The organism is Rhizobium mongolense USDA 1844 (genome assembly GCF_000419765.1).
Classification (GTDB): Bacteria; Pseudomonadota; Alphaproteobacteria; order Rhizobiales; family Rhizobiaceae; genus Rhizobium; species Rhizobium mongolense.
The window spans coordinates 167,479-225,149 of the sequence record NZ_ATTQ01000003.1; the positions used below are offsets into that span (position 1 = coordinate 167,479).

Consider the following 57,671-nt stretch of genomic DNA (forward strand, 5'->3'; position numbering starts at 1 on the left):
GCGCAGCGCCAGATTCTGATGTCGTCGCATGGTCTTGCAGAGCGGGTGCTGACGCTGACCGGGCGTATGTCGATGTTCCGCGCGCGGCTTGCCTGCGATCCGGATTTCATCGATCACGTGCAGAACGACTATATCGACCATTGGCGCCTCGGCCGAATCCGCATGCTCACCGGTGATGACAAGTCGAGCTGGTTCTGGCTGCTGAAGAACGGCTACAACATGTACTACGTGCCGGACGTTCAAGTGGAGACAATCGAGCAGCCTCCGAGCCCGAGCTTCATTAGCTCCGCCTATGTGCTGATGACCCGCTGGTTCGGCAACATGCTGCGCACAAATGCTCGTGCCCTCAATCTTGGGCCGATCAAAATCGGCGCGTTTACTTGGTGGTCGATTCTCGATCAACGCATGTCGATGTGGACCAGTCTGTCGGGCATCACGCTTGCCCTTCTCGGGACCGCGATGATCACACCGTGGACGGCCGCCTTCTATGTCCTCTGGGTCATCGTCTCGCGTTACATCCTGGCGCTGACCTTTCTGACCGTGCGTCCGTCGATCAATCTGGTCTATATCCCGCTGCTCTACTTCAATCAGATCTTCGGCTCGGCAGTGAAGGTGCTGATCTTTTTCCGGCTCGACCGGCAGAAGTGGACGCGCCAGAAGACCGCCTTCAAGCGGACGGATTCCCGGTTCGACGCGGCCTTCAAATTATGGTCGTCCCGGCTGGTCAACACCGTTGCCGTGCTGGTCTTCGTCTCGGTTCTCGTCTTCCTCGCCAATCTCGGTAGCTATTTCACGGACGAAGTGCCGGAACGCTTGCCGAAAATCACTGACAGGGTGTTCTGATGACTGCGGTTGCTGTGCCCAAGCGTCGTGAACGGGAGTTCCCGCGCTTCAAATTGCCGCTGGCAGCGCTAATCGACGGAAAGCGCACCGAGGTATGCGACTGGTCGGTGACCGGTCTTGGGCTCGCCGAGGTCGCGCTCACGCAGGCTCCAGGCGAACACCTCGCCGTGACTCTGCTCGTCGAGACCGAGGGCTCCTGCCTCGAGCTGGCCCTCAGCACGCGCGTCGTCTGGGTGAATCGAGACGAACGACGCGCCGGCCTACAAATTCTCGACCCTGCGGAGAAGACGGCGCCCTTGGCGCATTTCGCCGACCTCTATCTCGCCGGCCGGGTCGTTCAAAGCGGTTCAAAAATTTACGTATTGGGAACTCAGATGGCAGAAATGGAAAATGCTAAGGCTGCGGTGGTCGGTGTGACGTCGTCGACCGGGAACGGTCTTGCAGGTCGTATATTCGGGCTATTGATATTCGTCATTATCGGCTTGGCCGCTTTCTCCTTCCTCTCCAATATCGTCTACAAGAGGCTGTTCACGTTCGAAGCTGTTTCGGCGAGCATTGCTGCCGAGACGGTCACGGTTTATCAGCCACGTGATGGCGTGGTCGAATTTGCCGACCTGCCGCAAAAGGTGAAGCAGGGGGACCGTCTGGCGACGATCGCCCTCGATGCGCCGGCCGCCGACGGCAGGTCGACGGTGGAAGTTCTGTCTGCCTGCGACTGCTATGTGTTGTCGGTCGACCATCCGGGCTCGACCTATGGCCGCGCCGGCGGCCGGATGCTCTCGCTCGTCCGCCATGATGCGAGCCTCTACGTGTCGGTTCGCGTGCCGTTCCGCCGTCTCGCCAATATTTCCGAGAAGCCGCAGATCTCGCTCAGCTATCTCGACGGCGTCGAGGCGAAGAATGTCGACATCCTCTCCATTCCCAAGGTCACCGAATACACCGCCACACAGCTTGAGATTCAGGTGCAGCCGGGTCGCAGCTTGGACCCGTCCATGGTCGGACAGCCGGTGCTAGCGACCTTCGACACGGCGCCTTGGCACTGAATTGCAAAGATTGAGATCCATTGCGTCGCTGACGAAGCTGGGGGCATGACAATGAGCATACCGACAAAGTCTGTAAAAATAACGCCGGCGATCATGATCGGCGGAAGCGGCACGCGGCTTTGGCCGTTGTCGCGCAGTAATATGCCGAAGCAGTTCCTGCAACTAGTCGACGACCGCAGCCTGTTCCAGAACACACTGGCACGCGTCAACGACGCAATGTTTTCGGCGCCCTGGCTGCTGACCAGCCGTGCCTTCATCGATATGGTCAATGTTCAGGCGCGGCAGATGGAGCAGGAATTTGCCGGCATCGTTCTGGAGCCGCTCCAGCGCGGTACGGCCGCGGCGCTTGCGGCCGTTGCGGTTGCCGCGAGTGAGGGCGACGCGGATGCGCTCGTGCTGGCCATGCCGGCTGATCATGTCATCGACGATCCGGCCCTCTTCCTGGAGGCTGTCAAGAAGGCGGTGCCGCTGGCCGAGAGTTCCAAGATCGTCACTTTCGGCATCGTGCCGACCGAACCGGAAACCGGCTTTGGCTATATCCGTCCCGGCGAGCCCTATGTCGTGGACGGCGAGGAGCTCGGCGCGCTTGTCAACCAACCTGGGGGATTCCTCGAGAAGCCGGATCTGGAGCGAGCCAAGCAGTTCGTCGAGATGGGATACCTCTGGAACGCGGGAATTTTCCTCTTCCGCGCATCGGCGCTGGTCGAAGAACTCAAGCGGCACGCCCCGGCCGTCTATGAAGCCGTCGCGGCCTCGATCGCCGGCGGCACGAGCCGTGACCTCGGCAGCCATATGCTGCTGATGCCTGCGGAGGAACACTTCGCGCGCTGCCCGCTCGACATTCCGATCGACACGGCGGTGCTGGAAAAGAGCGCCAATGTCGCAGTGGTGCCCTGTGATGACATTGGCTGGGCCGACATCGGCTCGCTGTCCGCCCTCTGGGATATCAGCGACAAGGACGAGAACGGCAATGTGCTGCGCGGCGACAGTTTCGTCTCGCAGTCGCGTAATTGCCTCGTGCATGCACAGTCCGGCCGTCGCGTCGTTCTCAGTCACATCGAGGACATCATGGTTATTGACAGCGAGGATGCTGTCGTCGTGCTGCCCAAGGCTCAGGCCCAGCGGGTGAAGGAAATCGTCAACTCGCTGAAGAAGATGGACGCCCCAGAGGTCAGCTTCACCCGTAGTGCGCTGAAGAGCTGGGGAGCGGTCAAGATCGACCGCAGCTACGGTGACAGCCAGGTCTGCGCAGTGAGTTTCCAAGGCAAGAACTCTGTCACTTACATGGTCTCCGGTGCCGAGCGTGAGACATGGCTCCTGCATGGTGACCAGCGTGCCGAGTACGGTGTGGACGGGCATTTCACGCCCTTCGTGTCTGGCAATCCGGTTTCCTTCAGCAGGGGGCAGGTGGTGACGATCCGCAACGCTTCCGGACTGTCCGAGTTCACTTATGTCCGCAAGGACCCTGATCTCAACTGGAAGATCGACGACTGGTTCCCCCAGGTGGCCGAGGTCGAGGCACCGAAGGTCCGTCTGGGCTGAGCACGAGGGATAGGAACGAGATGAACGCGCCTGCGGATATAACAGTGGAAATTTCTGACCGCACGTTTCTCGTGCTCGGCCTGAGTTCTAGTGGTCTGATCGTGCCGCTGGCGCAGGAACTGCTGGGCTTTGGCGGGATTGCGCGCGTTGCCATGGTTAAGGGCGGGATGGCCTGGAAGGGGGATGTTCTCGTTCGCGCAGAGCAGTCAGGCGACGAGATTAACCTGGCCCTTACCGGCGGGCGCGAGCAATATCTAAGGCTGGTCAGTGCGCTCAACTGGTATAGGGGACGCAACCCGTCCTTTGCCGATCGGTTCGCCGACACGATTCCGCCGGATGTTCGCAGTGCTTCCGCAGACCTTGGCGGGTTCGCCAAGCTGGCCGGCCTCGGCGTGGTCGCTCTCGTATTGATCGGATTGATCTTCCAGCTGACTTCGCAGCGCGGCATGAGCGCCGCCTCGCAGATGGCCTATGTCGCCGTGCCGGGCGCGGAGCTCGATTCCCATACTGCGGGCGAGGTCGTCTATGTGAAGGATGCCGGCAAGGTAGCGAAGGGGGAATTCTTTGCTGCACTGAAGACCTCGCAGGACTACACGAAGTTTCTTGAGGCCAGCAATGGCGGTGAAATAAGTGCCCAGGCCGTCGCGCCACAGGACTATGTGCGCAAGGGTACGCCTGTCGTGCGCCTCTCGGATGAGGGCGCGAGGCCCTATGTTGCAGCCTATGTCAAGCTGGCCGATGCGGTCATCGCCCTGAACGCGGCAGAAGCCCGGATCGAGTTCCCCAAATCCGGGCGGACGGTTTCAGTTCCGATCGATGCACGAAACTATGTCAACAGCACCAAAGTCTTGACTGACGAGGACGGCAAGGCCTTAGCGGAAATTAACCTCAGGATCCCGGACGGCGTCGACATTCCTGTCGACGAACCGGTGATCGTCAAGTTCCAACGGTCGGTATGGAGCCCCTCGGTGATGTTACCGCAGTGGCTGAAGACCGTCTCCTCGCTGCTGTCGTAAGGATCGAATGGCATGCGCACCTCTTTGACACTGATTGCAACGCCTGTGGTCAAGGGCCTTGTTGGCCTGACCGTCCTGGCAACGCTCCTATCGGTTGTACCAACGGGCATGAGCCTCCACGCCGTCCATGCGCAGGAATTGACGGTCGGCGAGCAGAGCCCGCAGTTGGACCAGCTCGCTCCGGCTGAACGCGAAATCACCGAGGACAGCCTGAAATATGGGGCGGAGCTCGCGCTGACGCGCTGGCAGGCCCTGCGCAACGACGAGAAGTCACGCAGTTTCGACGCTTATTTCGAGATCTTCAGGGAAGTGGCTCGCATCGAGAGCCTCGATCATGCGACCAAGATCGCCGGCGTTGACGTGCGCAGCCGGCTGGCCGTTGTGGCCTCCGATCTGCACAAGCAGATGAACGCGCAAGGACTGTCGGCACGTGATGCCGGCCTCAGCGCACTGAAGACCCTCATCGACAGTTCCGGCCAGTCGTTGTCGACGACGGATCCGGATTCGTTCAAAGTGCGCTACACGCTCATTCTCGACTACGTGTCCGGGATGGACGCGGCCAAGCTCAGCCTCGATCTTGCTAAGCGGCTGGCTCAGTCGAAGCTGAACGAACTTGCCCTCGATATCTATGTCGATTTCCTGCCGCTCTATTTCGACGGTCTGACCTCAGTAACTGATCGGCAGGAGCTGATGAAGCTCGCCAGCGCGAATGCGGGCGCGGTCGCCGACCCGGCTGTCTTCCGGGTGCTAACTGATCTGCTGCGCATGTCGCCGCGCGCCGAAAAGGTCGAACTCGCCCAGCTTGTATTCGACCAGATCGATGTCGACGTCATCCGGCATGCCCGCGATACTGCCTCCGACTCCGTCAGCCTCGTCCTGTCCGCATGGGTCGATGCTGTGGAACGTGCGCACGGCGTCAAGGCTGGGGGCGATATCGGGGCACTTCACGAACGAGCGCGGCTCAGCCTCGATACGCGTGCCTTCGAGCTTCTGACCCTGGCGGAAAGGGACGAGGCGATTCGCAACCGGCTGGTGTCGGATGCGGTCACTGCCGACATCCGGGATGAGCGGCCGCTGGTGGGCTATGACAGGGCGGTCAATCTGGCGCTGCCGCCGGCCGTCGCCGTCGATAGCTATCTCGCGCTCATCCACAGCTTCTCCATAGCCGGCTACGACAATTACGTGAAGGCCCTGGTGGAGCTCGTTGCTGGTGCCGTCAAGTCGAGACAGCTGCAGCTCAGCGATGGGCAGGTCGTGGCGTTGTTCCGCGATATTGAAATCGTTCGTGATCCCGCTTTCATCCTGGCGCAGGGACAGGACATACCGGGTGCGGCGAAGCTCTCGCAGATCACCGCACTGCGTGCCGACATCAGGACAATCTCTTCCCTTCCCGTCGACCAGCCTATCGGGGCGAAAGCGATCGCTAGCGGGCCGGCCGCGACGAAGGCTCTGCAGGTGGCTGCGAGCTTGATCAACGGAGAACTCCCGAATGCGGCGGCTCTCACGAAGCTCGATGCTTCGAGCGGTGACGACGTTGCCCTGCTGTCGCAAGTGGCGACACGGCTCTGGCAATATGCCGGCCGTCGGGAACTGCTTGCCGAATTCGTCCGTGGCGGATCCGATGCCGATCTTAGGCAGGCGGTCGCGCTCGGCGTAACAGACTTTGCCGGTTTCCGTGGTACTGAGGGCAGTGGTGCCGACTTCGTGGCCGCTATCGGCGACCTGTTGCCGTCGACCTCGGGCGAGGGGCAGGCGCTCCTTGCTGCCTCCTTAGGTCGGGTAGCCGAGCCCGCCAAGCTGCGGGGCGAGGCGCTGGCGCGCTACGCGCGTTATCTGGCCGCGAGCGGCCAGTCCGGGGCTCCGCTTGCCACCGCCGCCGATGCCGACAAGGTCGCCGTCGACGAGGCGGACGCCATCTTCGGCAATGTCGACGTCGCGACCACCCGTGTAAAGGCAGTATCCGATTACAAGGCACGCGTCGGCCGGTTCCGCCGCTTGGCCGAGGCCCGCGCCAGCGTGCTGGACGACAAGGGATGGCTGAACAGCGCCATCGCGCCGGCAAAGTCTGTGCCCGATGCACTCGACTTCGGCGGAGCATCAACCATCAGCGATGGGCGCATCGCCCTGTCCTCATCGAAGGAAACCAGCCTGCCGACGGCCGGCCGGCCCTTCATGCCCAACCTGCTGCTCGGGCGCGAAGCGGTCACCTCGAGGATTCCCGTGCCGCCGCTGCGGGAGGCGAACGAGGCGCTTGCCGACATTTCCAAGCGCGGCGAGACGCGCGCCACCCGCCTGATCCGCTTCTCGTCTGAGCATTTCGACGAGATCATCAACCTCGGCGTCCGCGAATATCTCTACCTCAATTCTGAATCGACCGTTCCACGCATCATCTTCGTCACGCGTGGGGTGCTGACGATGAGCGAGCTCATCGCCCAGGTGCGAGCGACCGATCCGGATGCCATCTCGCTGGACGGCAACGACGTTACGCTGAACGTGCCGCTCGCCGTCAACGACGGTGCCTCGCTGGTCGTCAGCGGCCAGGAGATCAAGTCGCTGAAGCTTAATACCAAGGCCGGCGCCTTCATCGTCAACAGCGGCAATATCTATTTCGATGGCGTGACCGTCTCATCGGTGGATGTAACGACGGGCCAGCCAAGCTATGTCTACGACCACGAGAAGGGCATCTTCTTCCGTCCCTTCATCCTCAGCTGGAGCGGCAGCGAGACCCTTGCCGTGGATTCCCGCTTCGTCGCGCTCGGCTATGCCGGCGGCCGCACCTACGGCATGTCGCTGTCCTCCGGTTCGACCGACACAGTGGCCCGCAAGGTCCAGGCGGCCGCGCCGACCGGCTATTTCATCAACAACTCTTTCGAGAACCTCTATTACGGTTTCTACGCGTTCGAGGCGAAGGACATCGTCTTCGTCGGCAACGAACTGGTCAACGGCGTGATCTATGGCCTCGACCCGCACGACCGGTCGAAGAACCTGATGATGGCTTACAACACGGCCTACGGGACGCAGAAAAAGCACGGCATCATCATTTCGCGCGAGGTCGACGACAGCTTCATCCTCGGCAACCTCTCGTTCGAGAACCACGGGTCCGGCATCATGCTTGACCGCCAGAGCTACGGCACAATCGTCTATGCCAACGATGCGAGCCGCAACGAAGGCGACGGGTTCGCCGCGATGGAAAGTCCCTGCGCTCTCGTCGACAGCAACATGTTCTATGGCAATGGCCGATCTGGCGTGAAGGTACGCAATTCCTGGGACGTTCATGTGGAGGGCAACCAGATCCGTCACAATAAGGCGGCCGGCATCGAAGCCTATATCGACAACCTCAAGGTCGCAGAGCAGAGTGAGTTCCGCGATTTCGTCGAGGACCCGTATTATCCCATCGCAACGGTGGCTGCCCGTGACAACCTCCTCGAGAATAACCGCGTCGGTCTGATGACCCGCGGAGCGTCCGAGGCGATGTTCTACGGCAACAAGTTCGTCGACCAGCTGCCTCGCTACGTTTCGGGTGATCTCAAGCCGCTCGGGCTCGACGTCGTCACGCGCAATATGAAGACGGGTGTGCTGGTGCGCTCGGTCTGCGTGCCGCGCATTCCGGTGAAGAAGCAGTGCGCGCTGGCGGAGAACGGCATCATCATTCCGCAGTCCCTGCAACCGGAATTCAGCGCCAACGAGGCCTCGACCAATTATTGCATCAACGCTGCGGGCTCGCCGCAATCGGCTGCGTTCAACGCGCAACAAGGGGAGTGAGAGGATGAATCTCGCAACGAGAAAATCACGCCTCTCCGCGACGCTGCTCACCGCATTGGCGTCTTCGGTGGTGATCTTTGGCGTGGCGCCGGCTACGACGGCTTCTGAAATGCCGCGACAGTTGGCGGCCGAGGCGAAGAAGGCCTATCAAGCCGAGCAGAAGATACTCGCCGACTACAGGACATCGACGGAGGCGAGCGCGCTCCTAGGCTATGCCCGATTGCTGGCGCGCGGCAGGATCGCCAACGATCACAACCCCCTGAGGGTTGCCGACATCGACGCGGCCATCGCCGTCTATCGCACCCTGTTGGTGGCCGGCGATGCTAATATCAATGCCAAGGTGACGGCGGGGCTTGCCGAACTGCTGCTACGCAAGGGCGGCGCGGCAAACGAAGGCGAAGCGCAAGCTCTGCGCGCCGCGTTGCACCCTGCCGAAGCTGCTACCCAGACTCCGCCCGGCGTCGATGCACAGGCACAGGATCTCGCCACGAACAGCGAAGCGGCCCTACGCGATAAAATGTCAAAGGGCTCGCTCGATGCGGCTTTCGAGCTGCTTCTGCTTCTCAATCGTCAGAACTCCGTCGAAGCCGATACGCTACGCAGCCAGGTCGTGCTGATGGCCAACTTATCGGCGCTGGACGGTGACGGAGCGGTTATCCGTCTCGCCGGACGCTATGCCACGTCTTTCGATGCGCAAGAGCACCCCGATGTGCTCAAGTCGTTGCTAGTGCTGGCCGCCGGTTACGGCAGCGACAGCGCCGCCGGGATCATCGAGAAGAACCGGGATGTGCTGTTTTCCATCCTCGGCAAGGACGAACTGCGTCATCTGATCTGGGAGCTCGTCGACGGCGGCTCGAGCCGCGCAGCCGAGCTTATCGCGCTCGACTTGGTTGATGAGAACGTCTACGGCTTCGACGAAGCGGATTCCAAGTGGGCCGTGTCGATGCTCGACGAGGCCAGAAGCTACCGAGCCAATTACCTGATCGCCAAGCTCTACTACCAGGGCATCTACGTCGAGAAAGATCTGGCCCGCGCCACCGCTGCTATGGACCGGATGCTAGACGGCGCTGCCGAGGCGGGACAGGAGCGTCTCGTCGTAGCCGACCGCTTCGCCCGCATTAACCTGCCGGATAGCCTGATCGCAAAATACGCCCTGCCGATCTACCTGGACATCTGGAAGGGCGGAAAATCATCGGTCATCGGTCGTCTGGCTCGCATAGTCGTCAGCGCCGAGAAGGCCGGCTACTATGCGACACAGGCGGCGATGCCCATCCCGCCGGAGCAGCTCGTCGCCGAACTGTCGAACGCCTATGACGCGGGTGATCTTTCGGTAGGCCTCGTCCTCGGTGATATCTTTCGCGAGGGGCGCCTGGTCAAGGAAGAGTCAGCCCGCGCCCGGTCGATCTACGAGGCATTGAAACAGCAGTATGCGGATTCGCCCGAGATGCAGCTCAAGCTGCGCGAAGCGCTTGCCAAGTTGGTCCGGCAAGATCTCGAAGTTACGCTGAACTATTCGCCCTATTATGCCGAGGTCCGCGAGCTGGCGGACCAGCATAATCTATGGGCGATGAAGGAATATGGCGTGCTGCTGGCCAAGGGGGCGCCGCAGTTCGAAGCCGATCCGGAAGCCGGGTTCACTCTGCTTCTGACTGCGCTGTCGCAAGGCTATTTTTCCGCCGGTCCGGATGCCGCCGAACTCGCACTTTCGACCGGCAGCGCCGACAAGCTCAAACGTCTTGCCGATGTCTACGCAAATTTCGATCCACGCATCCTGACGCCGGAAAGCAATGTGCAGCTCGCTAAGATCGATTTTGCGCTCAAGCAGTTCGACAAGGCCGAGGTCCTGCTGGACACGCCGGAAATGTTGGAGCTGCCCACTGGCCGCTTTCTCTTGGTCCAAGTCAGGCGGGCGGCCGGCAAATTGGATGCGGCGGAAGCGCATCGACAAATGAAAGATGTCGTCGTGTCCTTCAAGGGCGACGATGCCACTCTACTCGGGTTCGTTCAGCAACTAACGCAGGAGGATGGCCTTAGCGAAGATTTTGCCGAACCGATTCTAGTTCAGCTGGCACAACTTGCCGACCGGGGTGACGTCAATGCGATCATCGCCGCGTTCAAGCTCCGCCAGAAATGGCCATCAAGCCAAGCGTTAAACTTCCGCAAGGTGGTCGGCTGGTGCAACATCCTTGCCGAACGTGGACAAGGCGGGCCGCTCACGCGCGTCGCCGTCAACGTCAATCCCAAGGTGGTCGGCGACGAGAGCTTCCGCTATTTGATCGACACAGTCGAAGGCGCACTGGCGCATCTGCCGACCAACGGCAATCTGCGTATGTTCCTTGCCCGGCAGTATCTGCACGGCCAATACAGGCTCAAGGACTTCGCCAAAGCCGACCAACTGACGAAGCAGGCGGCTGAACTGGGCAATGAGGAAGCCCTAAACACCATCGCGACAAATTATTATTTCGGCCAGGATGTGGAGATGGATCGCGATCGGGCCGAAGCGCTCTATCGGGATCTGGCCTTCATGGGGTCCAACCGTAGCGCACTGGCGCTGGCGCGCAATTATTCCAAGGGACCGAGTTCGCGCGTATATGAATCGCGAGCCTTCGCCTATTACATCAAGGCCGCGCTCAACGGGTCCGTCACCGCGATGACGGAGATGGGCAGGAGTTATCTTGCCGGTGCGGGTGCCGTGCAGAACGAGCAAAAGGGCGTTGCCTGGCTGGAGAAGGCTGCCGAGCTCGGTAACACCGACGCGATGATCCAGCTCTACTACTACTATTTCATCAAGAACCCGACCAACCAGAACCCCGAGGCCGAACGTTGGCTCAACGCGCTCGTTGCGGCGGAAGTTCCGGACATGATCCTGCGCAAAGCCGTTCTACTCTACGGCCGCGACAAGGACGCCAACAAGGATGAGATCTTCGCCCTACTCGACCACGCCGAGGAGTTGGGCAGCCAGTTCGCGCGACGCCTGAAAAACTCCTACGTCAAGGAAGCCCGTGCAGGAGTTTCGAAATGATGCAAGCCAACTCCTTCAGCACGGCGCGTTTATTGAGCGTCCTTTCCATAGTCGGCATGGCAGCTCTTACGTGCGCTCTTTCCGCGGCTTCCGCGTCGGCCGGTGAAATACTCTACAAGTGCGAGGGGCTCGAGGAAAAGTCTCCTCAGACTTCGATAGCAGTAAAGATGTATCAAGGTTATGGCGGCTGGTTCTTCCGCGAAGGCGACATGGAGAACATGTATGAGCTGTCTGCGGAAACGCTGGATGCATTCAAGGACGTGAACGACGCCCTGCGCCATCGAGGCATTCACCTCATTTTGGTGCCGATGCTGCCCCGTGGCATTGCCGGTGCGCAGTTTATCCCCAATGGCGGCATACTTTCTGACATGTTCTACGATCCGGCGTTCTCCGCCGAGCAGTTCCGAGCGATGGTTCAATCTTTGCGCGACGTCGGGATCGATGCAGTCGACATTACTAAAATCAAAGACACCAAACCGGACTTCGACTGGAGTGCCTATTATCTGAAGCGGGATATTCACTGGACGCCGGAGGGTGCGCAAGTTGTCGCCAAGGCTCTGGCGGAGAAGATCAGTGGCTTAGCTGGCGACATTACTGACCCCATTGAGTTTAAGACTGAACTGACTGGCAAGGCCGCTCCGATACGCTTCAATATGGGCAAAGCGCTCAATGAGATTTGCCAAGAGAAGATCCCTACTGAAAGCGTCACCGGCTATTCGACCAAGCGCAACGTCGACAACTTGGATGCCCTGCTGACCGAGGGCGACACGCCGGGCCGAGAACTCGTTCATGTCGTCGGCACGTCCTTTACTGATGAGCGGATGGATTTCAACTTCAACGGCTTCCTTCGGGAAGCCCTGAAGCACGATTTATCTGGCTTCTCGATTGCTGGCGGTGGTTTGACGCAGTCGATTTACGGCTGGACGCAGAACGCCAATGGGTTGGCCAAGAAGCCTGAAATACTGGTATGGGAATACTCGGATCTCCAGTCGGTGCTGCGAAGCGTGGACTATGTTGACGAGGCGATCGTTCCTGCAATTGTCGGTGATTGCGACGGTAAATTAAAGCTTGCCGAGAAGACGTTTGATGAGACCGATACGGTTGATCTTGATCTGCCTGCGTTGGTTGGCAAGGCATCCGATCATTACCTCGCCTACACGTTTACCAACAAAGCACTGATCGGGTTCCAGTCGAGCTATAGCTACGCAAATGGTCCCGCCAAGAAGGTTTCCTTCGAAAATCCGTCGCGCGTGAGCGGACTTGCCAAGCTTTATCAGGCGCTCCCCGGGGGGACGCGGAATGCACCTGTCCATGTTCGCCTCGAGATTGAGGGAGCGGCAAAATCGGCGGGCTCGGTGAAACTGTGCCGTTACCCAGAACGCATTTTCCAGAATGCGGCAACGTCCAATTGAAGAATGGTGATGAGATCATGAAACGCAAAATCCAAGCAAGCCATATTGCACTCGTCTTGGGAGCCTCCGTGGGCACCTTCTCGACGCAAGTGCTGGCAAACGACGCCGGCCTCTATGATGCGCCGATCCCGGCCGACAAAAGCCTCGTTCGCTTCCTTAATGTGAAGTTGAAGAACGGAGTGAGCCTCGACTTCTCGGGACAGAAGTTCGACGTCGATCCGGTCGCATTGTCGAATTATCGGCTGATCGCCAACGGCTCCTACAAAATTTCCGACGATGCGAGCTCCACCGAGGCTAAGCTCGAGCCCGGCAAATTCTACACCGTGGCGGTCGGCGCGGACGGCGCCGGGCAAAAAGGCATCGTGGTTATTCCCGACAAGGAGGTCGAAAATCCCTCCAAGTCAGCTTTGAGCTTCTACAATTTCTCGACAAAGCCGGCCAACCTGTCGCTGCTCCTCAACGGCGACAGCAAGGTGCTGTTCAAGGATCTTGCGCCGGCCGGCATGGCATCCAAGGAGCTGCCGGTCATCGACATCGGCTTGGCAGTCTCTGAGGGGGACAGGAAGGTCACCGAGCTAGAGAAGGTTTCTCTGACCGCAAAGGACAGACAGAACGTCGTTGTCGTTGAGACGCCGAACGGTCCGGCCGGTTTCTTGGCAGCGACGGGCATCGACCGATAATTTCGAAACGGATGGGGCACGAGAGTGGGGACGAGTAGAGTGCGCAAATTTCATTTTCATCAGTCTTTAGTCGCTGCCGTCGCGGTTGTGGCCGCTTCGGCCGGGTTTGCGACCGCAGTCCGGGCCGACAATCCGGCAATCCCGCTCGACCCTCCGAATCTCGATTACAAGGCTGTGTGCAAGCCTGTAACCAATCAGGCGGCGCGCGTGAAACTCGACCGGGATTGGACGAAGGGCCCGATCAGCGACATCAACCTGCCATCGCAGGATGTCGTTGCTCTTGCCCTCGAATACAGTCGGGGCAGCGAGCGGGTGCAGAAGTCGCCTGCCGTGGCCGAAGAACTCTTGCGCGCCGGCCTGAAGAAATATCCGGCTCGCCGCGACATCTTCCTCATTCCGCTCGCACGCGTGCTGATGGCGAACGGCTCAACTGTCGACGAACTTCGGGAAGCGGAGTCCTATCTACTCGATGCCTATGGTTCGGGCAGCACCCGTGCGGCTTTCGCGCTGGGCCAGCTCTATGGCGACGATGGCCCGAGCGAGATGCGTGATCTGACCAAGTCGCGCTTCTACTTAGAAAAGTCGGCGCTGGCATCCGACCCGCAGGGGATGATCGAATATGCGCGCATCATCACTCTCGACCCGCAGGCTGCGGACGATCAGAAGAAGAGTGCAGTGACCAACGCCCTTCTCGGGCTCGTGGCGCAGGTCAAGCAGGGCGATTGCTCGGCTCTGAACCAGATCGGCTTTCTCTATCTGCGCGGCAACCTCGTCAGCAAGGAGGTCGAAACCGCGCTCAAGTGGCTAGAAGCCTTTGCTAAGACCGGTGATCCGAAAACGGCGCAGAACCTGGCCGAACTTTACCGCTCGAACCAGATCGACCAGATCGACATCCAGAAGTCAGTGAGCTATCTCAAGCAAGCTGCCGAAGGAGGAATGTCGTCGGCCCAGTTCAGCCTCGGCAAGGCTTATGCGACCGGCATCTCGGTGGGGCAGGACCTCACGCTGGCCGTGAAGTATTTAGGCGCGGCCGCCGAGGCCGGGCTTCGCCCGGCAGACGAGTGGTTGGCTCGAATCTATTCGGGTGAATTCGGCGGTGACCGCAACGACGCGAAGGCGAAAACGTATTTCGAGCGCGCCATGCAGGCCCCGGACCGTTCGGAAGATGTGCCTGTGCAATATGGCGAGTTTCTTGCCAATAGCGGTGCCTCAAAGGACGACATCGAGAAGGCGCTGAAGATCCTGCAGGCTGCCGCCGCGGCTGGCTCCTCCGATGCCAGCGACGAGATCGGCAAGATCTACCTGGAGATGGGCAGGAAGGATCCCAACTACCTGAATAAAGCCATGCAGTTCTTCAACGAAGCTGCCGTGGCCGGGAATTCTGACGGTGCGGCGAAACTCGCCGGCATGTTCGCCTGCGGACAGGGCGCGCCGATCTCAGTGGAATTGGCAAACGACTGGCGCCACAAGGCGGCGATCTTCGGATCGGTCTATTCGATCTATGTTACAGGCCTGAACATGCTCACCAAGGCGGACAAGGCTGATCGCGCCAAGGGGCGCGTTTATCTCCAGCAGGCGGCCTTCAAGGGCAGCCCAGATGCAATCGGCTATGTCGTCGCCCGCTGGGAGACCGGTACCAACAGCTTTGAGCAGAATCCGGAAGCTGCGCAGCGACTGCTCCTTTTCGTCTCCTCGCTGCATGACAAGGAGCAACAGCGCTTGGCGCAGTTGTCGATCATCAGCAACCGCTTCGACGTCGCGACCAAGCTCAGCGACAAGCTCGTCCAGATCGCCTCCCTCGATCCGGTGATCGAGACAGGTGACCCGGATGCGCTGATGCTGAAAGCCCAACTCTTGCAGCGAGCCGGGCAGGCGACGCCGACGACGCTCAACGACATCTACAAGAAACTTGCCGAAATGGGCGATCCGCGAGGCATGCGGGAATATGGCAAGATCCTTCTGGCGGACTTGTCGCAGGACTCCGCGACCGGACGTGCATGGCTGCAGAAGGCGGCCGATGCCGGTGACTTCAAGGCGAAGATCTCACTCGTCGATCCCGGGGACCCAAACGCGCTGCAGGATCTGGCAAAGATGACCGCTGCGGGCGAGGCGTGCTCGGTCGATGCCATGGTTAACGTGGCTCGTGTTTATTCGACGTTGCCTGATCCCCAGGCCAAGACCTTGGCACGCTATTGGCTGTCGTTGGCCGAGAGTATGTCCGATCAGGATGCCGACGACTTGTACGCGGTCGGCGCAGCATTCCGCGATGGCGTGGACGGCGTGGACAACCGTGCCAAGGCAGAAGGCTTCTTCCTGCGTTCCTATGCGCTCGGACGCATCTCCGTCCTACGTGACTTGGCCGAAGGCCATCTGCAGGGCATGTGGAGCGTTTCCTCCACCGAAAAGGCCAAGGAAGAGCTGCTTACGCTCTATGGCTCCGGCGACAAGGATGCGGCTAACAAGCTGATCAGCGAGATTGCCGACGAACGCATCGCGTCGACGCCGGCCGAAGTGAACGAGCTTCTGATTTTCCTCGGGCCGGACATCAGCGCTCCGGGCAAGTATCTGCTGAAGATCGCGCGCCTCAATATCGACGGCAAGTTGGGGAGCCGAGATGATGCCATGGCCATTCGTTGGTTGACAGTTTCGGCTGGGGCCGGAGAGCCATATGCCATGTATCGCCTCTATCAGGCCTATTTCTTCGGCAACGGCGCGGCAAAGGATACCACCAAGGCATTCGATTGGCTGACCAGGTCGGCGGAAGCCGGCAACTCCAAGGCTGCCCGCGAGTTGGCCGTCGCTTACAAGGTCGGCGTTGTCGGACTGGATCCCGATGCTGGCAAGGCTGCCTATTGGGACAGCAAATACAAGACCCTGTCTACGGGGCAATGAAGAGCCTTCCAGCCTCGGTCGTGGAGATCGGGGCTGGGAGCGAGACGACGCAACGAAATGAACCGAGTGAATGGCAATGGTCGAGCTTTCGAGATTTAGCCTCCTGGCGAGTGCCCTTATCGTGGTGGGCACAACGCAGGCCGTTCAGGGCGCCACATTGATGGTGCCCTTCGAACTGGCAAGGCATATCGCGAAGAACAATGGCAAGAAGACCTGCACGGTCAGCCCACCGGCACCGGTGATTTCACTCAGTCTTTCCAGCATCTATGAGGATGACGACGAGAGCCACTCGACGATCGATCCGCAACAGAAGGAACGCTACGACAAGGCGATATCCCAGACGCGCCAATTCGCTGCATTCGTTACAAAGTATGCGAGCAACTATACCGAGACAGATGGTAACCGGCTGGATGCGGCAAGCTGTGCCCTGAAGGCGCTGGACAGTTGGGCGCGGGCCGATGCGCTTTCGGATTTGAAGACGCGCCAGAGCTATCTGAGCACGACGCGAATTCTGGCCGGCGCCGCCCTGGCCTATGTTCAAGTTCGCCCTGCTGCGGCGCTGCTCCAGTTCGATACCGGTGCCATCGAGAAGTGGCTTGACAGTCTCGCCGACCGGACGATCCCCGTCTATACGGAATCGGGCGACCGCAACTCTAACAAACAGAATCATCGCTACTGGGGCGGGTTTGCCGTGACCGCGGTCGGAGTTGCGATCGGGCGCAAGGACTTCCTGGATTTCGGCTTCGAGAGCTACAAGCTCGGCGTTTGTCAGGTGACGGCCGACGGCGCGCTGCCCCTCGAACTCATGCGCAAGAAGAAGGCGCGCGACTACCACCTCCATGCCGCGGGGCCTCTCGTGATGATGGCCTCGCTTCTGCAGGCCAACGGATACGATGCGCTGTCGCAATGCGACAACGGCCTGGAGAGACTGGCGCACTTCGCCTTGGGTTCAATCAACGACCCGTCGAAGATGGAGATGCTGGCGGGAGAACCGCAGGTCAATCTGCCGCGCGACAAGAACGGCCTGATCCGTCCTGATCGCATCGCCTGGCTGGATGCCTACCTGCATTATTATCCAGAGGACAGAAAGGTTTACGGGAAGCTGTTCGAAGGGGCGTTGTTCTCCTCGAATCTCGGAGGGCGCGTCAGCGTTCTCTACAACCTATCGGAACGAGACTGACACTTAATTGCCTTTTGCTTCAAGGAGGCTGGTTTGAGCCTGAAATTTGGTACGAGTGGATTGCGCGGGCTATCTGTGGACCTGAAGGGGAAGCCCTCCTTCGTCTATTCGGCAGCGTTTGCAACCTTTCTGTTGCGGAACCGGATCGCAAGAGCGGGCGATCGCGTTCTGGTCGGCTATGATTTCCGCGACTCCAGTCCGGCGATCGCCGCGAACGTCAAATTGGCGCTTGCTGCACAGGGCCTGCAGCCGATCGATTGCGGCAATCTGCCTACGCCCGCGCTTGCCTTTTACGGGATCCGCACGGGCGCTGCGTCGATGATGATCACCGGCTCGCACATTCCGGCCGATCGCAATGGCATTAAATTCTACCTGCCTGATGGAGAAATTGACAAAAATCACGAGCAGGGAATTTCCGCGATCGCCCAGGAACTGGTCGATTTGGAGCTGCCTGTCGCGACGGATTCGGCAAAGGAAACCGACGGGGCGGCGGATGCCGTGTCGCTGTTCATGGACCGTAACAAGACCTTGCTGCCGCAAAGTGCCCTTTCCGGTATGCGGGTCGGCGTCTACCAGCATTCGACGGTTGCCCGCGACATGCTAAGCGAGATCCTGAACTATTACGGGGCCGAGGTGTTCGATCTAGGCCGATCCGAAGTCTTTATTCCGGTCGATACGGAAGCCGTCTCCGCTCAAACCATCGCGGCGTTGCAACAGTGGGCCACCGAGCTTCGCCTCGACGCGATCGTATCGACCGATGGCGATGGTGACCGGCCCCTGATCGCCGACGAGACCGGCACGCCGATCAACGGAGATATATGCGGCCTAATCGCGGCCCGCTTTCTCGGCGCCGATGCGATTGTCACGCCGATCACCTCCAACTCGGGCATAGAAGCCCTTGGCAGTCATGTCGTCCGTACCAAGGTAGGTTCCCCCTTCGTGATTGCCGGAATGCAAGAATCGTTGAAGGCACACCAAGGCGTCGTTGGTTTCGAAGCCAACGGCGGGACGCTGACCGGTTCCTCCTTTCCGGTGGCATCAGGCTTGTTCGAGCCTTTGCCAACGCGTGACGCGTTCCTGCCCATTCTGGCCGTGCTCGCCACGGCGGCGGCTACCGGCCGGGCGCTGTCCAAGCTGAAACTGGATCTCGGTCTGCCGTTCACAGCTGCCGATCGGTTGGAGAATTTTGCGACCGAGCGGAGTGCCGCATTGATGGCCTGGCTGCGCGCCGATGACGCTAATCTTGAACGCTTCACTGCCCCGCTGGGGCAGGTTTCGGGGATCAGCGAGCTCGACGGACTGCGGGTGACTTTGAGCAACGGCAGGATCGTCCATTTCAGGCCGTCTGGGAATGCTCCGGAGATGCGCTGCTATGTCGAGGCCGGCAGCGCCGAGGAGACGGCGCAGGTGCTTGATACAGGGTTGGGATTGTTGCGCGGCTTCGACGCACCTGATCGGTGCTGAACAAGGGATAAGGCTGGCCTGACGCGGCCTTGGTGGTGGTTTGGATCTGCCAACGTGATCGGTTAGGGCCGCCGTTGGATGCATTTGAGGGGCAAGGGTGGACTGACAATGAAGAAGATGATGAGTTTGAGTAAGGCGCTGGTGGTGGGAACCATGGCGATCTCAGCGGCCGCGTGCACGAGTTCGCCTAAGTTTGCTTATGACGACGCCAAGGCCCAGATCGGTTACGAGAAGGCGGGCTTCAAGTGGCGCCGTGATCCGGAACAGTTGCTGGCCTTTGCTGCGCAGCATGCGAAGGCACAGGAAGACGTAGTCCGCTACAACCGCGCCTATGGCAATCTGGTGCGCGGTCGCGGCAAGAGCCAGGAGGCCTATGCCGCTTTCGAGCGCGCTGCACTTGCCGGCGATGCCAGCTCCGGCCGCCGCCTCGTCAAGGGCCATCTCGACGGGGTCTATCGTCCGGCAAACGTCCCCATGATCGCCCATTCGGTCTATCTGCCGCTGACAGCGGACAAGTCCGACGCAAACACGCGGCTGCTCCTGGCGCAATTGCTTGACAGCGGCGAGATCCGGGGCGGGGAATTCCGCACCGCGGACGCCTGGCTCGACGAAGCTGCGGCCGCGGGTGCTACCAAGGCATTCCGTGAACTCGCCGAGCGGGCTGAGAAGTCCGGCAATGTCGCGCTTGCCTCCGATTACTATTATCGGGCGGACAAGACGTCGAAGGCAGATCGTGCCCTGCGCCAGGCGCGGGTTTACTATCTCGGCCTCGAGGGTGGACCCAACCCGAAGCTCGGTCACGCCTGGCTCGAACTGGCGCGTAAGCTCGACAAGCAGGGCGCTGGCCAGCTGGCTGCGCGCATCTATCGCACCACCTTGGGCGGGCGTGATGGCTCCTACCTGATCAGCGTTGCTACGACCGCCGGCGTCAACGTCCTGTCGCGAGAACAATTGCTGGAAGCCTATCGCAGTGCCCAGACCAATGCGGACCGGGCGAAGATCCTCGAACCGCTGAAAGCAGCGGCGCGTAATAACGATCCCAATGCGTCCTATGAACTGGCCGCCATCTACATCAGCACGCGCGGCGAGCCGAGCGAGATCAACAGCCTCCTCGTCAAGGCCTATTCCAAGGGCAAGCCTGAGGCCTTGGACCTGATGATCTCGCAGCTGATGCGGGCGGAAGCCGGGCAGAAGGCCGCGGATATCCTGTTCGACGGTGTCGTCAAGGCGGCGCAGAAAGGCAATGTCGAGGCCGCCCGATCGCTAAGCTCGCTTTACCGCATCGGTGGGTTCAAGGCTGCTAATCGCGAAGAGAGCCGCACGTGGCTGCAGCGGGCAGCCGACGCGGGCGACGCCAAGTCGCAATACGAACTCGGCGTCGATCTCTACGAGAATGGTGGCAATCCGCAATCCAAGCAGATGGCGCTGCAATATCTCAACATGGCAGCTGGGCAAGGTGACCTCTTCGCCCTGACCTATCTCAAATCCAAGACGTAACGGGAGTATTGGCGAATGTTGGACGCTGAGTATTCACGCGCCTTGGCCGCCTTTTCGGACGAGGTCTCTCTCTTGCGCGACTGGCTGTACGGCAATGCGCTGCCGCTCTGGTTCGAGGTCGGCTACGACCGGCAGGCCGGAGGTTTCTTCGAACGGGTCGGGTTGGATGGCACGCCTTGCTTGGAGGACAATCGGAGGGCTCGGGTGCATCCGCGGCAGATCTATTGCTTTGCCGCGGCCGGCGCGCGCAACGTACTTGTCGACTGGCGCGAACTGATCCAGCACGGATTTTCGTGGTTTGAGCGCGTCTATCGCAGGGACGATGCGTTCTTCGGCAGTGTCGCGTCGCCTTCGGGGGAGATGATCGACGAGAGCTTCGACCTCTATAATCAGGCCTTCGCCCTCTTCGCTTTTTCCCAGTTGGCCCTGTCCGTCCCCGAACAGAAGGACGCGATGGAGCAAAAGGCGCGCGTCCTGCTCGCCACGCTGAAGGCGGAATATGCCCATCCGGAGGCGGGGTTCGAGGAAGGCCGCCCGGTCAAGCTGCCGCTGTGCTCCAATCCGCACATGCATCTCTTTGAGGCCTGCCTCGCCTGGGAGACGATGGCTGCTGATCCTATACCCTGGGCTGCGTTGGCCGATGAGATCGCCAATCTTGCGATGACGCGGTTCATCGATCAGGAGACCGGTGCGCTCAGGGAGTTCTTCAACCGCGACTGGACACCGTTTCCCGGTGACAAGGGACGGATCGTCGAGCCCGGTCATCAATTCGAATGGGCATGGCTCCTGGCACGCTGGGGGATTGCGCGCAACGTCCCGAAGGCAATTGCGGTCGCCGAGCGGCTCTTCGAAATCGGCGTCGAACACGGTGTCTGCGACGAGCGGCAGGTGGCCTTCATGGGGCTGTATGACGATTTTTCGATTTCTGACCCTGTCGCAAGGCTCTGGCCGCAGACCGAATGGCTGAAGGCCTCCGCCCTGCTGGCCCAGATCAGTCGTGGCGAGCAGCGGACCTATTATCTGCGCCAGGCGGTGAAGGCCGGGGCGGCGTTACGCAAGTTCCTCGCCACAGACATTCCCGGGCTCTGGTACGATAAGCTCCCCCTGAGCGGGCAGTTTGTTAACGAGCCTGCGCCTGCCAGCAGTTTCTACCACATCCTTTGCTCGATCTACGAAGTCGACGACACCCTGAAACTGTTGCAGTGAATTCCGCCCTTTTCTTTGCCGGTCTGTATCGACCCGACGCCCCGAGCGGCATGATTCGCCGCCGGTCTGCAATCACGAATGAGGACATCAACTTGGCCACTGATCTTGCTTCCGACCATGAGGGCGCAGCTTTGCCCGGATGCGCGGTTTACTCGTCGTCGCGGGACGATGCGCCGGACGCATCGAGCCGCGCGGGCTGCCGCCCGAGTTCGCGCCAGGACTAGGAGTTTCGGACATGGTCTTTTCGTCGGTCATTTTCATTTTCGTCTATCTGCCGCTGTTCCTCGCGCTCTATTACGCCTGCCCGGCCCGATACAGGTCCTATTTCATCCTGATCGGCTCCTACTGCTTCTATGCCTGGTGGCGGGTGGATCTTTCTCTGCTGATGCTGGCCACAACAGCGTTCAACTATTGCGCGGCGCTGGCGGTGCACGGGGCACGAAGGCCGCAAAGGCGAAAACTGTTCCTCGTCGCGACCGTCGTCGGCGATCTCGCGCTGCTCTTCTATTTCAAATATTTCAACTTCTTCGCCGATAGCAGTGCTTATTTGTTCAATCAGGGCGAGCCCTACAGCTGGTCCTTACCGCACGTCATCTTGCCGATCGGCATCTCCTTTTATATCTTCCACAACATCAGCTACGTCGTCGACGTCTATCGGCGCGATCTCGAACCATCGCGGACCTTCGTTGATTATGCGGCGTTCATCGCCTTTTTCCCGCATCAGATCGCCGGTCCGGTGCTGCGCTTTTCCGATCTTGCCGAGCAATTCTATGGCCGTGAGCACAACTGGACGAAGTTCAACTACGGTGCGATGCGCTTCCTGACGGGACTTGCGAAAAAGGTGCTCATCGCCGACTCGATCGCTCCGGTCGCCGACGCGGCCTTTTCGATCCCTAATCCGACCATGGCGGAGAGCTGGCTCGGCGCGATAGCATACACGCTCCAGCTCTATTTCGATTTCTCCGGCTATTCGTCCATGGCGATCGGACTCGGCATGATGGTAGGCTTCCATTTTATCGAGAACTTCGACGCGCCCTACAGATCGGTCAACATCACGGATTTCTGGCGCCGCTGGCATATTTCTCTCTCGAACTGGCTACGCGACTACCTCTACATTCCGCTGGGCGGCAATCGGAAAGGCGTTGGGCGTACCTATTTTAACTTGGCGGCCACCATGGTTCTTGGAGGACTGTGGCACGGAGCAAACACGACCTTCCTCGTTTGGGGGGCTTGGCACGGCTTCTGGCTCGCGGTGGAGCGCTATTTCAACGTTTCGGCCAATGCGCCCTTTCGCATTTCCTCGTGGCTCTTCACCATGCTGCTCGTGGTGATCGGCTGGGTTTTCTTCCGGGCGGCCAATATGACCGAAGCGATGAGTATGCTCGCCGGCATGGTCGGGCTGAATGGATTTGGCTTGCGCAGCGACTATGCTTGGGAGTTTCCCAACTTTGGATTTCTGCTGATGGTCGTCGGCGTTCTCACGGCGCTTGGCGAGCCGCAATTGCGCCGGTTCTTCGGACTGAAAACGACCAAGGAACTAGTGTACGTCGGAGTGATCGATTATCCGCATGTCAACCCCGTTCTGGGGGTTACCGCGACCGTTCTCGGCTTGGCTGCGATCGTCAAGCTAGTGGCCGATAGCGATACACCTTTCCTCTATTTTCAGTTTTAAGGAGAGTGCCAGGTATGGACGAGTTCACTCAGGTCGTCGCTTCCGGCGAAATAGATGCTCTGACGTCAAAAAAAGACGGGCTTAGGCTGAAAGCGAAACTGGCTTATCTACCGGCTCTGTCGATTTTCATCCTGTTTGCTTGCGGCGTTGCCGTTCTCGGCCACTTCTGGAACAGCAAGGAGATGGCGGATCATCGGCAGTCGAAGCGATCCCTCGCAGACGTCATCCAGGGCCGTGAGGCATTGGCCGTCGAGAGGATATACAAAGACGTGTTCCCGATTCGGGACTTCTCCACTGGCCTGTTGAACCTCATAAGCTTCAAGATATTTGGCGAAGCGCGCAAAGGGCTGATCAAGGGGAGCGACGGCTGGTTCTTCAGCGATGAGGAATTCAGCTGGAATCGCAAATCCTTGAGCATGCTTGAGAAGCATCTGAATTTCGTAGAGGACACGCTTTCCACGCTAAGGGAGGCCGGTATCGAGCCTATTCTACTATTGATTCCGGAAAAGGCTGACATTTATCGCGATAAGCTCGGCGATGTTACCGTGCCGTCGTCACGTGAGCACTTTTATGAAAACGTACGGCTCCGGCTGATCACTATGGGTGCACCGGTTCCCGATCTGCGGGAGGCGTTTCTACAGGCTCGTGAACAAAAGCCGGTCTTCCTGAAGTCCGACACTCACTGGACTGTGCAGGGCGCTGGTGTGGCCGCCGGTTCCGTCGCTCAGGTGCTAGCACATCATCCAGAGCTGAAGCACAAGGAATTTACTTTGAAGCCAGAAGAAGAGATCGTGCATATGGGTGACCTCTACAAGTTTGCCAAGTTCTCGATCTTTGAGCCTTTCGTTCCCATGCCCGGCGATGCTCTCACGTCGCTTGCCGCCATGAGCGCGGATGCCAGCCTCGACGACCTGCTATCTGACGAGAATGAGGGGCCGGAGGTGGCGATGGTGGGCTCCAGCTACAGCGCCAACGCCAAATGGAGCTTCGAAGCCCAGTTAAAGGCGGAGGCGAGAGTCGACGTCATCAATTTCGCTGAGGAGGGTAAAGGGCCGTTCGCCCCGATGGAAACCTTCCTCAAAGAGAAGCTCCACGAGCAGAAGCAACTCAAATATGTCATATGGGAAATGCCACTTCGCTATTTCGATGAGGTGGCGTACTGAAGCGGATGTGGTTGAATGGTCGATATTGACTTTGCCGTGGAGGTACGAGTTCTACTGCAAAATTACTGTGCCAAGTGGCGACAAATGCAAAGTTTTGGATCGATCGCCTGGCTTGCTTATCCGCGGTTCGATCCCCATCAAGGCGAGCAATTGAGACGCAGACCGCTATTAGGCGCAAAGGAGAAGCGAACGATCTGCGTTTCCGATCTGTGCTCGCAGGATCGCATGACGTGTCCTCGGGAACCTACGCTAAGCCGCCACGGCAGTGAGAATGGAGGCCTCTTGCACTGGCCGGGTGGCGCGGTTGAGCTCCACTTGACGCGCAGGAATAGGCGCTGCCCATATCAAAGCTCAGCACTCGCCTCAGGCTATCCCAATTTGACAACCCCGATACTTGCCCCCAATTCTGCTTGCATGGGGTTAGAGAGTTGAAGTGCGATGCGGAGTGATGCTCACCGAAAAGGTGAATTGATCAAATGGATGCTCGGCCGTGAAACGCCGCACCACGCAAGCCCTGTTTCCTCGATGCGCAGCTTCTGGGGCCTGATGAGCGCCTATTGGCTTTCGCAAAGCTGGCGCGAGGCTTGGGGACTGACACTTGCTATTCTGGTCCTCACGGCATTGTCCGCCAAGGCCAGCGTCTGGTTCGCCGTCACCTCGGGCGAACTGGTCAACCGGATAGCCTACTTCCACCATCCAACAACGCCTTCCACGCCCACAGCGCTGCTGACCACTGCGGCGACGCTAGCCGCGATCGCGATCATGAGGGATGCAGGTTTCACAGCAGTCCGCCATTTCTTTTCGACCACGCTCCACCGCAAGTGGCGTGAGTGGCTCGACCGATGCTTCAACGAAGCACTGCTCGATTCCAACCATACGCATTTCCATCTACAGCAAATCGGATCCGACGCGAACGGATCCGCTATTTTCGCTCCGGACAATGTCGACCAACGCATCCAGGAATCGATTAAAGGCATGACCGGGGGTGCTATCGGACTCGCGATGGGCATCGCAGGCGTCGTGCTGTCCCTTGGCTTCGTGGGTAGCAAGCTGATTGAGACGTCGAGCGAAGTCAGAGGGCTCGAGTTCCTTGGCCGTTATGGCAGCGCGTGTCTAGCTTTCGCGGCGATCGCGATTTATGTGCCGCTAAATACCTTCATCGCAGCGAAGCTGGGCGGGATTCTCCAGCGTCTGTCGGTGCGTATGCAATGGGCGGAAGGCAGCTACCGCACCGAATTGAACACACTCCTGCACCGTAGTTTCCATGTTGCAGTCCTCCATGGCGAAAGAGCCCAGAAAGCCGTCAACAAGCGCCGGTACATCGACATTGACCAAACCTGGGCCAGCCAGAACCGCGTTACTGCCGGCTACATGGGATTCGAGCTGGTCCACAATTTCATCGGTTCGCGGATTGTCGCTTACGCACCCGGCCTACTCCCGTACGTGGACAACAAGATCAGCCTGCAGCACTATGTCACTGGTGCCGAACTCGCGAACGCACTGATCAACGAGTGCTCGTGGTTCATTCACGTCATGCCCGACATTGCGACGCTCAGGGCGAATGCTCGCCGAATAACCGATCTCGCAGAAGCGATCGAAACCGTTCAACGGCCTCAGGAGTTTTACGCGCGCACCGGACCCTACGAATTCCTATACGCCAAGCAGGACACTGCGCTCGGCCTCACTGTTCGGCAGATCGAACTCCTGCATGCGGGTGTCGATCTTCCTTTTCTGGCCGCCGACGAGCTACGCTTCCTGCCAGGCGAGTGGACCTTGGTTGTTGGCGATTCAGGTAGCGGCAAGACCTCGCTTCTCAAGGCGACAAACGGCCTTTGGGCGCACGGCCGTGGCGCAATCATGACGCCAAGGCATGTGAGAAGCCTCTATGCCGCTCAGGACGTCAGGCTCCAGGCAGTGTCCTTGAAAGATCTTGTCTGCCTTCCGGACTCGGTCGACGAGCACCTGGACACGAGTGTCGCGGCGGCGTTGCACAAGGCGGGGCTCGGCGAGTTCATCGAAGAACTCTCAAGAGATGGCCGCGACGGCCAGAGCTGGGATCAGCTTCTGTCGGGGGGCCAGAAGCAAAAGCTCGTCCTTGCCAGAATCCTTCTGCTGCGGCCAGGACTCCTGTTCCTTGACGAGGCAACGAGCGCACTCGATACTCAGGCGGTGCATGCGTTCCTCCACGCGATTAAGGATCATTGCCGAGAGGCGACAGTTATCGCCGTCATGCATGACGTTTCGCCTATACAATCAGCGAGCGGCGTCGATTTCTTCGACAGCGTGCTCACCATCGAGAAAGGCGTAGCGAAAAAAATTGCCATCGCAGCATGGCGTCTGACGGGGAAGTGAAGGCGGTTGGCCCGGTCTTCTCGACACCTTTGCCGGCGTGCTCGGGGAGCTCATCCGGCTCAATCACATGGATACGCTCCAGATACGTGGGAAGCCCTTTGGGTGTAAAGCGAGTCACTGAACGGATCATTGCCAGCGTGCGACAAAAGGCTCGTCAGCGGGCCAAGTCGTCGAGCGATCACCACGCTGCGTTCGTGAGTTCAGTTGTGTCGAGGAGAACGAACTCCCGTCACAGCTATCATCGCGTCCTTCAAATGGAACATAACCCAGCGCTAAACGTTGGACTAAGTCGGAGTACATTCACGAGAAAATACCCGTGCTAGGCACTCCTAGGAGACGTAAATGGATATCACCACGCTTCTCATCATAGTTCTGATCGTTGTTCTGCTAGGCGGCGGCTGGTACGGCCGAGGACGCTGGTATTAAGCGACACCCTGGAGACGGGTGCTGGCAGAAAACCCGTCGAGATATAACGTTACCGGCAAGATGTGGCCATGGGCAATGGCGACACCCGCGCGCTTATGCACCAACACCCAACGGCCGCACTGAGCCACCGCCTCAGTCGGAGTCGGAAGGCCGAGTGGGTGACTGCGTTCCTCGACTTCGGCCATGGTCCACTCACGGAAGAGGCTGTAGGCGACCGCCAGCAGCGTTGGCCCAAGAAATATTCCAATGAAGCCAAAGGCGATGACGCCGCCAAGGAGCCCGAAGAGGCCGAGCAACACGGGCAGGGTGTTGGTCTTGCCGAGGACGTAGGGTCTGATGAGATTGTCGATGCTGCTGACGAGGAGCAAGCCCCACGCTGCGATGAAGATGCTCCACCAAACGGCTCCCTGAACAAGAAACCATAGCGCCACCGAGCCCCAGACGAGTGGGGGGCCTACCGGCACAAACGACAGGACGAACGTAAGGAAACCAAGTAGCAGCGCCTGAGGTACACCGGCGATCCAGAAACCAAGGCCGGCTAGGAGGGCCTGGGCAAGGGCTGTGGCGATCAAGCCGTAAATGACGCCCTTGACAGTCGCGCCCACGACCACAAGCAGCTCTCGGGCCCGAGGGCCGGCGAATCTTTCGCCAACTGCGCGCACGTGGGCCGCCATCCGCCGGCCGTGAAGGAAGAAGAAAAAAGCGACCGAGTTCCAAGAGCCCAGCGCCGAGCACCGCTCCGCTGGCTACTGCCAAGTTTGTGGCGGGTCCGATCAGCTTCTTGAGTTCAATGGTGAACGCGGGCGCATTGTGGGCCAAGCTCTCCCAATAGGCAGCCAGCTTCTCGCCGATTAACGGGAGTCCTGCGACCCAACGAGGCGGCGTCGGCGGGCCCTGCTCGAGAATCTGGTTCGTCGCCGCTAGCAGGTTGCCTACGCTGTCCGTCAATGTCGGCACCATGACGGCGAACGGTGCGACCAGAACCAGGGCGACCAGCAACGTCATCATGGCGGCGGCCACGCTTTTATTGCCACCGACTGCATGCTCGCACCTCCTGTAGACCGGCCATGTCGAGAAACAGATGACCGCCGCCCACAGGATGGCTGACAGGAAGGGCTGAAGCACGAGAGCGCAACCGAACGCAAGCAGAAGAAGGGCGCCGACCCCCAGAATTTGTTCGATTGGCTTGCCGAGAGGTATCATGCCCAATCTTTCCCGTTGCTTCCGGCCAGATTATCAGCGAACGACGCGATGTGCAGCCAGGAGAAAGGTCGGCGTGTTGGGCCTCACTGGGACAGTCCGCGCGACAATTCTGGCGACAATCCGAGAAGCGCCAGCCCGATATGGCATCTCGCCTGGCTTAGCCACGCGGCGACAATTGCCGAGGAGGGGTATACTATACGGGAAAGATCGAACCTTCATTGCGAACAGGTGATCCGCGGCCCATGATCGATTTTCAAAATATTGAAGACGCGCAGACCTTGGCGCAAGCAATTGTGAATACCATTCCAGAGCCCTTTATTGTCCTCGACGACCAGTTTCGTGTGCTGGCTGCCAGCCGTTCTTTTCATGAAACGTTCAAGTTCGATCCCGAATATACAAGAGGCCGCCTGCTTTACGCACTCGGTGACGGTCAATGGGACATTCCCGCCCTGCGCGTTGTTCTTGAGACGATCATTCCCGAACATGCCTCAATGGAGGGCTTTGAGGTTGCGCATGATTTTCCCCATCTCGGCCGCCGGATCATGCTGCTCAACGCCCGACAGGTCACCTACGGAGATAGCTCCCGCTCGACGATCCTGCTGGCATTCACCGACGTCACGGAGCGCCGCAAGATCGAGTGGGAAAAGGAAGAGCTCCTTAAGCAGACAGAAGAGCTGCTACATCAGAAGGAAATCCTGCTGCAGGAAATGCAGCACCGCGTTGCCAATAGTCTCCAGATCATCGCCAGCATATTGCTGTTGAAGGCGCGGGCGGTCACGTCTAGCGGGAAGCGACCGAGGGCGCGAAATCATCGGCACACGTCCGTTCGACGACCAACCCGACGAGCGCACTGTCATTCAATGCGTCAATCGCGGCAGTCTGACCCAAGCGAAGGCGGAGAAGGATATGGCCGCAGCGGTGAACGCGGTGAGCGGCAAACCTGACGCATAAAGCTTAAGTTGGCGGAAAGTCCGAGGCTCAATCCGGCCGCAACGTCTTGCCCGATCCCGCATCGAATAGATGAAGCTTTCCGGTACGAGGGGCTACCCTCACGACCTGCCCTGGCTCAAAATCGTGGCGTTCCGAAAATACCGCGACAAGCTCGCCCGGCCCGTAACGCAGGAACACCATCGTTTCATGGCCGGTGGGTTCGGTGACGTTGACAGTCGTCGTGAGGCTGCTTTCGGCCAGCGACAGATGTTCCGGCCGCACGCCCAGGAGCACAGGCTGCCCGTCGGACGCTTCCGGGGTGAAGCCGAGCGAGATCTCGTCTCCGTTCTCCGTGACGAAGATTGCACCATCGGCCTTGTACCGGCCTTTGAGGAGATTCATCGACGGCGAGCCGATGAAGGTTGCCACGAACGTGTTGCTGGGACGGTCGTAAAGCTCCAGAGGCGTGCCGATCTGTTCGACCTTGCCGCTCTGCATCACCACGATCTTGTCGGCCATGGTCATCGCTTCGACCTGGTCATGAGTAACATAGATAGTCGTGGTTTTCAGCCGCTGGTGCAGTTCCTTGATCTCCTTGCGCATCTGCACGCGCAGCTTGGCATCCAGGTTCGACAAAGGCTCGTCGAACAGGAATACTTGCGGCGACCTGACGATGGCTCGACCCATCGCCACACGCTGCCGCTGGCCGCCCGAAAGCTGGCGCGGATAACGGTCCAGATAGGGTACGAGATCGAGCGTTTCGGCCGCCGACTGCAGGCGCTGTTTGATGACGTCGGCCGGCTGCTTCTGCAGGCGCAGCGCAAAGACCATGTTTTCGGCAACGGTTTTGTGCGGATAAAGCGCATAGCTCTGGAAGACCATCGCAATATCGCGGTCCTTCGGCGGCAGATTGTTGACGACCTTTCCGCCGATTGAGATGGTGCCGCCCGTGATGCTTTCGAGCCCCGCGACCATCCGCAACAGAGTCGATTTCCCGCAACCGGACGGGCCGACGAGCACGACAAACTCGCCGTCGCGAATTTCTATATCTACACCATGCAGGACATTTAAGGCGCCGTAGGCCTTCTGCGCCCCCGAAATATTGACCTCAGCCATGTGCCTCCCACTCGCTTTCCGGCGACCCCGGGCAGCCCCAAGGGTATGCATTTCCTGACAGGTACTCCCAGGGCATCCGGGCGCACGAAACTGCCCTCTGCCCTACCACAAAAATACGCGCCAGACCTCCTTCATGAAACGTTTCATTTTTCATTGACTTTTTCCGCCTGCCGTCTAATGCTCGTTGGCGAGACCCGGGAGGAGCGGTTTCAAGCAAGATATGAAACGTTTCATTTCTTGTTTACCAGATAGTTCTGCACGAGGCCAGTCTTAAAATGGGACTGGAGCCAGCTTGGCAACAGCGGTTGGCGGCAGCACAACGAAACGTGGAGGAGGAAGACATGAAAGTCGAAATATACGATGCGTTGATGCGCCGTCAGGCAAGTCGCCGCGACGTTTTGCGCGGAACGGCAAGTGCCGCGGCTCTGCTCGGCCTGTCGGGCGCGATGGGCGGGATTGCCGGCACCGCATTTGCCGCGGATGATTTGCGCGCCCAAATCCTGCAAATTCCAGGTGTCGGCAAGGGCTCGCCAACGGACGCGGACTGGCAGAAGGTGGGCGAGCTCTGCCTCGGTCCGACCAAGGCGAATGTCAAGCAGGGCGAGTTCGCCGGTGTCGAGCTGACCTTCATGGGGCTCAACAACCAGAATCTCCACAACTTCCTGTTTCGCGGTTTCCTGAAGCCGTGGGAAGCCTATACTGGAGCCAAAATCAACTGGATCGACCTTGCCCAGGCCGACTACAACGCCCGCCTTCAACAGTCGATCGCAACCGGCACGGTTGATTTCGACATCCTTGAAATGGGCGCACCCTTCGAAGGCGACACCGCCGGGCGCGGGCTTCTAGACGAGATGCCCGACTGGGTTGGAAAGCAGATCGAGGCCGACGACCTGGTGAGCTACCTGAAGCCGCCGGTCGGCACCTGGGACGGCAAGACCTATCGCGTGACGATTGACGGCGACTGCCACACCTTCGCCTATCGCAAGGATTACTTCGGCGAAGGATCGATCAGCGGCATGGCCGAGCCGCCGAAGACCTGGCAGGAAGTTAACGAAGCTTCCAAGGCGCTGATCGGCAAGACCGATCCGCTGACCGGCCAGCCAGCCTACGGTTATCTCGACCCGCTCAAGGGCTGGGGCGGTTTCGGCTTCTATTTCATCGAGAACCGCGCGACGGCCTATGCCAAATATCCGGGCGACCCGGCTTGGCTGTTCGATCCTGAAAACATGAAGCCGCTGGTCAATAACCCCGCGTGGGTTCAGGCGATCCAGGACGTCCTGGATCTGATCGCGGCTAAGGCCTATCCGGCCGACCAGATCAATGCTGATCCTGGCACCACAGCCTTCTCGCAGTTCCTGGCAGGCACCGGCGCAATGCTGATGTGGTGGGGCGATGTCGGCTCCGGCGCGCGCACCTCGGACACCTCAGTTGTAGGCGACGTGGTCGGCTTCGGCATCAACCGCGGCTCCAACCGCGTCTTCAACCGCAAGACCGGGCAATGGGAAGACAAGTATAACGAAGCGCCGAACATGGCCTATCTCGGCTGGGGCATCTACGTTACCAAACAAGTCTCCAGCGACGAGAAGAAGCGCAAGGCGGCTTGGTCTGCTGCTGCCCATCTCGGCGGCAAGGATCTCTCCCTGTGGACGTCGGCCTATCCCTCCGGTTTCCAGCCCTACCGTCAGTCCAACTTCAACTATGACGAATGGGAAAAGGCAGGTTACGACCGCGCCTATATCGAGGACTATCTGGGTTCGAACGTCGACAGCTACAACCACCCGAACGCGGCCATCGAACCGCGCATCCCCGGCATCTTCCAATATTACTCTGTCGCCGAGGACGAACTGGCGAAGGGCTTTGCCGGACAGTACAAGTCGGCACAGGAAACCGCGGATGCGATTGCAGGCGCCTGGGAGAAGATCACCGACCAGATCGGCCGCGATAGCCAGCTGAAACTCTATCGGACGAGCCTCGGGCTCTGACCGGTTGACTAAACGCGCTGGCGCATCAAAAGCGATTTCGCCAGCGCCCATTCTGTCCGGGTGAGGAATATCATGTCGACAGTCGAAGGCGACCTGCTCCACACGGTCGAAGCCGGCTCCATTTCCGCGAGCCGTCGTTTCTGGGGCCGCACGGTTCTGTGGCTGAGCGCTATATTATTCGTAGCATCGTTTGTATTACAGAGCGCCCATGAGCTGGGCTGGACCGATTGGGGATTCGCGAACTGGCGCCCGGTTCTCTACGCCTATTTTCTCTGGGCCGCCGTTCTCTGCGTCACTCGCGTCGTCATTTACGGCGAGGCAGGCAAGAAGGCGCTTTTTGTTCTGCCGGCAGCGCTTTTCGTTGTGTCGATGGTGGTATTCCCGCTGATCTTTGCGCTCTGGATCGGCTTTTCTGATTGGAACCTCGCCTCTTCAACCGGGCGCCGCTTCAACGGGCTCGACAATGTGCGCCGGATGATCGCGGATCCGTTCTATACTAACGCCTTGCTCAATATGATCCTTTATTGCCTGGCGATTGCGGTCGAATATGCAATCGCGTTCGGTCTGGCCTTGCTCCTCAACCAGGAAATCATCGCACGCAAGTTCTGGCGTGTAACCTTCTTGGTGCCCTTGATGCTGTCGCCGGTCGCGGTGAGTTGGATGGTCGGCAAGTCGATGCTGGAGACCCGTTTCGGCCCGGTCGCGCGGTTTGTCCGCTGGCTCGGCTGGGAAAATCCATCCTTCTTCGGCGACCCGCTGATAGCACGGCTTTCGATCATGATCATGGACGCCTGGACATTCATTCCCTTCATGATGATCATGCTGCTCGCCGGATTGCAGGCCTTGTCGCGGGAGGTGCTGGAGGCGGCCGAAGTCGATGGCGCCACCAAGTGGCAACGCTTTTGGAAGGTCATTTTCCCGCTCATGCTGCCGGCTTCGGTAACGGCGGTGATGATCCGCATCATCTTCAAGCTCAAGCTCGCCGACATCATCATCACGGTGACATCAGGAGGTCCCGGCGGGGCGACCGATTCCGTCACCAGTTTCATTTATCGCGAATACCGCGACCGTTCGAATGTCGGATACGGTACCCTTCTCGCACTCGTCTATCTGGTGATCATCGTCTTCGGTATGACGGTGCTGATGAAGTTTTCCGACCGCATTGTGAAGCGTATGACAGGAAGGCTCTGATGGTTCGGATCGATTTCGAAAAATACGCGCGCGGCCAGCGCATTCGCTGGTGGGCCATGCGTTTCGCCGTCTACGGCCTGCTCGTCATATGGGCATTTGTATGCGTCTTCCCGCTGTTCTGGACGGTCTCGACCTCGTTCAAGACTGCCGCCGATGTCATGCGGGGCAATCTGATCCCCTGGTTCAACTTTTCGCCCAATTGGCTTGGCTGGCGCTCGCTCGGGCTTTCCCCCGATACGATTTTCCAGATATCGACGGTGCGCGACGAGTTCATGCGTAGGCTCTGGAACAGCGTCATCATCTCGGTCACGGCGTCCGCCCTTGCGGTCGTGCTCGGATCGCTCGCGGCCTATGGCCTCAGCCGCTTTTCCTATAAGTTCGGTCATATGCGCAACTCCGACATTTCCTTCTTTTTCTTGTCGCAGCTCATTATGCCGCCCGTCGTCCTCGCCCTGCCGTTCCTGGTTCTCTACAAGGAGTTGGCGCTGCTGGACACTTATGTGGGCATGATCGCCGTCTACACGCTGATGGTCTTGCCGATCGTCGTCTGGATCATGCGCGACCAGTTCGCCACGGTGCCAGTAGAGCTCGAGGAGGCCGCGCTGGTCGATGGGCTGTCGATCTGGGGCGCGTTTGCCCGCATCATCGTGCCGCTCGTTCTGCCGGGCATGGTTGCCGCCTTCCTCCTGGCGTTGATCCTGTGCTGGAACGAGTATTTCTTCGCCGCACTGCTGACCTCCACCAATACCAACACCCTGCCGGTAATGATTGCCAGCCAGACGGGCAGCCAGGGTATCAACTGGTGGTCGATGGCCGCCCTTTCCACCGCCGGTATCCTTCCGCTGGTCATCGTTGGCGTCGTGCTGGAAAAGCACATCATCGCCGGGATGACCGCAGGAGCAGTAAAGTAGCTGCGGGACGTTCGAAAATGTCAAAAATGCCCACTGTCAAGGATGTAGCCGAACATGCGGGCGTATCCGTGGGCACCGTTTCGCGCGTGTTATCGGGCGAAGCCGCGGTCAAACCTATGCTGCGCGAAAAGGTCAATGGCGCCATTTCTACGCTCGGTTATCGTCCGAACGTGACTGCGAGAGCGCTGCGCACCAGCAGAACCGATGTCATAGGCCTCGTCGTTCCCGACATCACCAATCCTTTCTTCGCGCAACTTGCCGCAAGCGTCGAGCGTGCGGCGCTCGAATGCGGGCATAGCCTCATGCTGGCGAGCTCGCATAACGATCGCGCGGCGGAGCAGAGCCACGTTTCTGCATTTCTTGACCGGTCGGTGCGCGGCATCATCGTGGTGGCTTCGAGCGACGGTTCGGGGCTCCACCTCGAGGCAGCGGTTCCGATCATATCCCTGGACCGGCGCTTCGGCACCTTTCCCCTGGTGTCGACCAACCATGCGCAAGCGGCCGCGCTGATTGCGGACCATCTCTATGGGCTGGGGCACCGCCACATCGCCTATATCGCCGGGCCGCTCGACACGGAGGCCGGGCGCATGCGCGAGGAGGGCTTCGTCAGCCAAATTGACCGGTTCGGCAAGACTGGCGAACCCGTTGAACTCGAAATTGCCTACGGCAGATTCGACTACGAGTCCGGTGAAAGAATTGCCCGCGACCTGCTTTCGCGTCCGCCGCAGGACCGGCCCACGGCGGTTGCAGCTGCCAGCGACCAGCAGGCCATCGGTGCGCTGCGTGCTGCCCGCGACCTCAAGATCGACGTGCCGCGCAAGCTGTCAGTGACGGGTTTCGACGACATTTCGCTCGCCAATCTCGTCGTGCCGCGGCTGACAACCATACGCCAGCCGGCCGACACGCTGGCACGGCGCGCGGTCGGCCTTCTCCTTGAGGAGCCATCGGGCAGGGGAGACGAGATGGTTGACGGGTCGCTGATCGTGCGTGGTTCGAGCGGCCCGCCCGCGCAACCTAAGGCGGATATCGCTGGGCATAAAAACTGAAGCAAGGCCGGCACTGCGGTCATTAGGAAGGGATGGAAAGATCAATGCTCAAGGGAATCAGGGCCGAACTCAACGGCGACATTCTTCAAGCACTTTGCAACATGGGACACGGCGACTATCTCGTCATTTCCGACATGAACTTTCCGTCGGATTCAATCGCCCGCCAGACGCGTCTGGGTAAGCTGCTGACTATGGAAAACATCCCCGCGCCGCAGGCGATAGACGCGGTCCTTTCCGTCTTCCCGCTGGACACACCGATCCAGCCTTCGGTGGGCCGCATGGAAGTGATCGGCAAGCCCGATGAAATTCCGGCGATTCAACAGGAAGTCCAGGCCATTGTCGACCGCGCCGAAGGCAAGCCATCGCCGATGTATCCCGTCGAACGGATGGCGTTCTATGACATCGCCAGCAAGGCCTATTGTGTGATCGCAACCGGGGAACTGCGGTTCTACGGATGTTTCCTTCTGACCAAGGGTGTCATTCCGGCGGCGGAGGCCGTCAGATGAGCGGGAAAAGCGGGATCGTCATTTTGGGCATTTTCGCTGCCGACACCGCCTACAAGGCCAAGCGCCTGCCCCATATTGCCGAGACGCTGATGGGGTCGGGCTTTACGCTTGGGCCGGGAGGCAAGGGCTCCAACCAGGCAATTGCCGCGGCAAAAGCCGGCGGTAAGGTGACCTTTATCTCCCGGGTCGGCAACGACCCGTTCGGCGAGATGGCGCTTGCGGCCTATGCGGCGGCGGGCGTCAAAGCCAATGTGATGAAGATGGAAGGCGTACCTACAGGCGCGGCCTTCATCTTCGTCGACGAAGTAAGCGGCGACAATGCCATCATCGTCGCACCGGGTGCCGCAGGCCTTATCGGCATCGACGATGTCGACGCGAACCGGACGGAGATCGAAAACGCTGCCATTTTCATGACCCAACTCGAACAGCCCCTCGAAGCGGCCGTACATGGCCTGTCGATGGCGAAAAAAGCAGGAGCGACGACGATCTTCAACCCCGCGCCTGCCCGCGCCATCCCGGACAGCATCTACGGCTTGTGCGATTTCATCGTCCCGAATGAAGTCGAAGCAGCGGAATTGGTAGGCCACCCGATCGAAACCGATGAACAGGCACGTGCGGCGGCCTGCACCTTGCTTGATCGAGGGGCGCGAGCGGTGATCATCACGCTCGGCGCACGCGGCGCCTTCTATCACAGCACCGGGCAGAGCGAATTCGTACCCGCGTTCTCGGCCGGCAATGTCATCGACACAACCGGAGCCGGGGATGCCTTCCTTGGTGCCTTCGCGACGGCGATTTCCGAAGGATGTGCGCCGGTCGAGGCCGTCCGCTTCGGTTGCGCGACCGCGGCAATCGCCGTCACACGGACGGGCACGGCCCCCGCCATGCCTTCGCGCGCCGACATCAACGCCTTGCTGCGCTCATCATGATTGAACATCGCAAGGGAAGTCTAAATCAACCGGCTGTTGGATGCGCGGAGCGAGAGAAGGGCCGGTCTGCATCGGCGTGACGTGGGAACGGCAGCGTGCCGCTCGTCAGGCAACTCTCGCCGGCGAATGCGACACGGAAAGTCTTAGCCTTTAGCAGGGGCGGCATTCGGCTTCATTCGCATGAAAAACCGCATCTGCGCTTTCGTCCCCGGATGCGAGCTGGTTCGGATTTTGCAAGAGTCTGGTGATGCCTGCTTCAAAATCAGCTCGCGCAAGACATCCCACCTTGGACCGACCGTGCTCCCGCAAGTCAGGATCAATAAGCCTAGACACTATTATGGACACGTGTTCTATAAAATGGACAGATTTGACGCGAGTACGCCATGCACCTTTCCATGTGGACTTACCCCTGGGACATCCAGGACCAGGGGCTCGCAGCACTTGCCGCCGACCTTCGCGGCCGTGCGGGCCTCACAACGGTCAGCCTGGCGACCTCCTATCATGCTGGCCGGTTCCTTCAGCCGCGGAGCCCGCAGCAAAAGGCCTATTTCCCCGAGGACGGGACGGTCTACTTCCGGCCGGATGAAAGCCTATGGCAGGACAAGGTGATCCGGCCGCTGATGGCCAGGAACGTGGACGAGCGCGGCGACATGCTGGAAGCCCTCGTCAGGGGACGCGACATGACGGGCCTCAAGGTCTCCTGCTGGACGGTCTGCCTCCACAATACCCGTCTCGGCATGCTGCATCCCAATCACGTGACGCGGAACGCCTTTGGCAATCCCAACTATTACAACCTTTGCCCCTCCAGCCCGGCGGCGCGCGCCTATGTTGTCACCCTCGTGCGCGACATCACGACGAACTACCAGCCCGATATGGTGGAACTCGAAAGCCCGAACTTCATGGGATTCGCGCACGAGTACCATCACGAGAAAGACGGTGTCGGCTTGAACGCCGAAGACGATTTCCTTCTGTCACTCTGCTTCTGCGACCATTGCATGGCGCGCGCCACGAAGGCCGGCGTGCCGGTCGAAGGCGCGCGCAGATCGGTCGTGCGCTTCATCGCGGACCTCTGCGAACGGGCTGTTCCGGAACGGCAGTTTCCCGACTTCCCGGCGGCCGGCATCGATGCCTTTCGCGACCATCCTGATCTGCACGGCTATCTTGCCTGGCGCACCGAACCGGTGACCAGCCTGATCGGCGAAATCAAGGCGGCCGCCGATCCGGCGACACGCATCGTGCTCATCGACCTGAAGGACGGCTGGCTCGGCGGCGTCGATCTCGCAGCAGCCGGCAAGCTCTGCGACGGGGTGATCCTCTGCTGCTACGACATGGCGCCGGGTGTCCTCGGCAATGTCATTCGGACCGGGCGGGCGGCAATCGGAGCGGGAAAGTTCCTCGGGGTCGGCCTGCGCGTCTTCTATCCCGAGGTCGGCGAGCCTGCGGTCCTGGCCGCACGCGCCAAGGCTGCCGTCGATGCCGGCGCTGACGGCGTGAACTTCTACAACTACGGCCTCATACCGGCAAAGCGTCTCGACTGGGTCAAGGCAGCGGTCGACGTCATCACTTAAGCGGATTAGCGCTCATGGCGCTCCTCAGGATGTGATCGGTTCAGCGACCTGGATCAGGCAGTCGCCGGCCTGGCCGTCGCAATGCAGCCTATGCGAAATGACAATGCCGCTCTCGACGAAGCGCAGCTCTTCCTCCGGCTGCTCCAAGCGTTCCAGGTCATGATACCATCCGGCAAGTTCGCCGGCGGAAACGGTGGCGCCAAGTGCGACGGCCGGCTCGAACCAGCCTCTGCGGTTCGCATAGATGCCCTGGCTGTGCCGGGACAGTGAAAGCAGCTGCAACGGCCCAGGTTCGGGGAGTGGTGCGCGCGACAAGACCGGACGCTCGACGATGCCGAGTGTCACGAGCAGCCGGTCGATCGCCGCCGCCGTGAAGGCCATTGTCTGAGGCGTCACGGTTCCGCCGCCGCCGAACTCGCCGGAAAGACCGATGGTTCCCGCCCGCCCGGCAGCCCCCATCGATGTCGGTGCGGTCGGCCCGTTATCGGCAATGAACGCATGCGATGCGCCGATCGCCCGCATAAGCGAGATGGACCGCTCGAAGCGGGCGCCATCCGCCTGCCGCTCGATCAACGTGCAGGGCAGGTGCGCCATGGACGTGCCGCCCGAATGCAGGTCGAGAACCGCGTCATGGCGCGGAAAGAGTTCGTGTTCGAGGAAATGAGCCAGGCGCGCCGTCGGTGACCCGGTGGGATCGCCGGGAAACGCCCGATTGAGGTTGCCGCCGTCAAAGGGCGAGCAGCGCTTGCCGGCCATCACCGCCGGCAGGTTCGCCATCGGCAGGACGGTGACGGCGCCACGGATTTCCGTTACCTCCAACAGGCGCATCAACCGGCCGAGCTGGAGTTCGCCCTCATACTCGTCGCCGTGATTGCCGGCCATCAGCAGCAAAGACGGCCCCTCGCCATTCTTCAGGCGAAGGACCGGAATGCGGATCTGATAATAGGGCGAACGGTCGATCGAATAGGGAATGGCGACGTGGTCGGCCTGCCGGCCCTCGCGCGAAAAGTCGATCGGATTGACGAGGCCACTGTGCATGATGTCTCCAGTGCGGGCGGTTGCGGTGCCGTCAGAGCGGCGACCGCGGTCATTTCGACGCGCAGATCAGGATCGGCGAGGCGTGCCTTAAGGCAGGCGCGGGCCGGCGGGTTTTCGACGTCGATCCAGCCATCATAGACGCTGTTCATCGCATCGAAATCGACGATCGCCGGCAGGAAGACGTTGACGGCGATGAGGTGCGAGCGGTCGATTACCTGCTTCGTTCAAGAGGGCATCGATCTTGCCGAGCACATCGCGGGTCTGGTCCTCAATGCCCGCCTTACGATTTTCTGCGACCTGGCCGGCAATATAGACGAGACCGCCGTAGCTGACGGCCTGGCTCATGCGCGAACCCTTCTGATAACGCTGGATCATGGGCGGGTTTTCCTTTTCTTGCTTTTGGAGGGAGAGTGCTCAGCCGAAGCTGGTCAGATAGGCCGCCGTCACCGAATGGTCCGGGTCGAGCCCGTAGAGGATGGCATGCCGGTCAAAGCAGGTGCAGGGATGCCATACTCGATGACGTCGCCCACCGCGACGTCGCTATTGTCGGCAATGGCGACGAAGGCATGCTGATCGTTGAGGCGGAAAACTTCGGCGCCGCTGAGATCGGCGAGATACGCACCATTGCGATAGAGCGCCAGCGGCCGCGGCAGACCCTGGTCCATCGCCACGTCGCGCATGCCCATGCCGCAGATCGCAAGCTGCGCTTGCGGCCGCGACAAGACCTCGGCCCAGACCCGCAGCGCCGGACGGAAACCTGCGGCCGCCGAAACCGTTTCGCCGCCGATGCGGAAACCGCCGCGCGCATCGAGGCCGGCAAGGCCACGCTCGTAGATGCCGTGATCGTGGAAGAAGATCGCGCCGCTACGCAGCACGAGCCGGCAGGCGGGATCGGCCGCAACGGCGGCTGAAAGCCGTGCAACCACCACGTCGAAAAAGACCGAGCCGCCAGCCGTGACGAGGAGCGGCCGCGCGCCGCCTATGCGGGCGCGCACCTTCGGCAGGAAATCCGCCGTCACCGCCATCAGCGCGTCGATGCGAAGCATCGTCTCTTCCGCATCGGCGGTCGCGGCCGCACCCTCATAGGCGGCGATGCCGGTCAGCTGGAAGGTCGGCGTCTCCACCGCAAGGATCGCGTAGAGGATTGCCTCGGCGACGGCGGCGCTGCGAACACCGGCGCGGCCGGCGCCGAACTCCACCAGCAAACCAAGGGGCGGCAGATCTGCACGCTGCTGCCAGGCTGAGTGAAGAGCATCGACGAGCGCTGTCGAATCCACGAAGACATAGAGTTCCGCATCTGGATAATCGGCGAGCAGGGCCGCAAGCCGGCGGGCGGCAGCGGTCCCGCCGATCTCGTTGGCAAGGATCAGGCGGCGCTGTCCCGCCTTGAGCAGGACGGCGGCCTGGCGGATGTCGGCGACCGTTGTGCCCCAGGCGCCTGCCGCCAGAAGCGCCTCTGACAGCGCCGTCGACATCGGCGTCTTGGCGTGCGGAGCGATTTCGGCGCCGTGGCTCTTCACATAGGCCATCATCAGTTCGACATTACAGGCGAAGGCCTGCCGGTCGAGCGAGATCAGCGGCAGGGCCATCCTGCCGTCATAGGGTTTCCATCCCTGCTTGCCGATTGCAGCAAGCGGGAGCGGCGGATTGCCTGGCGGAAAGCCGCGCACCCGCTCGTCGATCAAGACGTTTTCCGTCGCGGTATGAAGGTCAGACATGGCAGCCCCTCCTGATCTCGACCGGATCGGCGATGCCGAGGCGATAGGTGTCATTGGCAGTGGCAAAGAACAGGGCGCGCTGCTCCTCGAGAGACAGCTGCGAGGCGACCGTGCGGAAAACCTGATAAACCCCGTCGAAAGAGGCGTGCAGTCCCGCGACCGGAAAGTCGCTCGCGAACATGGAGCGCGCCGGGCCAAAACAATCGAGGCAATGCTCGATCACCGGCCGCAGGCTTTCGAGCGTCCATTCGTTGTCGTAGGCGACGAGGTCGGAAATCTTCAGGCGCACGTTCGGCTCGCTACCGAGCGCCCGCAGTCCGCGGCGCCAGAGCGCCATGCCGTCCTCCGTCCGATCAGTGGGGCTGCCGCCGTGGTTGAGCACGAAAAGCGTTTCCGGAAAAGCCTGTACGAGCTCAAGCGCCTCGCTCATCTGCCAGGGATATAGCATCAGATCGAAGACCAGCCCGAGCCGCGTGGCCTCGGCAAGCCCCGCCCGCCAGGCGGGATCGCCCATGCGGTTCGGGCGCGGAGCAAAACTCTTTACCGCTTCCGGATGCCAGCTGACGATATCACGGATGCCGACGACATTCGGGTTTGCCGCTTCCGCCTCGAGCAAGCGTATGGCATCCGGCCCGTCGAGAGGAACGCGCGCGATATAGCGATGCGCGACGCCGGAGCTGCGGTCGAGGCCATCCAGCCAGCGGCTTTCTTCCAGCGGGTGCGCATCGGACCAGCCGGCCTCCACATGGACCGTTGCAACGACGTTCTGGCGCGCGGCATCGGCGCGATAATCGTCGATGCCGTAGTCGCGCAGGATCGGCGCGAAGCTTCCGAAAACCATCTCCTCGCCGGAAGCTCGCGCCTTCTGAAGCCAGGGATGACGTTGCAGCCCAAGGTCCCAGAGATGATGGTGCGGGTCGATCACCGGCCCTTCGTAGCGCCTCGTCATCTGCGCGCCTCGCGGCCGGAAACGAGCAGCAGTGCAAGGATCAGCGTGCCGAACATGATCGACCGCCAGCCGGGCGAGGCGTTGACCACAGTGATCAGCGCCGTCGTCGTGACGAGCAGGATTGCCCCCGGAATGGTCCCGGCATAGGTGCCGCGGCCGCCAAGGATGGAGGTGCCGCCAAGCACGACGGCGGCGATCGACGTCAGCAGATAGGGGTCGCCGATGCCGACATAGCCTTGCCGGTTCATGCCCAGCACGAGAATGCCCGCAAGCCCTGCGAAAAAACCCGACAGAGTATGGACGATCAGCGTGTTGCGGATGACGCTGACGCCGGAAAGCCGGGCAGCCAGCGGATTTGCCCCAAGCGCCAGGAAACGCGCGCCGATCGGCATGCGATGGACGAGCAGGAGGATGACGATCGAGACGACGAGCCACAAAATGATGCCGGCCGGAATGCCGAGCGGCCGCGCCTGCCCGAGCAGAATGACCGCCGGGTTGCTGACGGTGACCGCGCTGCCGCCGGCGACAATCACGAGCAAGCCCTGCAGGAAGGTCGCCATGGCAAGCGTCATGATGATCGGCGGCACGCGAAGACAGGCAGCACCCGCGCCGTTCATGAGGCCGATGCTGGTGGCGATGACGAGGGCCGCAGCGATGCCGACGAGGCCGGTCGGGTCCCAGGCCGGCGAAATAAGCGGCAGCAGGATCGCCGTGACGGTGATGACCGCGCCGACGGAAAGATCGATGCCGCCCATAAGGATGACGAGGGTCTGCCCGGCAGCCGCAATGCCGATCACCGCGGCGAGTTCGAGCAGGTAGCGCAGGTGGCCATAGGCGCCGAAACCACGCAGCGTAAAGCTTGCGACGATCCAGACGAGTGCGACCAGAAGGAAGGTCAGGAGCGGCGGATTGCGGAACGCGGACCTGATCGTGTTCATCGCCTTGCCCTCCATTGCGCGAGAAGTTCCGGAACGGCGACCGCGCCGACGATGATCAGGCCCTGCGCGACATATTGCGCAACCGGCGGGAAGCCCAGGAAGAACATGACGTTGATCATGACCGAGAGCAGCAGGCTGCCGCAGATCGCGCCGCGCATCGTGCCCTTGCCGCCAAGGAAACCCACTCCGCCGAGCACGGCGGCGGCGATCGAATTCAGCGTGAAAGGCGTACCGATAACAGGATCACCCGAGCCGGTCTGGGCAGCGACGAAGAGACCGCTCAGTGCTGCGAGAAGACCGGACAGCGCGAAGGCGACGACTTTTACCCGTTCGACCGGGACGCCGGAGCGGAATGCGCCGACCGGATTGTCGCCAGCCGCGTAGATGCCGAGGCCGAGCGGCGTTGCGAGAAACGCCTTCCAGAGCGCCAGGATGACGACGAACAGCAGGAAGGCGGCGGGTGTGTGGCCGGCCAGCGTCGTCGACAGCCAATCGGGAATGAACCCGCCCGGCCGCGGCAGCAGGATGAGTGCGACCCCGCCGATGATGAAGGAGCCGGCGAGCGTGACGATGATCGCAGGCAGCCTCAGATGCGTCACGATGGCACCGATGACGGCGCCGATCGAAAGACCGGCGAGTGCGACCGCAAGAATGCCGCCCGGCACGCCGAGCGCTCCTTCCATTGTCGTCGCGGCAATCACGGCTCCAAGGCTGACGAGCGGGCCGATCGCTAGGGTGATGCCACCGTTCAGCATGAGAAGCGCCTGCGCCATGGTGACGAGCGCGAGCGGGAACCAGTTCTGCGTGAACTTCGAGAAGCCGCCGATGGAAAGGATGCCGGGAAAGAGCAGCGCATAGAGGATGAGAAAGGCGGCGACAACCAGATAGAGGCCGGCAAGGCCGCGGTTGCGGCGAAGCTGGATCGAGCCGTAGAGCCGGGATGACGAACTTGTGCTCATGCCGCCGCTCCCTGCGTCGTGGTGGTGATGCCCATGGCCGCGCCGACGATCGCTCCTTCGCTGATTTCATCTTGCGACAGCACCGCCGCAACGAGCCCCTCGCGCAGAACCACGACACGATCGCAGAGATGCACGAGCTCCGGCGTATCGGAACTGGCCAGAATGACGAGCCGCCCCTCGGCGGCGAAGGCACGCAGCATGAGATAGATTTCCCGCTTGGTCTCGATGTCGACGCCGCGCGTCGGATCGTTGAGGAGGAGAACGGAGGGATCGAGCGGCAGCCATTTGGCGAGCGCCACCTTCTGCTGATTGCCGCCGGAAAGCGCCTGCACCGGGCGGTCCGTATCGCCCTTGATCGTCAGCCGGCGTGCGAGATCGGCGACCAGGCCGCATTCCGCCTGCCGGTCGCGCAGCCCCTTGCCGGCGAGCCGTCCAAGCGAGGGCAGGATGAGATTGGACGCGATGGAATGGGGCAGCACCAGCCCTTCGTGCTTGCGGTCGGCCGGGACATAGGCGATGCCCGCGGCATTCGCCTCGCCGACATGGGCGGGCAGGCCGGATTTGCCTGATACCTGCGCTCTGGAAGCCGCGGCCGGAATTGCGCCGTAGAGGCCAAGCAGCAGGTCTTCCTGTCCTTGTCCCACGAGCCCGCCGATGCCGACGATCTCGCCGGCGCGGGCGCAGAAGCCTACGTCACGCACCATGCCGGCGGAAAAGCCTTCGACGCTGATGCGCATCGCGCCGGGTGCTGCGGCCAGGCGCGGCGGGAACAGGTCCCCGGTCTCGCGGCCGACCATGAGGCGCACCAGGCCTTCGCCGTCGATGCCGGACAGCGACTGGTCCGCGGTGACCAAGCCGTCCTTCAGCACCGTGACATGCGAGCAGAGCGCCTGCACCTCATTGAGGCGGTGGGAAATATATAGAAGTGCCGTGCCGCGGTCCCTCAGCGTCTCGATCAGGCGGGCAAGGATGCCGGCTTCGTGAGCGGAGAGCGACGAAGTCGGCTCGTCCAGAATAAGCACGCGTGGCTTCCGGAACAGCGCCTTGGCGATTTCCACCATCTGACGGCGTCCAAGCGCGAGATCGGCGATCGGCATGTCGAGCGGCTCGGTGAGCCCCACCATGTCGCAGACATCCCGAACGCCGCGATGGAGCGCTCTGTAATCGATGAGACCGAACCGGCGCGGAAACGCGCCGACCCCGATGTTTTCGGCAATCGAGAGACTGGCCGTGAGGCTCAGCTCCTGCTGAACCACGGCGATACCCGCCGCGCGCGCAGCCGCCGGGCTGAAGCGCCCGACGGACTTGCCGTCGACAAGGATGGAACCACCGTCCGGCTGGAGAGCGCCGGACAGGAGATTGATCAGCGTGGACTTGCCGGCGCCGTTTTCGCCGAGCAGGGCGTGAACCCTGCCCGGCAGAAGGGCGATATCGACGCCCTTCAAAACGGGATTGCCGAAAAATCCCCTGAACACCTGCCTGGCTTCCAGCAGGGGTCTTTCTTCCGTCATGACGGCTTCCCTCAACGCGGATTACTTGGCAAGCAGCTTGTCGAAGAGCGCCTTGTCGTAGTCCGAGTAGATATAGCCGTCAGCCGGGAACTTGTCGGCCCGTGCGAGGTAGCTGCCGATCGTACTGTCGTCGATGACAGGCAGCGGCACCTTGACGAATGCCGGAACGTCCTTGCCTTCCAGCGCCTGTACAGCCGTGTAAACGGAAAGTGCGCCGAGCCAGTTGGGCTGCATGGTCGCCCAGCTCTTCAGTCCCTTCTCCTTCCAGAGCTCCAGGAACTGCCGGGCGTTTTCGCCTGTTGTCGGCACCTGGTCGCGGCCCTGGCGGTCGAAGGCGAGGACGGAGCCGGCCGATAGGGCGCCGCCGAGCGACAGCACGCCGTCGATTTCGGGATTGGCGAAGAGCAGGCTGGTCATCGCTTCCTGTGCCGGCGCGACGTTATATTCCGTGTTCGTCTCGGTGATCACCTGGAGACCGGGATTGGCATCGAGGACCGGCTGGGCACCCTTGCGGCGGTCGTCGCTCACCGAAATGCCGGCCGGGCCGTTCATGATGATGATCTTGCCCTTGCCGCCGAGCTGGCTGACCATCCACTTGGCAGCGGTCGCGCCCCATTCGTTGGAATCGGTATTGATTTTCGCAGTCACCTTGTCGGTGTTGACGAGGCTGTCGAAATTCACGACGGCGATGCCCTTGTCGCAGGCATCGGAAATGACGCGGTCGAGCGCATTGGAGGAACCGGCGATCACGACGATGGCGTCGACATTGGCATCGATCATCGACTGGATATGCTGGATCTGCGTCTGGGCGTTGCCCTGCGCGTCCGTAATCATCAAGTCCTTCACGAGGCCAGCCTTCTTCAGCTCCTCCACTTCAGCCGTGATGGTGCCTTCGGTCTGCTTCATCCAGGTCGGCACCGAATAGATGTTCGCCCAGCCGATCGTATAGGGCGCCTTCCTGTCACCCTTGATGCAATTGGCGGCGGCTGAGGCCGTGCCGGCCGAAAAGACGAGGAGCGCTGTTGCGGCGGCGGCACCCGCAAGAAGGCGGCGGCGTCGCGAAGCGCAAATGCCATTTTCAAGTTTGTTCATGTCGATCCCCTTTTTTGTGTACGGCGGCGTTGACGGTTTGCCATCGATGTCCAATATACCGTACATGTGATCTATATACCGGACGAAGTGATCTTATGCCGATTTTTTTACCTCGCAAGAGGGGTGGGAAAATTTCATTCGCGATGAATGACGGGATCGATTGACAGATGCGGCAGACGGCTTGAAAAGCTCGGCCGGACAAAAAAGGATCGACAGCAATGGATGCAGTTCAGGACGAAGCAGCCGGCAAGCGCGCCCGAGGGCTCGACCGCGCCTTCGAGATCCTCGAGTTCCTGCGCCAGAAGCGGCAGGCCCTGAAGCCGAATGAAATCGCCACGCAGATCGGCGCGCCGCGCTCATCGGTTTACGAGCTCGTCAACCTGCTGCTGCAGAATGGCATTCTGGAATTCACGGGCGGCGAAGGGCGTGTCTATCTCGGCCGCAAGCTGTATTTCCTCGGCGCCGCCTATGAGAACCATTTCGATTTCACCCGCGAATGCGAGGCGGCGTTGGAACAGCTTGCCGACGAGACGCGGGAGACGGCGCAGTTCTGCATGCTGGATGGCAACAAATACACGGTCGTTCGCATGCGCGAAGGCGCACGCCCATTCCGCATTTCTACGGATGTCGGGCAGTCGGTGCCGATACCATGGACGGCGTCGGGCCGCCTGCTCGTCGCGAACCTGTCGGATCAGGAAATCCTGAACTTCATTCCGCCGCAGGATTTCCGCCTGCCGACGGGCGAGTGGCTCGATCCGCAAACCTTCATCGCCGAGGTGCGCCAGGCCGAGCGTGAAGGTCTCTTCACGTTCAACAGCATCGTCGACAGCTTCACCCACTGTTTTGCCGTACCGGTGCGGGGCGAAGAAGGTCATGCAGCCGCAACGCTCTGCCTCGTCACGCCGCGCGACGACGGCCTTGCGAACCGGGACCATTATCTCGACTGCCTGAAGAAGGCTGCCGCGAGCCTAGATCAATCCCCAATGCGACCAAAACGAAGCTGGCCGTAGAACTCGATGGCGCGAAGGCGTTGGTTTTTCACCAAGGAAACTTCATTCCTTCCGCTGGTATGACCGACTAGCGAACCGTCGGCGCGCGAGGTGGCGCAAATCCATCCGAAGCAGAGATGACGACTGGGAGCGCACTCAGGCCCACCCGGTCCTTGCTACTTTCCGGGCGGCCTGCTCGGTCGCCGTAGGCCATTGCCGCAAAGCGGATAGCATATCTCTGTTTCGATGCCGCAGCTGGGAAGCGCCGATACCTGTAGCCCCGCTAATTGCGACGCGACGAACCCTGATTCCGGCGCGTTTTTAAATCCCTGACCCGTCGAAGTTCTCGTCGTCGTCGCCTTCCCAGGGCAAGGGCATCGAGGTGCGACCGAGGTTGGCCGAGGGCATCGGCATCCAACACTTCAATTCCGGTTCGGCATATCCGATGATCTGCCCGGGCGAGGAATCAGACGCACGCCAACCTTCTCCGCCGAACTGATCGCCATTCGACCAATAGGCGAGGTCAACTTCCGCCGGACCCTGTTCGGACGGTCGGATCGTGACGAGGATTCGACTGCCGTCTTTCGGTGCGCTTGCCATATGGCGCCAACGGTCTGGCTCGTCCATCGTTTTTCCTCCTGGCTCGCTACAGGTTCAGAATGTCGCCTCGCCATTAAAAGCGGTCAACTCAAACTTTTCACAAGGGTCGCCGTTGGTGCCGAGCTGCAGGCCGACTGGCGCAAGCACATTACGACGTTCATGCATATATGCCATCGCTCTTCGAGACATACGATATCGACGTCCCTCGGACGCTGATCAACGCGGTTCCAAAACGCCAGATCGAATTCCTTGCCGGTCGTATTCTTTCTCGCGCCGCACTGGAAAGATTGCATCAACCGAGTGCTTCGATAGCCATCGGAAAGTGGGGTTCCGGCTCGATTAGCCACTCGTACGGGAAATGTGTCTGCCTCGTCGTTGCTGACGAAGCAAGACTGGTTGGCATCGATGTCGAAAAGGTGCCGACCGGTACCTCCTTGGAGGCAATCCTGCGGGAAGCTCTGGACGCTGGCGAGCGAGATCGGGTTTTTCAGAAAACAACGTTCGATGCCGCCATACTCGCAAGGCGCTTTATCCCGTAGTCCTGGAATTTTTCGGTTTCGACGAGATCAAGCTCGGGTAAGACAATGATGTACTGGCCTCCCGGAAAGCCTATTTGCCGGTCGCATTGAAACGCGTCAACAAAGCGCCTCCCTGCGTGAATCGGCGATCTTCCCGGGCCGGCGGCCGCTCTGGAAGCGGTAGCCGTCGGCAAAGGTGAGGCGAAGCCCCTCAGGTCCAAATGCTTTCAGGTGTAAGAATCTCAAACGGCACGATCCGTTGCTCGACTGACGGTGTATCTTTGCGCTCGATCAACCGCAGCATAACATCGAGCAGTTCTTCTGGCATTCTGTCCAGCGGATGGCACAGTGATGCGGTTATGAGCCCTTCGGTCAAACCTCTGCGCGTTTCCGGTCCGACGTCGCTACATACGATACGGACCTCGCGCTGGCGTTCCGGGGATTGCTCTCGCACGGCGCGCAGGACACCCGAAATTCCGCCACCGTTGACGAATATTCCCTTGATATCCGGCTCCTCAGCGATCAGCTTGCGGACGATCGCATAGGCATTCTCCGGTTCCTCATGGGTCAAAAAGGTTTCGCTGACGTGGAAGTCCTGTGCGTATTCTCTCATGTAAGAGCGGAAGCTTGCATCTGAAATATCCTGACACTGATAACGGTTGCTTCCGATCAAGGGAATGACTTTGCCTGGTCCCGTCGCCGTCTGGCTGATGAACCAGGCAGCGGTGCGACCCCGCTTCCAATTATCGGTGCCGACAAAGCCCGCGCGACTGGCAGCTGATAGATCCGTGACATAAGCAATCACCGGAACGCCGCGCGACCGCAGCTCATCGATCGCCTGACTGACCACTGGGTGGTCGGCAGTGACAACCGCAATGGCATCGCTCGTTTCGCCCATCCTGCGGAGATTGGCAGCGACTGCCTCGGGGGAAAGGTCGTCCTCGAAGACTACGTCTGGCTCAATGACAACATCCGCCCGCCGGGATGAGGCCGCAACAATCGCATCTGCCCACATCTTGTAGAGCGGCCTATGCGACTGCTGCATGAGGAAGCCGAGCTTTCTATGTGTCAGATTTTCCCGCTTGCGTTCGCGCAGGGCTCCAAGGCCGTAAAATCCGATCTCGCCTGCCGCATCCAGAACGCGCTCGATCGTCTCAGGTCTAACGGCGCCAGTCCCATGTAGGAGCCGGTTGACTGTAGAAACGCTCAGACCTGCGGTCTGGGCGAGTTGGGCTATCGTAGGCTTGCTCATCGAAGGCTCGCTCTTTGTTTCATTTATGAAATGCCGCTCTTGGCAGAAAATGTCTTACTTCGAACTATTATCGTTTTGCATTGGCATTTCAAGCGCTACAAATTATGGCGCATTAGTTGATGCATTGTCGCAGAGAGCGGTGATGCGAATGGGAGGAATGACATGAAACGATTGAAGCGCATTGCCGCCGCAGTTCTTGCGACGTCCGCAATCATGCTTGGTGCGACTTGCGTCGAAGCCGCAAACATCGCAGTCGTCGGCGGGAAGACAGACGATGAGTTCTGGAGCCGGATCAAGAAGGGCGTGGATGATGCTCGTCTGGTTGTCGAAAAGAACGGCGGCTCGGTCAGCTACCTTCAGCTTCAAACCTACGACAATCTTGGTCCTGACGCCGCGCAGCTCGTTCGCACTGCAATGAGCCAGGGCGTGACGGGTATCGTTGTGCCGGACTGGGTTCCGGAAGCTGAGGACGAGGCGATCAAGGCTGCGGTCCAGGCGGGGATCAAAGTCATTCTTATGAATGCCGGCAACATTGAAAAGGCGCGTGAGCTAGGCGCGATCAACTATGTTGGCTCCGATGAGTACGTGGCAGGCAAGGCAGGCGGTGAATATCTCGGATCGAAAGGCGCAAAAAATGTCATTTGCGTCAACACGGTTCCCGGCGCCGCCAATCAGGAAGCCCGCTGCAAAGGAGTGATCGACGGCATCACTGCGAAAGGTGGACAGGGCAAGCAGCTTCCCCTTCCTGCGACGAGCTTCGGGGATCAAACGGCCATCGCGGAGGCGGTGAAGGCCACGCTAATCCAGGACGACAGCATTGACGGTATCATCAACGTCAGCGCGACAGATGCCGATGCAGCCGCAAGCGGGATCAACCAGGCGGGAAAGGTCGGCAAGGTATCGCATGGTACCTTCGATCTTAACGCGTCGGGCTTGGCCCGCATCAAGGATGGCACGCAGACCTTCGCCATCGATCAGCAGCCGTATCTGCAGTCGATCCTCAGTGTGACGCTGCTGGCGTCGCACCTCGACTATGGAACGAACCTTCCGACCGCGCCGGTCCTCACCGGCCCAGGAATCGTCGACGCATCCAACATCGATGCGACCATGGCCGGCGTCAAAAGCGGCGCCCGATAATCGGTTCTCGTCAAGCTCGACCCGCAGGACCGCTGCGGGTCGAAGACGACGGCGCTTCGGTTCGAAGCCTTGTTAGGATTTTGCACATGAACACTCTGTCAGTAGGCAACCTCTTGCGGCGCCCCGAGGCGGGCGCGTTCCTCGGGCTCGTCGGGGTGCTTGCGTTCTTCATCATCTTTGGAAGCACCAAGTTTCTCGAACCGGCCGGAGCAGCGAGCTGGCTGAACGTCGCCGCCAATCTCGGCATCGTCGCCCTGCCGATCGGACTGTTGATGATCGCGGGGGACCTCGACATTTCGATCGGGGCCATGATCCCCGCAGGATCGATGACCATCGCAATCATCGCCGGCTTCTATGGCCTCCCGATCTGGGTTGGCATGCTCGGCTCGATCGGCATAGGGCTCATAGTGGGCCTAGTGAATGGCTATCTTGTCGTACGAACCGCGGTTCCCTCACTGATTGTCACGCTCGGCACGCTGTTCGCGGTCCAGGGCCTGATGCTCGGCGTATCGGTCCTCGTAACAGGAACCACTAGCGTTCCCTTGACGGCGGATCCATGGGCAAAGTTCCTCTTTGGTCAGTTCCTGTTCGGCTCCTTCCAGGTGATCATCATTTGGTGGATTGCAATTACCACCCTCTTCGTTTTCTTCATCCATCTGTCTCCCTATGGGAACTGGATCTTCGCGATGGGCGGAGACAGGGTCAGCGCCCGTAACGCCGGCATTCCGACGGCGGGGCTCACGGTCATCCTGTTCGTTCTCTCCTCCACGAGCGCGTCGTTCGTTGGAATGTGTCAGGCGATCCTCTTCAACTCGGCGCAGGTCTCCGGCGGGATGACCTTCATCTTCAACGCAATCATCTCGGTGGTCGTGGGTGGTGTGCTGCTGACCGGAGGCTTCGGATCCATAATCGGCATCTTCTTCGGCACGATCACCTTCGCGGTCGTGAATCAGGGCATCTACTTCACCACCTTCGACCGCAACTGGTCGAGCTTGATCATCGGCGTGATGCTTCTGATTGCCGTATTGATGAACAACACGTTCCGTCACATGGCCCTGACCTACTCGCCGAAGAAGAAGTGAGGACAAGATATGAAAACGCCAATTCTCGAGCTTGAGAACGTCAATAAGTCCTTCGGTCCGATCGACGTCCTGCACAACATCACGCTGAGGGTTCATCCAGGCGAAGTCCTATGTCTGCTCGGCGACAACGGTGCAGGCAAGTCCACGCTCATCAAGACCTTCGCCGGCGTTTACAAGCCGACGAGCGGCATGGTGAAGTTCGAAGGAAAGGCCGTTGCGTTCAACAATCCGCGCGAAGCCGCCGATATGGGCATTGCGACAGTCCACCAGTTCGGCGGTACCTTCCCCCTTATGAGCATCGGCCGTTCATTCTTCGTCGGCCGGGAGCCGACCAAGGGCTTCGGCCCCTTCAAGATCTACGATCGCAAGAAGGCTAACGAGATCGCGGTGAAGGCCGTCCGGGAATTCGGCATCACGCGTATCGACGACGGAGACCGCCTGATTGGCGGGTTGTCTGGCGGTGAACGACAATCGCTGGCCATCGCACGCGCGGTCCATTTCGGGGCGAGGGTGCTCATTCTCGACGAGCCGACGGCGGCGCTCGGCGTCAAGGAGGCCGCGCACGTTCTGCGCATTGTGCTCGAGGCGCGGCGTCGCGGCCTGGCAGTGATCTTCATCACCCACAACGTCATCCATGCAATGACCGTTGGCGACCACTTCGCCGTCCTGATCAAGGGCGAGAAAGCTGCTGATTTCCGCAAAGGCGAGAAGACCCGAGAGGAGATCACCGACCTCATGGCTGGCGGCGAGGCGATGGCCGAACTTGAGGCTGAGATCGAAGCTCACTCGTCCGCCAATAGCGGACAACCCATAGCGGTCTGACCGGCGCCGGTCGGACACGACAAGACAACGACATCGGCTCATCCGCCGCGGCGGGTGGGGCCTCCAAGTGCAACAATCTTCTGGGTGACAAGTCATGAAAATCGCGCTCGACCCCTTTATGCATCGCCACCTTTCCCTCGAGCAGCTCCCCTCGAAAGTCGCCGAACTCGGCTATGAGTGGATCGAACTCAGCCCGCGGGCGGATTTCCTTGAATGGTTCAAGGCGCCGCGTGTTTTCCCATCGCGGGTCAAGGCTTTCAAGAAGGCGCTTTCAGACGCCAATGTCGGCATCGCGTCTCTTCTGCCCATGTATCGCTGGGCGTCCAACGACGAGGCAGAGCGGCAGGCCGCAGTTAAACACTGGAAGCGTGCCGTCGAGATCTGCGTCGAACTCGGCGTCGACACGATGAACTCCGAATTCGGTCGGGGACCGCATCCGGACAAGGGCTCCTGCTACTGCTGCCACACCGGATCGATGATCGAGGCATGCGAGGACGCCTGGTGGCGATCGATGGAGGAACTCGTTCCGATCTTCGAACGCGAAGGCATCAACCTCCATGTCGAGCCGCATCCGGAAGACTGGTGCGAGACGCTGCAGCCGGCCCTCGACATCATCCGGACGGTCAACTCCAAGAACGTCAAGTTCCTCTATTGCGCGCCGCATACGTTCTACTTCGGCGACGATACCAAGGCGATGCTGCGCGAGGCGAAGGACGTTCTCGCCCACGTCCACGTCGGCGATACCTTCAATCACAAGGCGTCATCGGGTCTCCGTTACATCCTGAATCCTCCCGGCACCAATGCCCGCATTCACCAGCATCTGAACATCGGCCAGGGCGAAGTTCCGTGGGATGATTTCTTCGGCACCCTGGCCGAAGCGGGCTTTGACGGGATCATGACGGCCTGCGTCTTTGCCTGGGAGGACAAGGCTGACGAATCCGGGCGCTTCATGCGCTCCGAGATGCAGCGTTACGTGGACAGGTATTGGAAGAAATAGGACCGTCGGGCTGAAGAAGCCTGCATGAACTAGGGTACGGACACTTCAACAAAAGAGCGACGCAGGCGACGGGGTTCCCGCCGCAGGGCGGAGCTTTGCTTAACCGGCACGGTGCCGGAGGAGAAACGAGCATGATAAACGGAGAAAGAACCATAACTCACCCCTTGCGCTGGGGCATGGTCGGCGGCGGCCGTACTGGCCAGGTGGGCTACAAGCACCGCACGGGCGCACTCAGGGACGGTACTTACCGGCTGCTTGCTGGTGCATTCGATCTCGATGCAGCGCGCGGACGCGATTTCGGGACCAAGCTGGGAGTGGCCGAAGATCGCTGCTACGCGAACTACAAGGAGCTGATCGTCAAGGAAAGGGCACGTGAGGATGGGGTCGAGGTCGTCTCGATCGCAACGCCGAACTTCACCCATTTCGAGATCACCAAGGCCTGCCTGGAGGCGGGGCTGCATGTAATCTGCGAAAAGCCGCTGTTCTTCACCGTCGCTGAATGCGACGAAGTCGCCAGGCTGGCTGAGGAGAAGGGCCTGATCGTCGGTGTGACCTATGGGTTCACCGGCCATCCGCTGGTGCATCAGATGGCCGCCATGGTCAAAAAAGGCATGCTAGGCGATGTTCGCATCGTCGACCTGCAGTACACCCACGGCTTCAACGCGGGCGACGATGTCGGCGCAGGCGAGGCCGTAAAATGGCGCACGAATCCCAAAACCGCAGGCCCCACCTTTGTCTTGGGCGATATCGGCACGCATCTCTACTACCTGTCAGAAGTCGTGCTGCCGCATATGAAGATCGAAAAGCTGCTTTGCGATCGGAAGGCCTTCATCCCAACGCGCGCGCCACTCGAAGATCACGCGACCGTTCTGATGCACTATGACAACGGCGCGCGGGGCCGCCTCTGGGTGTCTTCTGTGAACGCGGGCAATATGGGATCACAGCGCTATCGCTTCGTCGGCTCCAAGGCCTCAATCGAATGGTCCGACGCCCACCCTGACCAACTGATCTATGAAGTTCAGGGCGAACCGAACCGCACCCTGCACCACGGCATGCCCTACCTCGAAGAGGAAAGCCTTGCCTGCGATCGCATGGGCGCGCTGCACACCGAAGGTCTCGGCGATAGCTGGTCGAACATCTATCTCTGGATCGCACAAGCAATCGATGCAAAGCGCCGTGGCGACAACTCGTTCCTCAAGAGCCATCACTATCCCGGCATCGAAGCCGGCACGGAAGGCGTGCGCTGGTTGGAGAACTGCGTCCGCTCTGCCGACGCAGGCTCGGCCTGGGTCGACTTCAAGTGACCGGACTGGGGGCGCGCTGGATCTCCTCCATCCTCCTCCCAAGCGCGTCCCCAACACCCCTTTTTTGGAAAGATAAAACGATGAAACTTTCGATCTGCACGGACGTGATGGGCGGTCTCTCCTTCACTGATATGCTCGACAAATGCGTGAAACTCGGTGTCGAGGGCATCGAGATGACTGGCGGGGGATGGTCGCGCGGACCTCACTTCCGCGCCGACGAGCTCCTGGCCGACAAGGGCCATCTCAAGTCCAAGCTCAAGGAAATCGAAGCCCGCGGGTTGGAAATTGCCGCCCTGAATTGCTCGGCCAACCCGCTTGATCCAGGCGATATGGGCAAGCGTCACCGCAATGAAATGGAAGACACCATCCGTCTCGCCGGCGAAATCGGCGTGAAGACGATCGTCACCATGTCCGGTCTGCCCGAAGCAGCCCCTGGCGATACGGTTCCGAACTGGCTTGTCTATACCAAGAGCTGGCCAAATGAGATGCCGGAGCGCGACCGGTATCAGTGGGAGGACCGGGCTTTTCCGCTGTGGCACGATCTGGTGAAGCTGGCCAAGGAGGCCGGCGTCGAAAAATACGCGCTCGAAAATTTCTCGGCCATGCTGGTCTGGAATCCCGAGACGCTTTTCCGCCTGCGAAACGAAGTCGGTCCGATGGTCGGCATGAACCTCGACCCGTCGCATTTGATGTGGATGGGCGCCGATCCGATCGCTTCCGCCCGCGCGCTGGGCAATGCGATCCACCACTGCCATGGCAAGGACACGCGCATCGAGCGTGGTTTGGCCGACGTAAACGGCCTCCTCGAGCTCAAGGAGGTGACAGACGTCGCCAATCGGACCTGGAACTATGTCGCCGTTGGCGCAGGCCATGATCTGCAGTGGTGGAAGGAGTTCTTCTCCGTCGTTCGCATGGTTGGCTACAACGACTGGGTCAGTCTCGAGATGGAGGACTTCACAATGTCCACCGACGCCGGCATCCAGTCCTCCATCGATGCGCTACAGGCTACGATCAGCCGCTGACTTTGGCCCGGGCTGCTGACGCGGCCCGGCCATTTTGTGAGGACCAGATGAGCCCGATCAAAGACACCAGGGTGAACGCCGATCCTGCGGATCGCGGCTTCGATCGCCTCAGCGACGACCGGGTGCCCGGATGAGGTGAATGGCCCTAGACCACGACCGGGCACCCGGTCGCCAGTGCGGCGGCCGTATCGCCGCCGGCGGTTGAAGAAAGCGAGGAGGAAATTGGAAGCACCGAATACGGCGACCGGGCCGATCGGCCGCTGAATGAGACGGATCTCCGGACGCGCCTGTGGCTGACGCTCGGGCAGGGCGGCGTCGAAACGGCAGACCAGACAAGCGCTTGTTCGACATGATCGGCAAAGAGCCGGAGTTGACCGGTTGTTCGTCCGCGCTCGCCCTGCAGGCGCGCTACGGAAGACCGGTCTCCTGCGTACCGATTTCGGTGACTGCGTCCGTTCGGCTTTCGATCTCGTCTGCGATAGCAAGCAAGAATGCAGCGCGTTCCGATCGGGCCGATTAGCCATAGCTCACGGACCACGGTGGCTGCGAAGCAAACAGGTCGGTTCCCTCCACCCATTCGCCGGCGATCAGATGCCTACCCTTCGGATTGAATGTCATCATCGGCTCTCCCACTGCGAGGTCGAGCTTGGCTGGATCGTATCTGGACTGGCGCGGCAAGTCTTGGCCTCGAAAAGCCGCTGTTGCGAATGCCGTCGCCGCTGATTGCGGTGCCCGGATCAAATATTCCGGGCACCACCATCTTCGTAACTGGTCGCGACGAGTCGCGTTCAGGCCTTGTATTTTTCCACGGCGCCCTTCAGCCTGCTCCATTCGGCATACCAGGTGTTGAAGAGCTTGAGCTGTGCCTCGACGTAGCCACGCTGGCTGTCGGTCAGCACGTCCGTTTCGTTGAAGTGGAGCGTATATTCCTTGTCGCCCTTCAGCACCATCATGTGTTTGAAGTACAGCACCAGATCCGGACCTTCGTCGAAGGAGGAGAGGACGCCGAGCGCCTGCTCCAGCTCCAGCGCCCGCTGGCGGGCATCTGCATCGCCGGCAGCCGCTGCCTGAGAGAGGTTGCAAAGGTGGATGACTTCCTTCGGCAGCACATTGCCGATGCCGGTGATGGCGCCGGTGGCGCCGCAATTGACGAAGCCGTGAAAGACGGCCGTGTCGACGCCGATCATCAGCG

41 protein-coding genes and 5 pseudogenes (2 of these 46 only partly in view) are annotated in these 57,671 nt (G+C 60.4%); 32 read left to right on the forward strand and 14 right to left on the reverse strand.

The annotated features are described in order from the left end of the window. The 16 genes from A3C3_RS0106530 to A3C3_RS37880 form a co-directional block, all read left to right on the forward strand. Positions 1 to 843, forward strand: the 3' portion of a protein-coding gene (locus A3C3_RS0106530) for a glycosyltransferase (protein WP_022713803.1). Its footprint begins 687 nt before the window's first position; only the last 843 of its 1,530 coding nucleotides appear in the window; the start codon falls outside the window, past its left edge; the stop codon is at positions 841 to 843. Continuing rightward, positions 843 to 1,886 (forward strand): PilZ domain-containing protein, encoded by a 1,044-nt coding sequence (locus A3C3_RS0106535; RefSeq protein WP_022713804.1) that lies wholly within the window; start codon positions 843 to 845, stop codon positions 1,884 to 1,886. Before A3C3_RS0106530 ends, A3C3_RS0106535 begins: the two co-directional genes overlap by 1 nt. Positions 1,887 to 1,937: 51 nt before the next feature. After that, entirely contained in the window at positions 1,938 to 3,428 is a 1,491-nt protein-coding gene (locus A3C3_RS37870; RefSeq protein WP_167521923.1) for a mannose-1-phosphate guanylyltransferase/mannose-6-phosphate isomerase, read from the forward strand. A 44-nt stretch (positions 3,429 to 3,472) separates the two neighbouring features. Further along, on the forward strand, positions 3,473 to 4,444 hold the full coding sequence (locus tag A3C3_RS0106545) for a hypothetical protein (RefSeq protein WP_145611704.1): 972 nt from the start codon (positions 3,473 to 3,475) through the stop codon (positions 4,442 to 4,444). 12 nt (positions 4,445 to 4,456) lie between these two features. Then, a complete protein-coding gene (locus A3C3_RS0106550) occupies positions 4,457 to 8,206 on the forward strand; it encodes a right-handed parallel beta-helix repeat-containing protein (RefSeq protein ID WP_022713807.1) in 3,750 nt (1,249 codons plus the stop codon). Between the two features lie 4 nt (positions 8,207 to 8,210). Further along, entirely contained in the window at positions 8,211 to 11,228 is a 3,018-nt protein-coding gene (locus tag A3C3_RS0106555; RefSeq protein ID WP_022713808.1) for a tetratricopeptide repeat protein, read from the forward strand. Next, positions 11,225 to 12,640, forward strand: a complete 1,416-nt coding sequence (locus tag A3C3_RS0106560) for an alginate O-acetyltransferase AlgX-related protein (RefSeq protein ID WP_084796913.1) — start codon at positions 11,225 to 11,227, stop codon at positions 12,638 to 12,640. The genes A3C3_RS0106555 and A3C3_RS0106560 overlap by 4 nt, the downstream gene beginning before the upstream one ends. Positions 12,641 to 12,657: 17 nt before the next feature. Beyond that, positions 12,658 to 13,320 (forward strand): alginate O-acetyltransferase AlgF, encoded by a 663-nt coding sequence (locus A3C3_RS0106565; RefSeq protein ID WP_145611706.1) that lies wholly within the window; start codon positions 12,658 to 12,660, stop codon positions 13,318 to 13,320. Positions 13,321 to 13,359: 39 nt separating this feature from the next. After that, the gene (locus tag A3C3_RS0106570; RefSeq protein WP_022713811.1) at positions 13,360 to 16,212 is read left to right on the forward strand and encodes a tetratricopeptide repeat protein; all 2,853 of its coding nucleotides are present in this window, start codon (positions 13,360 to 13,362) and stop codon (positions 16,210 to 16,212) included. Between the two features lie 70 nt (positions 16,213 to 16,282). After that, positions 16,283 to 17,392, forward strand: coding sequence for an alginate lyase family protein (locus tag A3C3_RS42510; protein ID WP_022713812.1), 1,110 nt, complete (start codon positions 16,283 to 16,285; stop codon positions 17,390 to 17,392). Positions 17,393 to 17,425: 33 nt separating this feature from the next. After that, positions 17,426 to 18,856, forward strand: coding sequence for a phosphomannomutase (locus tag A3C3_RS0106580; protein WP_022713813.1), 1,431 nt, complete (start codon positions 17,426 to 17,428; stop codon positions 18,854 to 18,856). 120 nt (positions 18,857 to 18,976) lie between these two features. After that, positions 18,977 to 20,353: a tetratricopeptide repeat protein gene (locus tag A3C3_RS0106585; RefSeq protein ID WP_167521924.1), complete on the forward strand. Its 1,377-nt coding sequence runs from the start codon at positions 18,977 to 18,979 to the stop codon at positions 20,351 to 20,353. Positions 20,354 to 20,368: 15 nt separating this feature from the next. Further along, on the forward strand, positions 20,369 to 21,559 hold the full coding sequence (locus A3C3_RS0106590; RefSeq protein ID WP_022713815.1) for an AGE family epimerase/isomerase: 1,191 nt from the start codon (positions 20,369 to 20,371) through the stop codon (positions 21,557 to 21,559). Between the two features lie 235 nt (positions 21,560 to 21,794). Next, a complete protein-coding gene (locus A3C3_RS0106600; RefSeq protein WP_022713817.1) occupies positions 21,795 to 23,231 on the forward strand; it encodes an MBOAT family O-acyltransferase in 1,437 nt (478 codons plus the stop codon). 14 nt (positions 23,232 to 23,245) lie between these two features. Further along, positions 23,246 to 24,394, forward strand: coding sequence for an alginate O-acetyltransferase AlgX-related protein (locus A3C3_RS0106605; RefSeq protein ID WP_022713818.1), 1,149 nt, complete (start codon positions 23,246 to 23,248; stop codon positions 24,392 to 24,394). A gap of 525 nt (positions 24,395 to 24,919) precedes the next feature. Then, a complete protein-coding gene (locus tag A3C3_RS37880) occupies positions 24,920 to 26,746 on the forward strand; it encodes an ABC transporter ATP-binding protein/permease (protein WP_084796921.1) in 1,827 nt (608 codons plus the stop codon). A gap of 581 nt (positions 26,747 to 27,327) precedes the next feature. Here A3C3_RS37880 and A3C3_RS41280 read toward each other — a convergent pair. Next, positions 27,328 to 28,375: pseudogene (locus tag A3C3_RS41280) on the reverse strand (AI-2E family transporter); the annotation flags it as partial. A gap of 242 nt (positions 28,376 to 28,617) precedes the next feature. Between A3C3_RS41280 and A3C3_RS37890 the strand changes: the two are divergent. Next, positions 28,618 to 29,164: pseudogene (locus A3C3_RS37890) on the forward strand (PAS domain-containing protein); the annotation flags it as partial. Between the two features lie 189 nt (positions 29,165 to 29,353). On the opposite strand, the gene A3C3_RS0106630 reads toward A3C3_RS37890, so the two are convergent. Beyond that, positions 29,354 to 30,421 (reverse strand): ABC transporter ATP-binding protein, encoded by a 1,068-nt coding sequence (locus A3C3_RS0106630; RefSeq protein ID WP_022713822.1) that lies wholly within the window; start codon positions 30,419 to 30,421, stop codon positions 29,354 to 29,356. Between the two features lie 341 nt (positions 30,422 to 30,762). Here A3C3_RS0106630 and A3C3_RS0106635 point away from each other — a divergent pair, with 341 nt between their 5' ends. From A3C3_RS0106635 to A3C3_RS0106665, 7 genes are all read left to right on the forward strand, one after another. Beyond that, entirely contained in the window at positions 30,763 to 32,403 is a 1,641-nt protein-coding gene (locus A3C3_RS0106635; RefSeq protein ID WP_022713823.1) for an extracellular solute-binding protein, read from the forward strand. A 72-nt stretch (positions 32,404 to 32,475) separates the two neighbouring features. Next, positions 32,476 to 33,594 (forward strand): carbohydrate ABC transporter permease, encoded by a 1,119-nt coding sequence (locus A3C3_RS0106640; RefSeq protein WP_022713824.1) that lies wholly within the window; start codon positions 32,476 to 32,478, stop codon positions 33,592 to 33,594. After that, entirely contained in the window at positions 33,594 to 34,505 is a 912-nt protein-coding gene (locus tag A3C3_RS0106645; protein ID WP_022713825.1) for a carbohydrate ABC transporter permease, read from the forward strand. The genes A3C3_RS0106640 and A3C3_RS0106645 overlap by 1 nt, the downstream gene beginning before the upstream one ends. A 17-nt stretch (positions 34,506 to 34,522) precedes the next feature. Continuing rightward, entirely contained in the window at positions 34,523 to 35,551 is a 1,029-nt protein-coding gene (locus A3C3_RS0106650) for a LacI family DNA-binding transcriptional regulator (protein ID WP_022713826.1), read from the forward strand. A 44-nt stretch (positions 35,552 to 35,595) separates the two neighbouring features. After that, positions 35,596 to 36,057, forward strand: coding sequence for an RbsD/FucU family protein (locus tag A3C3_RS0106655; RefSeq protein WP_022713827.1), 462 nt, complete (start codon positions 35,596 to 35,598; stop codon positions 36,055 to 36,057). Then, positions 36,054 to 36,983, forward strand: coding sequence for a ribokinase (gene rbsK, locus A3C3_RS0106660; RefSeq protein ID WP_022713828.1), 930 nt, complete (start codon positions 36,054 to 36,056; stop codon positions 36,981 to 36,983). Before A3C3_RS0106655 ends, rbsK begins: the two co-directional genes overlap by 4 nt. A gap of 383 nt (positions 36,984 to 37,366) precedes the next feature. Then, entirely contained in the window at positions 37,367 to 38,551 is a 1,185-nt protein-coding gene (locus A3C3_RS0106665) for a hypothetical protein (protein WP_022713829.1), read from the forward strand. 24 nt (positions 38,552 to 38,575) lie between these two features. On the opposite strand, the gene A3C3_RS0106670 is transcribed toward A3C3_RS0106665, so the two are convergent. The 8 genes and pseudogenes from A3C3_RS0106670 to A3C3_RS0106705 all read right to left on the reverse strand — a co-directional run bounded on the left by A3C3_RS0106670 (position 38,576) and on the right by A3C3_RS0106705 (position 46,756). Continuing rightward, positions 38,576 to 39,589, reverse strand: coding sequence for a succinylglutamate desuccinylase/aspartoacylase family protein (locus tag A3C3_RS0106670; RefSeq protein WP_022713830.1), 1,014 nt, complete (start codon positions 39,587 to 39,589; stop codon positions 38,576 to 38,578). Between the two features lie 32 nt (positions 39,590 to 39,621). Beyond that, positions 39,622 to 39,964, reverse strand: a pseudogene (locus A3C3_RS41285) (RidA family protein); the annotation flags it as partial. Positions 39,965 to 40,003: 39 nt separating this feature from the next. Continuing rightward, positions 40,004 to 41,307: pseudogene (locus A3C3_RS41290) on the reverse strand (alanine racemase). After that, a complete protein-coding gene (locus A3C3_RS0106685; protein WP_022713831.1) occupies positions 41,300 to 42,256 on the reverse strand; it encodes an amidohydrolase family protein in 957 nt (318 codons plus the stop codon). Before A3C3_RS0106685 ends, A3C3_RS41290 begins: the two are co-directional and overlap by 8 nt. Continuing rightward, on the reverse strand, positions 42,253 to 43,194 hold the full coding sequence (locus A3C3_RS0106690) for an ABC transporter permease (protein WP_028739453.1): 942 nt from the start codon (positions 43,192 to 43,194) through the stop codon (positions 42,253 to 42,255). Before A3C3_RS0106690 ends, A3C3_RS0106685 begins: the two co-directional genes overlap by 4 nt. Further along, positions 43,191 to 44,153 carry an ABC transporter permease gene (locus A3C3_RS0106695; protein ID WP_022713833.1) on the reverse strand — a complete coding sequence of 321 codons (963 nt, stop codon included), beginning with the start codon at positions 44,151 to 44,153 and terminating at the stop codon, positions 43,191 to 43,193. Before A3C3_RS0106695 ends, A3C3_RS0106690 begins: the two co-directional genes overlap by 4 nt. After that, complete coding sequence (locus A3C3_RS0106700; protein WP_022713834.1) at positions 44,150 to 45,664, reverse strand: sugar ABC transporter ATP-binding protein; 1,515 nt, start codon at positions 45,662 to 45,664, stop codon at positions 44,150 to 44,152. The genes A3C3_RS0106695 and A3C3_RS0106700 overlap by 4 nt, the downstream gene beginning before the upstream one ends. A 21-nt stretch (positions 45,665 to 45,685) precedes the next feature. Next, positions 45,686 to 46,756: an ABC transporter substrate-binding protein gene (locus tag A3C3_RS0106705; RefSeq protein WP_028739454.1), complete on the reverse strand. Its 1,071-nt coding sequence runs from the start codon at positions 46,754 to 46,756 to the stop codon at positions 45,686 to 45,688. 218 nt (positions 46,757 to 46,974) lie between these two features. Between A3C3_RS0106705 and A3C3_RS0106710 the strand changes: the two genes are divergently transcribed. Further along, positions 46,975 to 47,766, forward strand: coding sequence for an IclR family transcriptional regulator (locus A3C3_RS0106710; protein WP_022713836.1), 792 nt, complete (start codon positions 46,975 to 46,977; stop codon positions 47,764 to 47,766). 300 nt (positions 47,767 to 48,066) lie between these two features. Here A3C3_RS0106710 and A3C3_RS0106715 read toward each other — a convergent pair whose 3' ends face one another. Further along, positions 48,067 to 48,372, reverse strand: coding sequence for a hypothetical protein (locus A3C3_RS0106715; RefSeq protein WP_028739455.1), 306 nt, complete (start codon positions 48,370 to 48,372; stop codon positions 48,067 to 48,069). Positions 48,373 to 48,512: 140 nt separating this feature from the next. On the opposite strand from A3C3_RS0106715, the gene A3C3_RS48510 reads away from it, so the two are divergent. Then, positions 48,513 to 48,884 carry a hypothetical protein gene (locus A3C3_RS48510; protein WP_022713837.1) on the forward strand — a complete coding sequence of 124 codons (372 nt, stop codon included), beginning with the start codon at positions 48,513 to 48,515 and terminating at the stop codon, positions 48,882 to 48,884. A 190-nt stretch (positions 48,885 to 49,074) separates the two neighbouring features. Here A3C3_RS48510 and A3C3_RS0106725 read toward each other — a convergent pair whose 3' ends face one another. Next, positions 49,075 to 50,115, reverse strand: coding sequence for a LacI family DNA-binding transcriptional regulator (locus tag A3C3_RS0106725; RefSeq protein ID WP_022713838.1), 1,041 nt, complete (start codon positions 50,113 to 50,115; stop codon positions 49,075 to 49,077). Between the two features lie 162 nt (positions 50,116 to 50,277). Here A3C3_RS0106725 and A3C3_RS0106730 point away from each other — a divergent pair, with 162 nt between their 5' ends. From A3C3_RS0106730 to A3C3_RS0106755, 6 genes are all read left to right on the forward strand, one after another. Next, positions 50,278 to 51,252 carry a substrate-binding domain-containing protein gene (locus tag A3C3_RS0106730; RefSeq protein ID WP_022713839.1) on the forward strand — a complete coding sequence of 325 codons (975 nt, stop codon included), beginning with the start codon at positions 50,278 to 50,280 and terminating at the stop codon, positions 51,250 to 51,252. Between the two features lie 86 nt (positions 51,253 to 51,338). Further along, positions 51,339 to 52,334, forward strand: a complete 996-nt coding sequence (locus tag A3C3_RS0106735; RefSeq protein ID WP_022713840.1) for an ABC transporter permease — start codon at positions 51,339 to 51,341, stop codon at positions 52,332 to 52,334. Between the two features lie 9 nt (positions 52,335 to 52,343). Beyond that, positions 52,344 to 53,156, forward strand: a complete 813-nt coding sequence (locus A3C3_RS0106740; RefSeq protein ID WP_022713841.1) for an ATP-binding cassette domain-containing protein — start codon at positions 52,344 to 52,346, stop codon at positions 53,154 to 53,156. A gap of 94 nt (positions 53,157 to 53,250) precedes the next feature. After that, positions 53,251 to 54,153 (forward strand): sugar phosphate isomerase/epimerase family protein, encoded by a 903-nt coding sequence (locus A3C3_RS0106745; protein WP_022713842.1) that lies wholly within the window; start codon positions 53,251 to 53,253, stop codon positions 54,151 to 54,153. Between the two features lie 131 nt (positions 54,154 to 54,284). Continuing rightward, the gene (locus tag A3C3_RS0106750; protein ID WP_022713843.1) at positions 54,285 to 55,457 is read left to right on the forward strand and encodes a Gfo/Idh/MocA family protein; all 1,173 of its coding nucleotides are present in this window, start codon (positions 54,285 to 54,287) and stop codon (positions 55,455 to 55,457) included. Positions 55,458 to 55,537: 80 nt separating this feature from the next. Then, positions 55,538 to 56,479: a sugar phosphate isomerase/epimerase family protein gene (locus A3C3_RS0106755; RefSeq protein WP_022713844.1), complete on the forward strand. Its 942-nt coding sequence runs from the start codon at positions 55,538 to 55,540 to the stop codon at positions 56,477 to 56,479. 59 nt (positions 56,480 to 56,538) lie between these two features. Here the strand turns inward: A3C3_RS0106755 and A3C3_RS43340 are convergent. Continuing rightward, a pseudogene (locus A3C3_RS43340) lies at positions 56,539 to 57,097 on the reverse strand (aldehyde dehydrogenase family protein); the annotation flags it as partial. A 170-nt stretch (positions 57,098 to 57,267) separates the two neighbouring features. Beyond that, on the reverse strand, positions 57,268 to 57,671 hold the final stretch of the coding sequence (locus tag A3C3_RS0106775; protein ID WP_022713847.1) for a dihydrodipicolinate synthase family protein. It continues 559 nt past the right edge of the window; 404 of the gene's 963 nt are visible here — the last part of the coding sequence; its start codon lies beyond the right edge, outside the window; its stop codon occupies positions 57,268 to 57,270.

Bases quoted from the DNA above. Each gene is read 5' to 3' on its own strand.
- A3C3_RS0106585 (WP_167521924.1), top strand. From the start codon at position 18,977: ATGAGTTTGAGTAAGGCGCTGGTGGTGGGAACCATGGCGATCTCAGCG.
- A3C3_RS0106590 (WP_022713815.1), top strand. From the start codon at position 20,369: ATGTTGGACGCTGAGTATTCACGCGCCTTGGCCGCCTTTTCGGACGAG.
- A3C3_RS0106640 (WP_022713824.1), top strand. From the start codon at position 32,476: ATGTCGACAGTCGAAGGCGACCTGCTCCACACGGTCGAAGCCGGCTCC.
- A3C3_RS0106650 (WP_022713826.1), top strand. From the start codon at position 34,523: ATGTCAAAAATGCCCACTGTCAAGGATGTAGCCGAACATGCGGGCGTA.
- A3C3_RS0106695 (WP_022713833.1), bottom strand. From the start codon at position 44,153: ATGAGCACAAGTTCGTCATCCCGGCTCTACGGCTCGATCCAGCTTCGC.
- A3C3_RS42510 (WP_022713812.1), top strand. From the start codon at position 16,283: ATGGCAATGGTCGAGCTTTCGAGATTTAGCCTCCTGGCGAGTGCCCTT.
- A3C3_RS0106690 (WP_028739453.1), bottom strand. From the start codon at position 43,194: ATGAACACGATCAGGTCCGCGTTCCGCAATCCGCCGCTCCTGACCTTC.
- rbsK (WP_022713828.1), top strand. From the start codon at position 36,054: ATGAGCGGGAAAAGCGGGATCGTCATTTTGGGCATTTTCGCTGCCGAC.
- A3C3_RS0106565 (WP_145611706.1), top strand. From the start codon at position 12,658: ATGAAACGCAAAATCCAAGCAAGCCATATTGCACTCGTCTTGGGAGCC.
- A3C3_RS0106630 (WP_022713822.1), bottom strand. From the start codon at position 30,421: ATGGCTGAGGTCAATATTTCGGGGGCGCAGAAGGCCTACGGCGCCTTA.
- A3C3_RS0106755 (WP_022713844.1), top strand. From the start codon at position 55,538: ATGAAACTTTCGATCTGCACGGACGTGATGGGCGGTCTCTCCTTCACT.
- A3C3_RS0106555 (WP_022713808.1), top strand. From the start codon at position 8,211: ATGAATCTCGCAACGAGAAAATCACGCCTCTCCGCGACGCTGCTCACC.
- A3C3_RS0106605 (WP_022713818.1), top strand. From the start codon at position 23,246: ATGGACGAGTTCACTCAGGTCGTCGCTTCCGGCGAAATAGATGCTCTG.
- A3C3_RS0106730 (WP_022713839.1), top strand. From the start codon at position 50,278: ATGAAACGATTGAAGCGCATTGCCGCCGCAGTTCTTGCGACGTCCGCA.
- A3C3_RS0106550 (WP_022713807.1), top strand. From the start codon at position 4,457: ATGCGCACCTCTTTGACACTGATTGCAACGCCTGTGGTCAAGGGCCTT.
- A3C3_RS0106685 (WP_022713831.1), bottom strand. From the start codon at position 42,256: ATGACGAGGCGCTACGAAGGGCCGGTGATCGACCCGCACCATCATCTC.
- A3C3_RS0106535 (WP_022713804.1), top strand. From the start codon at position 843: ATGACTGCGGTTGCTGTGCCCAAGCGTCGTGAACGGGAGTTCCCGCGC.
- A3C3_RS0106635 (WP_022713823.1), top strand. From the start codon at position 30,763: ATGAAAGTCGAAATATACGATGCGTTGATGCGCCGTCAGGCAAGTCGC.
- A3C3_RS0106710 (WP_022713836.1), top strand. From the start codon at position 46,975: ATGGATGCAGTTCAGGACGAAGCAGCCGGCAAGCGCGCCCGAGGGCTC.
- A3C3_RS0106655 (WP_022713827.1), top strand. From the start codon at position 35,596: ATGCTCAAGGGAATCAGGGCCGAACTCAACGGCGACATTCTTCAAGCA.
- A3C3_RS0106725 (WP_022713838.1), bottom strand. From the start codon at position 50,115: ATGAGCAAGCCTACGATAGCCCAACTCGCCCAGACCGCAGGTCTGAGC.
- A3C3_RS0106750 (WP_022713843.1), top strand. From the start codon at position 54,285: ATGATAAACGGAGAAAGAACCATAACTCACCCCTTGCGCTGGGGCATG.
- A3C3_RS0106665 (WP_022713829.1), top strand. From the start codon at position 37,367: ATGCACCTTTCCATGTGGACTTACCCCTGGGACATCCAGGACCAGGGG.
- A3C3_RS37870 (WP_167521923.1), top strand. From the start codon at position 1,938: ATGAGCATACCGACAAAGTCTGTAAAAATAACGCCGGCGATCATGATC.
- A3C3_RS0106670 (WP_022713830.1), bottom strand. From the start codon at position 39,589: ATGCACAGTGGCCTCGTCAATCCGATCGACTTTTCGCGCGAGGGCCGG.
- A3C3_RS0106745 (WP_022713842.1), top strand. From the start codon at position 53,251: ATGAAAATCGCGCTCGACCCCTTTATGCATCGCCACCTTTCCCTCGAG.
- A3C3_RS48510 (WP_022713837.1), top strand. From the start codon at position 48,513: ATGCCATCGCTCTTCGAGACATACGATATCGACGTCCCTCGGACGCTG.
- A3C3_RS0106560 (WP_084796913.1), top strand. From the start codon at position 11,225: ATGATGCAAGCCAACTCCTTCAGCACGGCGCGTTTATTGAGCGTCCTT.
- A3C3_RS0106600 (WP_022713817.1), top strand. From the start codon at position 21,795: ATGGTCTTTTCGTCGGTCATTTTCATTTTCGTCTATCTGCCGCTGTTC.
- A3C3_RS0106715 (WP_028739455.1), bottom strand. From the start codon at position 48,372: ATGGACGAGCCAGACCGTTGGCGCCATATGGCAAGCGCACCGAAAGAC.
- A3C3_RS0106705 (WP_028739454.1), bottom strand. From the start codon at position 46,756: ATGAACAAACTTGAAAATGGCATTTGCGCTTCGCGACGCCGCCGCCTT.
- A3C3_RS0106645 (WP_022713825.1), top strand. From the start codon at position 33,594: ATGGTTCGGATCGATTTCGAAAAATACGCGCGCGGCCAGCGCATTCGC.
- A3C3_RS0106700 (WP_022713834.1), bottom strand. From the start codon at position 45,664: ATGACGGAAGAAAGACCCCTGCTGGAAGCCAGGCAGGTGTTCAGGGGA.
- A3C3_RS0106735 (WP_022713840.1), top strand. From the start codon at position 51,339: ATGAACACTCTGTCAGTAGGCAACCTCTTGCGGCGCCCCGAGGCGGGC.
- A3C3_RS37880 (WP_084796921.1), top strand. From the start codon at position 24,920: ATGCGCAGCTTCTGGGGCCTGATGAGCGCCTATTGGCTTTCGCAAAGC.
- A3C3_RS0106740 (WP_022713841.1), top strand. From the start codon at position 52,344: ATGAAAACGCCAATTCTCGAGCTTGAGAACGTCAATAAGTCCTTCGGT.